This window comes from Chitinophaga sp. SYP-B3965, from assembly GCF_009647655.1.
In the GTDB taxonomy this organism is placed as follows: domain Bacteria; phylum Bacteroidota; class Bacteroidia; order Chitinophagales; family Chitinophagaceae; genus Chitinophaga.
The window spans coordinates 1,384,117-1,441,787 of the sequence record NZ_WJFD01000001.1 but is presented as its reverse complement, the minus strand read 5'-3'; the positions used below and the strand labels follow the sequence as shown (position 1 = coordinate 1,441,787).

Annotated in this window: 51 protein-coding genes and 1 tRNA gene (2 of these 52 only partly in view); 30 read left to right on the top strand and 22 right to left on the bottom strand. The window is 45.9% G+C overall.

Annotation, left to right across the window (positions count from 1 at the left end):
* Positions 1–1,017, top strand: the 3' portion of a protein-coding gene (locus tag GFS24_RS05690; protein ID WP_153658613.1) for an IPT/TIG domain-containing protein. Its footprint begins 450 nt before the window's first position; only the last 1,017 of its 1,467 coding nucleotides appear in the window; the start codon falls outside the window, past its left edge; the stop codon is at positions 1,015–1,017.
* A gap of 73 nt (positions 1,018–1,090) precedes the next feature.
* Here the strand turns inward: GFS24_RS05690 and GFS24_RS05685 are convergent, their stop codons facing one another.
* The 4 genes from GFS24_RS05685 to GFS24_RS05670 all read right to left on the bottom strand — a co-directional run bounded on the left by GFS24_RS05685 (position 1,091) and on the right by GFS24_RS05670 (position 3,492).
* Positions 1,091–1,867 carry a hypothetical protein gene (locus GFS24_RS05685; protein ID WP_153658612.1) on the bottom strand — a complete coding sequence of 259 codons (777 nt, stop codon included), beginning with the start codon at positions 1,865–1,867 and terminating at the stop codon, positions 1,091–1,093.
* 17 nt (positions 1,868–1,884) lie between these two features.
* Positions 1,885–2,094 carry a hypothetical protein gene (locus GFS24_RS05680; RefSeq protein WP_153658611.1) on the bottom strand — a complete coding sequence of 70 codons (210 nt, stop codon included), beginning with the start codon at positions 2,092–2,094 and terminating at the stop codon, positions 1,885–1,887.
* A gap of 181 nt (positions 2,095–2,275) precedes the next feature.
* A tRNA-Lys gene (locus GFS24_RS05675) sits at positions 2,276–2,348 on the bottom strand.
* 127 nt (positions 2,349–2,475) lie between these two features.
* The gene (locus GFS24_RS05670) at positions 2,476–3,492 is read right to left on the bottom strand and encodes an alpha/beta fold hydrolase (RefSeq protein ID WP_173002976.1); all 1,017 of its coding nucleotides are present in this window, start codon (positions 3,490–3,492) and stop codon (positions 2,476–2,478) included.
* A 30-nt stretch (positions 3,493–3,522) separates the two neighbouring features.
* Here GFS24_RS05670 and GFS24_RS05665 point away from each other — a divergent pair, with 30 nt between their 5' ends.
* The 4 genes from GFS24_RS05665 to xrtN all read left to right on the top strand — a co-directional run bounded on the left by GFS24_RS05665 (position 3,523) and on the right by xrtN (position 9,498).
* Positions 3,523–4,047 (top strand): GNAT family N-acetyltransferase, encoded by a 525-nt coding sequence (locus GFS24_RS05665; RefSeq protein WP_153658609.1) that lies wholly within the window; start codon positions 3,523–3,525, stop codon positions 4,045–4,047.
* A gap of 147 nt (positions 4,048–4,194) precedes the next feature.
* The gene (locus GFS24_RS05660; protein WP_153658608.1) at positions 4,195–5,559 is read left to right on the top strand and encodes an alpha-L-fucosidase; all 1,365 of its coding nucleotides are present in this window, start codon (positions 4,195–4,197) and stop codon (positions 5,557–5,559) included.
* A gap of 121 nt (positions 5,560–5,680) precedes the next feature.
* Entirely contained in the window at positions 5,681–8,170 is a 2,490-nt protein-coding gene (locus GFS24_RS05655; RefSeq protein ID WP_173002975.1) for an XrtN system VIT domain-containing protein, read from the top strand.
* On the top strand, positions 8,149–9,498 hold the full coding sequence (gene xrtN / locus GFS24_RS05650; RefSeq protein WP_153658606.1) for an exosortase N: 1,350 nt from the start codon (positions 8,149–8,151) through the stop codon (positions 9,496–9,498). Before GFS24_RS05655 ends, xrtN begins: the two co-directional genes overlap by 22 nt.
* On the opposite strand, the gene GFS24_RS05645 is transcribed toward xrtN, so the two are convergent.
* Positions 9,479–10,249 carry a zinc-dependent peptidase gene (locus tag GFS24_RS05645; RefSeq protein ID WP_153658605.1) on the bottom strand — a complete coding sequence of 257 codons (771 nt, stop codon included), beginning with the start codon at positions 10,247–10,249 and terminating at the stop codon, positions 9,479–9,481. The genes xrtN and GFS24_RS05645 overlap by 20 nt on opposite strands.
* Positions 10,250–10,313: 64 nt before the next feature.
* Here GFS24_RS05645 and GFS24_RS05640 point away from each other — a divergent pair, with 64 nt between their 5' ends.
* The 6 genes from GFS24_RS05640 to GFS24_RS05615 all read left to right on the top strand — a co-directional run bounded on the left by GFS24_RS05640 (position 10,314) and on the right by GFS24_RS05615 (position 15,568).
* Positions 10,314–12,737 carry an AsmA-like C-terminal region-containing protein gene (locus tag GFS24_RS05640; protein ID WP_153658604.1) on the top strand — a complete coding sequence of 808 codons (2,424 nt, stop codon included), beginning with the start codon at positions 10,314–10,316 and terminating at the stop codon, positions 12,735–12,737.
* Positions 12,738–12,834: 97 nt separating this feature from the next.
* Complete coding sequence (locus GFS24_RS05635) at positions 12,835–13,419, top strand: type 1 glutamine amidotransferase domain-containing protein (protein WP_153658603.1); 585 nt, start codon at positions 12,835–12,837, stop codon at positions 13,417–13,419.
* Between the two features lie 116 nt (positions 13,420–13,535).
* Positions 13,536–13,919 carry a VOC family protein gene (locus GFS24_RS05630; RefSeq protein ID WP_153658602.1) on the top strand — a complete coding sequence of 128 codons (384 nt, stop codon included), beginning with the start codon at positions 13,536–13,538 and terminating at the stop codon, positions 13,917–13,919.
* A 111-nt stretch (positions 13,920–14,030) separates the two neighbouring features.
* Positions 14,031–14,747: an SRPBCC family protein gene (locus tag GFS24_RS05625; protein ID WP_153658601.1), complete on the top strand. Its 717-nt coding sequence runs from the start codon at positions 14,031–14,033 to the stop codon at positions 14,745–14,747.
* A gap of 20 nt (positions 14,748–14,767) precedes the next feature.
* Positions 14,768–15,325 carry a HEPN domain-containing protein gene (locus tag GFS24_RS05620; protein WP_153658600.1) on the top strand — a complete coding sequence of 186 codons (558 nt, stop codon included), beginning with the start codon at positions 14,768–14,770 and terminating at the stop codon, positions 15,323–15,325.
* Positions 15,326–15,343: 18 nt separating this feature from the next.
* Positions 15,344–15,568 carry a DUF2188 domain-containing protein gene (locus tag GFS24_RS05615; protein WP_153658599.1) on the top strand — a complete coding sequence of 75 codons (225 nt, stop codon included), beginning with the start codon at positions 15,344–15,346 and terminating at the stop codon, positions 15,566–15,568.
* A gap of 94 nt (positions 15,569–15,662) precedes the next feature.
* On the opposite strand, the gene GFS24_RS05610 is transcribed toward GFS24_RS05615, so the two are convergent.
* A complete protein-coding gene (locus GFS24_RS05610; protein ID WP_153658598.1) occupies positions 15,663–15,962 on the bottom strand; it encodes a hypothetical protein in 300 nt (99 codons plus the stop codon).
* Positions 15,963–16,093: 131 nt separating this feature from the next.
* Here GFS24_RS05610 and GFS24_RS05605 point away from each other — a divergent pair, with 131 nt between their 5' ends.
* Positions 16,094–17,455 (top strand): exonuclease domain-containing protein, encoded by a 1,362-nt coding sequence (locus GFS24_RS05605; protein ID WP_153658597.1) that lies wholly within the window; start codon positions 16,094–16,096, stop codon positions 17,453–17,455.
* Between the two features lie 346 nt (positions 17,456–17,801).
* On the opposite strand, the gene GFS24_RS05600 is transcribed toward GFS24_RS05605, so the two are convergent.
* Positions 17,802–23,012, bottom strand: coding sequence for an AAA domain-containing protein (locus tag GFS24_RS05600; protein ID WP_153658596.1), 5,211 nt, complete (start codon positions 23,010–23,012; stop codon positions 17,802–17,804).
* A 145-nt stretch (positions 23,013–23,157) separates the two neighbouring features.
* On the opposite strand from GFS24_RS05600, the gene GFS24_RS05595 reads away from it, so the two are divergent.
* The 5 genes from GFS24_RS05595 (at position 23,158) to GFS24_RS05575 (ending at position 28,017) form a co-directional block, all read left to right on the top strand.
* Positions 23,158–25,323 (top strand): TonB-dependent receptor, encoded by a 2,166-nt coding sequence (locus GFS24_RS05595; protein ID WP_153658595.1) that lies wholly within the window; start codon positions 23,158–23,160, stop codon positions 25,321–25,323.
* A gap of 11 nt (positions 25,324–25,334) precedes the next feature.
* Positions 25,335–25,958 carry a hypothetical protein gene (locus GFS24_RS05590; protein WP_153658594.1) on the top strand — a complete coding sequence of 208 codons (624 nt, stop codon included), beginning with the start codon at positions 25,335–25,337 and terminating at the stop codon, positions 25,956–25,958.
* Between the two features lie 65 nt (positions 25,959–26,023).
* The gene (locus tag GFS24_RS05585) at positions 26,024–26,230 is read left to right on the top strand and encodes a hypothetical protein (protein WP_153658593.1); all 207 of its coding nucleotides are present in this window, start codon (positions 26,024–26,026) and stop codon (positions 26,228–26,230) included.
* Positions 26,231–26,234: 4 nt separating this feature from the next.
* Positions 26,235–27,242, top strand: coding sequence for a sensor histidine kinase (locus GFS24_RS05580; RefSeq protein WP_153658592.1), 1,008 nt, complete (start codon positions 26,235–26,237; stop codon positions 27,240–27,242).
* A 10-nt stretch (positions 27,243–27,252) separates the two neighbouring features.
* A complete protein-coding gene (locus GFS24_RS05575) occupies positions 27,253–28,017 on the top strand; it encodes a LytTR family DNA-binding domain-containing protein (protein WP_153658591.1) in 765 nt (254 codons plus the stop codon).
* Here GFS24_RS05575 and GFS24_RS05570 read toward each other — a convergent pair.
* Genes GFS24_RS05570 through GFS24_RS05550 form a run of 5 tightly spaced genes read right to left on the bottom strand, consistent with a single transcriptional unit; the run spans position 28,007 to position 33,492 of the window.
* On the bottom strand, positions 28,007–29,782 hold the full coding sequence (locus GFS24_RS05570; protein WP_153658590.1) for an ABC transporter ATP-binding protein: 1,776 nt from the start codon (positions 29,780–29,782) through the stop codon (positions 28,007–28,009). The genes GFS24_RS05575 and GFS24_RS05570 overlap by 11 nt on opposite strands.
* A 59-nt stretch (positions 29,783–29,841) precedes the next feature.
* Positions 29,842–30,441 (bottom strand): hypothetical protein, encoded by a 600-nt coding sequence (locus GFS24_RS05565; RefSeq protein WP_153658589.1) that lies wholly within the window; start codon positions 30,439–30,441, stop codon positions 29,842–29,844.
* Position 30,442: 1 nt separating this feature from the next.
* Positions 30,443–31,993, bottom strand: coding sequence for a patatin-like phospholipase family protein (locus GFS24_RS05560; RefSeq protein ID WP_153658588.1), 1,551 nt, complete (start codon positions 31,991–31,993; stop codon positions 30,443–30,445).
* A 21-nt stretch (positions 31,994–32,014) separates the two neighbouring features.
* Positions 32,015–32,608: an HAD family hydrolase gene (locus GFS24_RS05555; protein ID WP_153658587.1), complete on the bottom strand. Its 594-nt coding sequence runs from the start codon at positions 32,606–32,608 to the stop codon at positions 32,015–32,017.
* Positions 32,605–33,492, bottom strand: coding sequence for a UbiA prenyltransferase family protein (locus tag GFS24_RS05550; RefSeq protein WP_371729908.1), 888 nt, complete (start codon positions 33,490–33,492; stop codon positions 32,605–32,607). Before GFS24_RS05550 ends, GFS24_RS05555 begins: the two co-directional genes overlap by 4 nt.
* A 508-nt stretch (positions 33,493–34,000) precedes the next feature.
* Between GFS24_RS05550 and GFS24_RS05545 the strand changes: the two genes are divergently transcribed.
* Both GFS24_RS05545 and GFS24_RS05540 read left to right on the top strand, forming a co-directional pair.
* Positions 34,001–34,627, top strand: a complete 627-nt coding sequence (locus GFS24_RS05545; RefSeq protein ID WP_153658585.1) for a CGNR zinc finger domain-containing protein — start codon at positions 34,001–34,003, stop codon at positions 34,625–34,627.
* Positions 34,624–35,538 (top strand): EamA family transporter, encoded by a 915-nt coding sequence (locus tag GFS24_RS05540; RefSeq protein WP_153658584.1) that lies wholly within the window; start codon positions 34,624–34,626, stop codon positions 35,536–35,538. Before GFS24_RS05545 ends, GFS24_RS05540 begins: the two co-directional genes overlap by 4 nt.
* Here GFS24_RS05540 and GFS24_RS05535 read toward each other — a convergent pair whose 3' ends face one another.
* Both GFS24_RS05535 and GFS24_RS05530 read right to left on the bottom strand, forming a co-directional pair.
* Positions 35,539–36,228: an MgtC/SapB family protein gene (locus GFS24_RS05535; RefSeq protein WP_153658583.1), complete on the bottom strand. Its 690-nt coding sequence runs from the start codon at positions 36,226–36,228 to the stop codon at positions 35,539–35,541.
* Positions 36,229–36,242: 14 nt separating this feature from the next.
* A complete protein-coding gene (locus GFS24_RS05530) occupies positions 36,243–36,497 on the bottom strand; it encodes a hypothetical protein (protein WP_153658582.1) in 255 nt (84 codons plus the stop codon).
* 83 nt (positions 36,498–36,580) lie between these two features.
* Between GFS24_RS05530 and GFS24_RS05525 the strand changes: the two genes are divergently transcribed.
* Positions 36,581–37,510 carry a phosphoribosylaminoimidazolesuccinocarboxamide synthase gene (locus GFS24_RS05525; protein ID WP_153658581.1) on the top strand — a complete coding sequence of 310 codons (930 nt, stop codon included), beginning with the start codon at positions 36,581–36,583 and terminating at the stop codon, positions 37,508–37,510.
* A 37-nt stretch (positions 37,511–37,547) separates the two neighbouring features.
* Here the strand turns inward: GFS24_RS05525 and GFS24_RS05520 are convergent, their stop codons facing one another.
* Complete coding sequence (locus tag GFS24_RS05520; RefSeq protein WP_153658580.1) at positions 37,548–38,219, bottom strand: Crp/Fnr family transcriptional regulator; 672 nt, start codon at positions 38,217–38,219, stop codon at positions 37,548–37,550.
* A gap of 91 nt (positions 38,220–38,310) precedes the next feature.
* Here GFS24_RS05520 and GFS24_RS05515 point away from each other — a divergent pair, with 91 nt between their 5' ends.
* The 6 genes from GFS24_RS05515 to GFS24_RS05490 all read left to right on the top strand — a co-directional run bounded on the left by GFS24_RS05515 (position 38,311) and on the right by GFS24_RS05490 (position 45,708).
* On the top strand, positions 38,311–40,008 hold the full coding sequence (locus tag GFS24_RS05515) for a chloride channel protein (protein ID WP_153658579.1): 1,698 nt from the start codon (positions 38,311–38,313) through the stop codon (positions 40,006–40,008).
* A 25-nt stretch (positions 40,009–40,033) separates the two neighbouring features.
* On the top strand, positions 40,034–41,842 hold the full coding sequence (locus tag GFS24_RS05510) for an ABC transporter ATP-binding protein (protein ID WP_253906403.1): 1,809 nt from the start codon (positions 40,034–40,036) through the stop codon (positions 41,840–41,842).
* Positions 41,843–42,006: 164 nt separating this feature from the next.
* A complete protein-coding gene (locus GFS24_RS05505; protein WP_371729903.1) occupies positions 42,007–42,459 on the top strand; it encodes a DUF3276 family protein in 453 nt (150 codons plus the stop codon).
* Positions 42,460–42,637: 178 nt separating this feature from the next.
* Entirely contained in the window at positions 42,638–43,708 is a 1,071-nt protein-coding gene (locus GFS24_RS05500) for a sensor histidine kinase (protein WP_173002974.1), read from the top strand.
* Positions 43,705–44,412 carry a LytTR family DNA-binding domain-containing protein gene (locus GFS24_RS05495; RefSeq protein WP_153658577.1) on the top strand — a complete coding sequence of 236 codons (708 nt, stop codon included), beginning with the start codon at positions 43,705–43,707 and terminating at the stop codon, positions 44,410–44,412. Before GFS24_RS05500 ends, GFS24_RS05495 begins: the two co-directional genes overlap by 4 nt.
* Positions 44,413–44,436: 24 nt before the next feature.
* On the top strand, positions 44,437–45,708 hold the full coding sequence (locus tag GFS24_RS05490) for an erythromycin esterase family protein (protein WP_153658576.1): 1,272 nt from the start codon (positions 44,437–44,439) through the stop codon (positions 45,706–45,708).
* Here the strand turns inward: GFS24_RS05490 and GFS24_RS05485 are convergent.
* Positions 45,602–46,387: a transglutaminase family protein gene (locus GFS24_RS05485; RefSeq protein ID WP_153658575.1), complete on the bottom strand. Its 786-nt coding sequence runs from the start codon at positions 46,385–46,387 to the stop codon at positions 45,602–45,604. The genes GFS24_RS05490 and GFS24_RS05485 overlap by 107 nt on opposite strands.
* A gap of 656 nt (positions 46,388–47,043) precedes the next feature.
* On the opposite strand from GFS24_RS05485, the gene GFS24_RS05480 reads away from it, so the two are divergent.
* Both GFS24_RS05480 and GFS24_RS05475 read left to right on the top strand, forming a co-directional pair.
* A complete protein-coding gene (locus tag GFS24_RS05480) occupies positions 47,044–48,225 on the top strand; it encodes a DUF4221 family protein (protein WP_153658574.1) in 1,182 nt (393 codons plus the stop codon).
* Positions 48,222–48,683 carry a hypothetical protein gene (locus GFS24_RS05475; protein ID WP_153658573.1) on the top strand — a complete coding sequence of 154 codons (462 nt, stop codon included), beginning with the start codon at positions 48,222–48,224 and terminating at the stop codon, positions 48,681–48,683. The genes GFS24_RS05480 and GFS24_RS05475 overlap by 4 nt, the downstream gene beginning before the upstream one ends.
* A gap of 1 nt (position 48,684) precedes the next feature.
* Here GFS24_RS05475 and trxA read toward each other — a convergent pair whose 3' ends face one another.
* The 4 genes from trxA to GFS24_RS05455 all read right to left on the bottom strand — a co-directional run bounded on the left by trxA (position 48,685) and on the right by GFS24_RS05455 (position 52,649).
* The gene (gene trxA, locus GFS24_RS05470) at positions 48,685–48,984 is read right to left on the bottom strand and encodes a thioredoxin (RefSeq protein ID WP_153658572.1); all 300 of its coding nucleotides are present in this window, start codon (positions 48,982–48,984) and stop codon (positions 48,685–48,687) included.
* Positions 48,985–49,062: 78 nt separating this feature from the next.
* A complete protein-coding gene (locus tag GFS24_RS05465; protein ID WP_153658571.1) occupies positions 49,063–49,992 on the bottom strand; it encodes a DUF6607 family protein in 930 nt (309 codons plus the stop codon).
* 8 nt (positions 49,993–50,000) lie between these two features.
* Positions 50,001–50,582 carry an HmuY family protein gene (locus GFS24_RS05460; RefSeq protein ID WP_153658570.1) on the bottom strand — a complete coding sequence of 194 codons (582 nt, stop codon included), beginning with the start codon at positions 50,580–50,582 and terminating at the stop codon, positions 50,001–50,003.
* Positions 50,583–50,591: 9 nt separating this feature from the next.
* Positions 50,592–52,649: a TonB-dependent siderophore receptor gene (locus GFS24_RS05455; protein WP_153658569.1), complete on the bottom strand. Its 2,058-nt coding sequence runs from the start codon at positions 52,647–52,649 to the stop codon at positions 50,592–50,594.
* A gap of 148 nt (positions 52,650–52,797) precedes the next feature.
* Between GFS24_RS05455 and GFS24_RS05450 the strand changes: the two genes are divergently transcribed.
* Positions 52,798–54,405, top strand: coding sequence for a hypothetical protein (locus tag GFS24_RS05450; protein WP_153658568.1), 1,608 nt, complete (start codon positions 52,798–52,800; stop codon positions 54,403–54,405).
* A 639-nt stretch (positions 54,406–55,044) separates the two neighbouring features.
* Here the strand turns inward: GFS24_RS05450 and pgi are convergent.
* The gene (pgi, locus tag GFS24_RS05445) at positions 55,045–56,673 is read right to left on the bottom strand and encodes a glucose-6-phosphate isomerase (protein WP_153658567.1); all 1,629 of its coding nucleotides are present in this window, start codon (positions 56,671–56,673) and stop codon (positions 55,045–55,047) included.
* A gap of 33 nt (positions 56,674–56,706) precedes the next feature.
* On the bottom strand, positions 56,707–57,507 hold the full coding sequence (locus GFS24_RS05440) for a tryptophan-rich sensory protein (protein WP_153658566.1): 801 nt from the start codon (positions 57,505–57,507) through the stop codon (positions 56,707–56,709).
* 98 nt (positions 57,508–57,605) lie between these two features.
* Between GFS24_RS05440 and prfB the strand changes: the two genes are divergently transcribed.
* A protein-coding gene (gene prfB / locus GFS24_RS05435; RefSeq protein WP_153658565.1) for a peptide chain release factor 2 occupies positions 57,606–57,671 on the top strand; the annotation gives its coding sequence in 2 pieces (ribosomal slippage) (positions 57,606–57,665 and positions 57,667–57,671; 1,095 coding nt in all) (it continues 1,030 nt past the right edge of the window).

Sequence of the window (57,671 nt, the reverse complement as noted above, 5' to 3'; positions counted from 1 at the left end):
AACGGATATAATTTTAAAGATGGCAGCTGTAAAATTTTCTTCGGCGATACGGAAGGAACCATCACGGAGATCAGCAGTACCCAGGTAAAAGTAAAGGTGCCGAAAATAACACCGGATACTATATCCCTGCGTGTAGAACAAGGAGTTTACAAGGTGCATGCAGGTGAATTCGTTGTGGATGAAACACCTGCCGGCGTAAAGGAGATCTTCTGGTCCTCATGGGGCAAGGTGTACAAGGCGGTGATGGATGAAAACGGCAATGCGGTGATGACAGCTATATATGACGAGTCCGACAACACGGGCGTTTATCCAAGTGGACTCACAGTTGATCAAAAAAACGGACGCGTATGCTGGATGGATATAAACAAAATTTATTACGGCAGTATGGATGGCACTGTTCCTCCCACCCTCGTTTATGAATTTTCCGGAGAAGTACTGTTGCAGGACATTGCTTTTGACAGCCAGGACAGACTATATGTGACGGTGGCAGACCTTAGCTTCTCAGGCAAGAGTTACCTCTTCCGGGTAAAGATAGATGGGACCGGAGGAGAAGAGCTCTATAAGCTGGGAGATTTCCCTGCAGGAATGAGAATAGATGAGGCCAGGGGGAAGATATACTGGGTAGACCAAATGGCTATGGCCGCTTATGAAGGTAGTATGAACGGTCAGGCAGCACAGGCTCCCAAAGTATTATTCGATGCCAGTGATGGCATTGTTGCTCCCACCAATATAGCCATAGACGACACGCATATCTATATTTTAGACGGTAGCACCAGTGCGTGTTTTGTGGGTGCAAGGGACGGTTCCGGAACGCTTGAGAAGCTGCCAATCTCCGCGGAATTCATGATGGGGGTTGGTGACCTGGAAATAGACGCAGGCAATCAATACATGTACTGGATAGTATATGATTATCAGGTGAACCACGGTACGATGTTCCGCTGTAAAACAGACGGTACCGGCTTGCAACGGGTTATCGAGAAGGTACCCGAAGCTTATCATCTGTCTATTGTTCTGTAATACAAGAAAAAGGATACACTATTTAGTGTATCCTTTTTTAGCTGATGCATTTTACTAAAGGTGAGTTTGATATTTATTGCAAATACGCTGATCCGGTAAAACTATCGATATAATTACCTATGTTGAAATAGCCAGTCAATCGAACAGTATAGCCAGCTCCAAGTGATATACCAAATGCTTCAATGTCGACCCTCAATTTGTACAACCAAATCCTCTCCATGGCTAACGTTTGAATACCAGCTCCAATTACATTTTCATAAGTGTTTGAAGTTTCATCCCCACTTCCGGCAACTAAGCCAGAAACGGCCCAATTGATCGAACCGCCAGGTCCTCCATATCCTGGTGCGGGGGCAAATCGCATCCCAAAAGTGCCATAGATGTTAGCCGGATCATCAGTACACAGTAACCTTGTAGTGGCATAAAAAATGCTGCCATTTGTAGTACCACCGGGTTCCAGAGCTGCTCTCAGGTAAACATAAGTTAAATAGCTAAACGGCGCCACAAGATTATTAGTTGATTTGCCCATTTTGATTGATCCATGCTCAGTATGAAATCTATTCAGAAAAACTCCTTTTAAAGAGTCAAGTTGACTTTCAGAAACACGCATAGCATCAATTTTACGGAGAACGTTATCAAGTTCCTCCATATCTTTTACCTTTAATTTAATAGTTTTGAGATTTGTGGTGTCTTCTACTTCAGACAGTTTTTGGAAATGATATTTTTCAAACAGATTGTTTACTTCTTCATGTGTTGCAGAAGTTATAGGATCTGGTGAGGAGGTTTCACGAGAATCTTTTGTACACGAAAAGAGCATTGATAAGATAAATGCGGGTAACAAGGTTTTTTTCATTTTTTTTATTTTAATTGTTATTCAATTCCTTTAACATTTGAGACTAAATATGCTCCTCCTAATACACAAGCGGCTGCAAAGACAGGGAAATAAGGCACTGGTTGTGAAGGCATCATAGCATGAGGCTGGTTTACAAAGGCATACGCTGTTTGTAATAAACCAATGAGTATGAGAAATAGGCCTGTGTTTAATTTGAGCAGGAATAAAAAAGAATTCTTAGGTTTCATAAAAGGATTAATGTTATAAAAATTGCGGGTATACACTACTGGTACTGGGTTAACCTTTAACCGGGCTCAATATATAAATTTTTATTTCATTTCAAATGAATTTCATCAACAGCTTTGCCAAATAAGAATGGGTCACCGAATGGGTATAAAAACAAAAAAGCACACCGTAGTGTGCTTTTTGTGATTCCGCTGGGACTCGAACCCAGGACCCATACATTAAAAGTGTATTGCTCTACCAACTGAGCTACAGAATCATCGCTATGATGATTATCAAAGCGGGTGCAAAAATAGGAATATTTTCATTCCTTCCAAATTTTTGTAAAAAAAAGTTAATAATGCCTAAAATGAAGGAGTGCTGGCGTATATGCAGCAACGTTATTATCAGGGTTTCTGATTGAATGAAACGATCTCATTGATCAGTTGTATTCTTCCTTTTTCCGGCCTGTCCAGGAATACAAGATGTGTGCCCTCAGGCAATGTTACAAACTGCTTCCTCGGTGAATTCACCAGCTGTGCCTGTAACGCAGTAAGGTCTTCCGGTCTGCTCCATGTATCGTATGCACCTCTGATTGCCAGTACCGGTACAAACACATCTTTTGCATGCCACATGCCTTTGCCCTGTGCAGTATAAAAGCTCTCTGCCCTGTAACCGCCCGGCACTTCCAGTATGCTGTCTTCATTAAAGCTCACGGCCGTTCTGGCATAAGCCTTTGCAACAGCGGTATCATACCATTGTGTTTTATCTGCTACGGGAATGTAATTGTTCCAGTTCTCCAGAAGCTGTGCAGCAGTTGCCTTACGCAGCACAGGAGTAGAGGCGTAATTGAATTGGGAAGTATCAGAAGGATTGCGGAAGAGTTTGGTGAATACCCAGGGTGCTTTTACATTGTATAAACTGTTGAGCATGATGAGTGAAGCTATCTTATTAGGATAGATGCAGGAGTAATATCCCATCCAGCTGCCGCCGGTGGCCCAACCGAATAAAGCTACTTTTTTCCTGCCGGTCCTTTCCTGTATAAAATCCACAACAGCATCTATGTCCCTGGATACTTCCGCAGAAGATGCAGCGATCACCCAGCGCTTGGTGGTGTCATAATCAGGACGGGTAGATTGTTCCCAGCCGCGTGCATCCATGATGAACACATGAAGGCCTGCTTTAGCCAGGTCTTCTGCAAATGAACCACCTGCTACCGGAAGATCAAAAGAAGCAATGCCGCCGGACCCGCCGCCATGTAATAAGAGGATAGGGGGCTTGCGGCTGCGTTTGTGCGTGGAAACTTCCCGTATGGAGATGCGGACACCCGGATCACTCGCAATCACAAAATCAGATCGTTGGATCGTTTGTGCAAAAACAGGCTGTTGTAGTAATACCGGAAGGATCAGTAAGGTTTTCCACATAAGGCAAAAATAACGTATTTTACAGTAATCATGAAAGATCAACATATCAGACCGGTAGCGGAAACGGATCTTCAGGTATGGATGCAATTAGAACGGGACACATTTACGGAAACCTTTTTACCTGTTTATGCAACGCATGACCTGCAAACTTTTCTCCAGGAAAAAAAGAACGACAACATCTTACGACAGGAATGGGAAAGCAAAGATGCTTATTTCTATATCCTCTGGGAAGGCACAACAGCTGCAGGCTTTATTAAACTGAACCTCCACCGCCAGCCGGATAACGGCACCTTGTTACCCACTCCGGTGATGGAGCTGGAAAGGATCTACGTACGCCGTGAATTCCAAAGTAAAAAACTAGGCAAAAAACTCATACACTTTGCTTACGAAGAGGCACACAAATACTTCGTGCGCACATTATGGTTAGGCGTATGGGAGCACAATCTGAAGGCCCGGCAGTTTTATGAAAAAGAAGGGTTCTCTGCGTTCGGGGAACATACCTTCAAGGTAGGCACCCAGGAGGACAGGGACCTGCTGCTGGCAAAACTCCTGTAGATACAGCGAAAAAACTACAATAAATAGAGAAAAAGAGCCCAATACGGCCTGCTTTTTTATCCGACCTTGAGACCGATAAAGCGCTGCGGCGCTTCTTTTTATTCCACTTATGCAAACGATTGCGAATAACACGTATAAACTGATCACATGAAAAAAATTGCATGCCTGCTGACGATGCTCATTACCGTTCAGTCACTCATGGCACAAAACAATTCCACAAACGAAACACGTATGAAATGGTGGAGGGAAGCCCGTTTCGGGATGTTTATCCATTGGGGCGTGTATGCTGTTCCCGCAGGTACTTACAAGGGTTTTCCCATGGCAAGGGGTGGGGGAGAATGGATCATGAACCGCAGCAAGATCCCTGTGGCAGAATACCAGGCTTACGCCAAACAATTCAATCCCGTAAAATACAATGCAGAAGAATGGGTGAAAATGGCAAAGGACGCCGGCATGAAATACATCGTGATCACCGCTAAACATCACGACGGTTTTGCATTGTTCAATTCCAAAGCCAGTAAATGGGATATTACAGATGCTACACCTTACGGAAAAGATCTGCTTACTCCATTGGTAGCAGCTTGTAAAAAATATGGTATCAAACTGGGCTTCTATTATTCACAGGCACAGGACTGGAATAACCCCGGTGGCTCTGTTGCCCGTAAAGAAATGCGCGAAGGCTGGCCTAACCCGGATTCTGCTAAGGTAGATGCCTACACAAAAGCTAACAACGGCCACTTTGATCCGGCACAAATGACGCAGACCTTTGATCAGTATATTGATAATGTAGCTGTACCACAAGTGAAAGAACTGCTTACCAATTATGGAGAAGTAGCGGTGCTCTGGTGGGATACGCCTACCAATATGACGGATGAAGCGGCTACGAAACTGCAGGCGCAGCTGGCATTACAGCCAAACATCATCACCAACGACCGTCTCAAACGCCCTAATTTCCAGGGAGATTATAAAACACCGGAACAAAAGATCCCTAACCTGAGTGAACTGGATGGGCGCGACTGGGAAACCTGTATGACCATGAACGGCACCTGGGGATTCAAGAGTTATGATCATAATTGGAAAACGGTTTCCACGATGGTGCGTAACCTGGTAGACATCGCTTCAAAAGGTGGTAACTATCTCCTCAATGTAGGACCAACTGCCGAAGGTGAATTTCCGGAAGAAAGCATCAAAAGCCTGAAAGGCATAGGCGAGTGGATGAAAGTGAACGGAGAATCTATTTACGGCACCAAAGGCAACCCTTTAAAAACAGTAGCCTGGGGGCGCATCACCCGCAAGCAAAATACACTCTACCTCGCTGTGTTTGAATGGCCTGCAAATGGAAAACTGGAAGTGCCCGGCCTGAAGAACAAGGTGAAAAGCATTAGTGTATTAGGTACAAAAAATACCCTTACATCCGCTGCCAGCGGGGATAATCTGATTGTCAACCTCGCCGGTAAACCTACTAACGATATTGCAACCGTACTCAAAGTTCAGGTAGAAGGAAATTTATAAAACCTGTTGGTTTGTTCAGATATTTGACTTTACTTTGTAATTCAAAGTGAAAAAGAGGGAGTAAAATCCCTTCTTTTTTACCTTTATACTTTGAAATGCAAAGTACTTTTAAAATATGGATATGCAAACTGTAAAAGACAAATTACTGGACTACAGGTACTTAATGTTAGTCGCATTATTGCTGCTTAGTTTTATCATTTACAACATCGGTAATACCTATAACGGGAACGACGATCTGCTGACCCGGTTATTCTTTTTTCATTATATCTGCGCCGTTATTGCTTTCATTGCCAGGGCGCTCATGAATAAGAAGGAGCGGAAGGGGTTCATGACGCCGGTGTTGTTACTGTTCCTGGTGAGCGCCTACGGCCTTAACAGGGTAATGAACATCTTTCATGAAAATACACCCTGGTTCAGTGTGTTACTGGTGATCTCAGGCATCAATCTCTTATTGTTCCATTATTATGAAAACCTCCCGCGGAGCGTACGTGCCATCATGTGTTTTATCCTGGGCATCAGCGTTGTGCTATTCATTTATTTGAGCTGCTACCTCTTGCCTGTTTATGGCATGGCAGTACCGGCTATACTGGCCCTGGGTATTTCCGTGCATGCCTTTATTCCAATATTGGCCCTCATTCATATCTGGCACCTGTTCTATACGCATATCCGGGACGATTTTAAGGCAGGCAGGTGGAGTGTATTGTCCGGTTTTGTTTTTTCGCTGGTTGTGATTGTGGTGTTCACCATGGCCATGAACAGCGAAGTAAGGCAATTGAACCGCATCTATAACAGGACCAGTGCTGAAGGTGTTAGCGCGTTGCCGCCATGGGTGGTAGCTGCTAACCAAATGGATGGCAGCTGGATAGAAGAGAGGGTATTGAAAGCTGAATTTATATATATCCTTTCTGATTGGTTCGACTGGGACTTTTTTGATAGGTCCTTGCGTAATTTTAATGATTCCCGTTTGCATGACCCGCTAATGGTGATCGCATCTGGTTTCGTACCTAAGATAATACCCTCTGATGAAGAACGCATAAAGATACTGGAAGCATTGTTTGATGCCCGTCACGAAGGGCAGGAGCGGCTTTGGTCTGGTGATGACCTGTACACAGATTATGTGAATACAAAAGCCCGGATCTGGCCAAAGCTGCATCTTGCTTACACGGAAAAGGTGATCACTGTGGTGAATAATAACGGCGATAGCTGGAGACCGCAGGAGGCTATTTACACTTTCCATTTACCAGAGGGTTGTGTGGTAACTTCTCTTTCTCTCTGGATCAATGGAAAAGAGGAAAAGGGCATCCTCACCACGAAGGAAAAAGCAGATACTGCTTATAAACAAATAGTAGGCGTAGAAAGCAGGGACCCTTCTTTAGTTCGCTGGCAGGAAGGGAATACCGTAAGTGTGCGGGTATTTCCTGTAACCACGAAGGCAGCCCGCCAGTTTAAGATAGGATTTACGGCGCCGCTGAAAGCGGGTGATAAGGAACTGGTGTATGAAAATATTTATTTCGATGGTCCGTCACCTGCACACGCAACGGAAGATGGTACGATTGAATTTGCCACAACACCAGGTACACTAAGCCTTCCGGATCAGTATGAAAGCGAGGGAATGCAATACCGCAAGGAAGGGAATTACAAAGCTGACTGGAAAGTAACAATTGAGAAAGAAGACATTCAGCCGCATACCTTCTCTTTCAATGGCAAAGGATATTCGATCAAACCTTACGTATTGCAACGTGATCCTGTGTTAACAAATGCTGTTTACCTGGATATCAACGAGGCCTGGTCTGAAAAGGAAATAAATGAAGTGCTGCAGCTTGTGGGTACCACACCCGTATATGTATGGTCTGGCGAAAGAATGGTACTGGTAGACAAGAAAGTACTGAAGAACCTGCAAAAGCAACATTTCAGCCTGTTCCCCCTATACAAAATAAAAGACCCTGCCAATGCTTTGCTGATCACTAAAAGCACACCCATTTCTCCTTCGCTGGATGAACTGGAAGGCAGCCGTTTCAAAACGGAATTATCCACCTGGCTTTCTCAGGATACTGTACCAAAGATCAGGCTGCTGGACCTGGGTGAACAGTTATCTCCCTATTTAAAATCCCTTAAAGAATTCCGTGTATTCCGTTATGAAAAAGGCGGCATCCTGTTGCTAAAGATCCTGATGGACACGAAAACATTTGCCGGTGATATAGAATCAGATAATAAAGTAGTGATAGACCAGGCAAATATTGAAATAGAACAAAGTGCAGACAGCGTTACAAGGGGAGATGCACCGGATCACCTGATGCGTTTGTTCGCATACAATCACATCCTGCAAAAAGCAGGTAAAGGCCTGATCACGAAATCGGAAGGGCAGGATAGCCTGGTATCTATAGCAAGAGAAGCATACGTGGTTTCGCCCATCAGTAGTTTGATCGTACTGGAATCGAAGGAAGACTATGACAGGTTTAACATCAAAGACAGTGATAACAGCCTGAAGAATGCTTCCATGAAATCTAATGGCGCTGTGCCTGAACCGCACGAATGGGCCCTCATCATACTAGTTCTATTTTCCATCACCTATGTTAAACTCCGCCCGAAATGGATCAAAGTAAACGCATGATCCCCGCCATTCTGGGCGCCGGTCTGATCGCAGGCATATATGTTCTGATCGTGCAATATGCATTGAAGGACTATATTGCCTGGCGGTCTCCGGGATTTCTGCTGGGCCTTGTAGCTATCCCCATTGTACTGAACAGGGATCCGCTGCAAAAGAAAAGCCTGCGGTTTTATTATGCCGCATTACTCTGTTGCATACTGGCCTGGATACTGCCGGTGAAAACATTGCTTTACGCATCTGTAGTAATGGGCATCTGTTTCCTGATAGATAATGTGTTAGGAAAGATCAACTTATTACCTGTACTGGCCATGGTTTTGATGGCGCCCATTTGTGATTACATCACCAATATCTTCACTTTCCCCATCCGCCTGCAATTAACAGCATGGGCAGGCACCTTGCTGCAAATATCCGGCGTAGCAGCTAACGTGGAAGGCAATACTATTTTCTTTGAAGGGAATGAATTCTCTGTAGATGCAGCCTGCATGGGCTTGAACATGATGATCACTTCCATGCTCTGCGGTATCATGATCCTGGGCTTCTACCAGAAGAAAATGAACGTTAGGCTGAACTTCTTTAAGGTCACGGTGCTGATGGGTATCATAGCCCTCCTGAATATTATCGCCAACCTGTTCCGCATGATCCTGCTGGTGATGTTCGTGATCCTGCCGGAAGATGCGATGCATGGTTACACAGGGATCATGTGCCTCGCGGTATATGTGATCCTGCCCCTGATATGGCTGATCCCCTGGCTGGTAAAACATTGGGGAAAAATAAAAACAGAAACGGCTCCTGCAGAGCCGGTAAATTCTTTACAGGTGATCATGGCACATGTTTGCCTTGCAGCCTGTGTAGGAATGGTAGCCTGGAAAACAATGTTACCCGGCATCCAACAGGTAAATCCTGCTGTTCTTCCTGCTGTGGAGGGATTTAAAGTAACTTCCATGGACAACAATGTGATCAAAGTAGAAAATGATACGGCACTCATCTACGTAAAAACCATCCCCGGTTTTTATTACAGTGATCATCATCCCACCATTTGCTGGCGTGGCAGTGGTTTTGAATTTAAACACATCAAAGAAGAGAAGATAGCCGGAAAGACCATTTCTACCAGTATCCTGCAAAAAGGAACAGAAAGGTTATACACGGCATGGTGGTATGATAATGGTACAAAACAAACCGGCTCGCAATTAGATTGGCGCTGGGATGCATTGATCCATCGCACACGTTATGCTATCGTGAACGTGAGCACGGAGAACAGGGAAACGCTGGAAAAGGAAGTAGCCAGGCTGTTACAGCCAGAGCAGAACATTGTTACTGCATTGCTGCATTAGGGTCCTGTTTGAACATTTTGGACAGTAATGCATACAGCTCCGGATGATGCACCTGCATCGTATCCGGTTTTACAAAGAAATATTCAGACACTACCGCCAGGAACTCACTTTGATTCATGGCTGCATAAGGATTGATATCGGACTCTCCGGTTTCAATCCTTTTTATTTCCTCATGCATCACTTTCAGCCAGGGTAGGCTATAACTGTTCTGCAATAAGGATTCCGGCATACCGTCCACAGAACCGTCTGTTTTATCCACGAGGTGAACGAATTCATGTATGGCGGTATTACTCTTGCCGCCATGATCTGAGAATCCATGCCGGAGAGCAGACTGGGAGAGGAGCATTTGCCCGTTCAAAGGCCCGCTGCCTACCATGCCCAGGATATTCCTGCGGTCTCCCTCAAACTGGTATTTTTCATCAAAAGTATCCGGGTACAGGATAACATTAGTAAGATTGCGGTAACGCCATCCCGGAAAGGAAAAGATGGGGATCACGGCACTGGCGGCTATCAGCACTTTATCCAGTATTTCTACCTGGGCGCCTACACCTTCAATGGTTACCGTTTCCATAAAATCACTCACTTCTTTTACGAAGCGGGGTTTGTCTTCATTTTTCAATTGCTGATAATATCGCACATTGCTTTCCAGGATGCCAATGATCGTGGCCTGATGTTTGGTCTTAGGTTTGGGTGTACGATAAAACCACCAGAATAATAGCGCGACAATAACGATGGGTATTACAAATGCCATAAGTCAAATGTCAACTTTTTTCGCGATATATTGTTTATCTTCCTGAACCTTAACTATTTGACCCATGCCCCGCTGGTTACGCATCTCACTTATTTCTGCAGGCAGCTTTATTGTGCTGATTATTTTACTATGGCTCATACTGGCGCTGGTGATCCGGAATAATAAACAGGCCATCCTCACCGAAATTTCCAGTCAGCTGAGCAGCCGCATCAATGGCACACTCGTGATCCGGGATATGGATCCTTCCCTGATACGCAGTTTTCCCAATATATCCATTACGCTGAAAGATGTATCCCTCCAGGATAGTTTATTCGCACAGCACAAGCGGCCTTTGCTGGCTATAAAGGAAGTGTACGTGAAAGTGAATACCATGGCTTTTTTGCATAAGGAAATAGATATAAAAGAGGTGAAACTGAAAGATGGAAACATCAGCATCTTTACGGATAGCACTGGTTATTCCAATACTTATCTTTTTAAAGGTGATTCCACCAAAAAGAAAACTGGCAAACAGCCTACTTTCAGGAGTTTCAGCATGGAGAACATCCAGTTTTCCATGGAAAACCTGCAGAAGTTCAAACACTTCTTCTTCGATATCCGTTCTCTCTCCGGGGAAATGGATTATGCAAGCAGTGGCTGGACCTGCAACCTGCGTACGGACATGCATATACGGAACCTGGAATTCAATACCACCAAAGGCAGTTTCGCGCAAAACAAAGTGATGCAAACTGATCTGGAGATACAATATATCACCGCATCCAAAACATTACGCATTCCACCGCAGATCCTGCAATTCGACAAACAACCTGTTTCCTTTGGCGGTGAATTTAACTTCAGCCAGCAGCCTGCCGCATTTGTACTGGCGATCAAAGCAGACCAGATCCCTTTTCGCCAGGCCGCATCACTACTTACGCCGGCTCTTGCTCATAAGATGGATAGCATCAGTTTTGAGAAACCCCTGGATGTACATGCAGATATCAGGGGACATATGAAATTCAGGGATACACCCTATATACGTGTTACCTGGGATGTGAAAGATAATATCCTCACCGCAAAAGCCGTTACCCTCGATAAATGCAGCTTTAATGGTGCTTTCCTCAACGAGGTAACGACAGGGATGGGGCACAATGATGCCAACTCCCGCCTGAGCCTTTTTAATTTTAAAGGGGAGTATGACAGCATTCCTGTTACCTCAGATACGATCAGGATCATCAATCTCAAAAAACCTGTACTAACAGGCCGTTTTAAGTCCAAATTTCCGCTCACCAGGCTCACGCATATAGTAGGTGCCCATCTGTTTGAATTCACGAAAGGAGAGGCAGAAGTAGACCTTGAATATGCAGGTACCTGGAATCCTAATGATACGGTACCCGGATTTGTAAATGGGATCATCCAGATCAAGGACGGTGCTTTTACGTATGTACCCCGTAACCAAACATTCCAGCAATGCCTGGCCACACTTGACTTTACGGGGCAGGACCTGTACTTCCGCAACATCCGTTTACAAAGTGGCAGCAGTGCCGTAACCATGGAAGGAAATATCCGCAACATCCTCAACTTCTATTTTGCAGCGCCTGAAAAGATAACGCTGGACTGGTCTATTCACAGTTCCATGATCAACCTGAATGAATTCCATTCCTTCTTTGCCAAACGCCGCAAACATGTTTCCAAAAAGCAGCCTGTCCATGCCAAACCCCGCATCATGAAACAACTGGATGTTGTGCTGGAAGCCTGTAGCGTAAACATGAACGTAGTGCTGGATAAAGTAAAATACCGCCAGTTCACCGCCAGTAATGTGAAAGCAGGTATTCAACTCAGCCAGACAGGTGTTAAACTGGATAATGCCGTACTGCAGGCCGCAGGCGGACAAATAAATTTCAATGGCGCCATTCTCAATGCCAGTAATGGTAACGATCGTTTCACCGTAGATGCAAAAGTGAATAAGGTACAGGTAGATCAGCTCTTCCGGGCCTTTGAGAATTTTGGGCAGGAAGGCATCCAGGCAAAGAACCTCAAAGGAGTATTTTCTGCAACAGCAAAAGTGACGGGCGGCATGAAAGAAGACGCGAGTATTAAACCACATTCTATGTTCGGCTCCGTCACCTTTGATCTGAATAAAGGTGCGCTCGTAGGTTTTGAGCCGTTGGAGAAATTAGGCAAGTTCGTTTTCCGCAAACGGGATATGTCTAACATCACTTTTGAAAACATACACAATACCCTGGATATAAAAGGGAACAAGATAGTGATCAATCCGATGATCATCGCTTCCAGCGTGCTGAACATTCAACTTGAAGGAACGTATGGTATGCCCAAAGGAACGGATATACAGATGAAGGTTCCGCTCCGCAATCCTAAAAATGATGAGCTGTCCGGTGATGCTGTTGAACTGACTAAACGCCAGAAAAAAGGTATTGTTGTTAACCTGCGGGCAGTAGATGGAGATGATGGAAAAGTTAAATTTAAACTAGGGAAAGGCAAGGACGAAGATTAACCCCATATTGAGCAATTAAGTACCCAAATAATTCATGAAACCTGCGCTGGCCGTAATCGGACTCCTTTTTGCTGCATATTCCATAAAACAATGCATTATGGAACAACATTCCCTGAAAGGTAAAAAGGTAGCTGTCCTCGTGGCAGATGGATTTGAAGAATCGGAATTTACGGTTCCGGTGGAAGCGCTGCAAAATGCAGGCGCTGAAATAGAAGTGATCTCACTTAAATCCGGCAACGTGAAAGCCTGGGCGGAAAAGGAGTGGGGAGATGAATACCGCGTGGATAATACGGTAGACAAAGTATCCTCAGAAGATTATGATGCACTGGTACTTCCGGGCGGTGTGATGAATCCGGATCTGTTACGGGTTAACAAGGATGCCGTGACTTTCGTTACCGGCTTTACTGAAGAAAAGAAACCCATTGCGGCTATCTGCCATGGCCCATGGACCTTAATAGAAACCGGCGCACTGAAGGGCCGGACGGTTACTTCCTATCCATCTATTAAAACAGATCTTATCAATGCCGGTGCCAACTGGGAAGATAAGGAAGTGGTAGTGGATATGGGACTCGTTACCAGCCGCAGTCCTAAAGACTTACCCGCTTTCTGCAAGAAGATGATTGAAGAAATTGCCGAAGGGCAACATCTGGCCAGGTCCCGCGGTGTACATTCACTGGGGTAGATCCGGCTTATTATAAGTAGTGCTGATCATGGATCAGCACTACTTGTTTATACTATAAACAATCCTCTCACATTTTTGTTAATTGAGAAAGTTTACACCCCAAAAACAACCTCAACATGGAAATAAATGTAGCCGGATGGTTCGAAATCCCCGTTGCCGACATGCCCAGAGCCATCGCTTTCTATCAAGCCGTTTTTGATTATAAAATGGAACTGAATAATATGGGTGAATTTGAAATGGCCTGGTTCCCCGCCAATTACAATGCACCCGGCGCCGCAGGTGCACTCGTCTATCACAAAGAATCTTACAAACCATCCATGGATGGATCGCTCATTTACTTCACTTCCCCAACAGGCAATCTGCAGAATGAACTGGATAAGGTGGAAGCTGCAGGCGGTAAATTGCACCTGCCTAAACGGCTCATTACAGAAGATATCGGTTATATGGCTGTTTTTATCGATAGCGAAGGGAATCGTGTAGCGTTACATTCCCTGAAATAGCTGTGTATTTTTCTACACAGGCTGTGTTGTGTGTGAAAAACCTAAAGCATTGTAAATCATTTGATTGAAAAGCAGCAGGGTTTTGGTATAAAATAACACAAAACCGATTATATGGAGCATGACATTAACCATCCCCGCCCGGAATCATTCTACGATAGTTCAACAGTGATCAATGTGAGTAAAACAGGAAGAATGATCTCTTCTGCGGCAGGGGCTTCTTTATTATACCTCGCCTGCGCTAATTTTTCCAAATCTCCCTTAAAAAGCCTGGGCCGAATGCTGGCTGGTGGATACCTCCTTTACAGGGGTATTTCCGGTAATTGTCCCGTTTCTGCCATGGTAGAAGACAATCTCCGGCCGCACCATGCAAGAGCTGTAAATATCCGTACAAAGTTCAATGTGAACCGCCCGCGTAATGAGGTGTATGCCTACTGGCGGCAATTAGATCATTTACCTGCTTTTATGGCGCATCTGTATGATGTGGAAGTGATAGACGAAAGGCATTCTCACTGGACAGTGAAACTGGTGGGTGGTTTTGCGCTGGAATGGGATGCGGAAATTGTGGAAGACGAGGAAAATGAAGTGTTGGCATGGCGTTCTACTGAAGGTGCAGATATTTCTAATGCCGGTAAAATAATTTTCCGCGATGCGCCGGATGGTGGAACGGAATTACATGTGACTATCAGTTACAGGCCACCGGCAGGTTATGTGGGAGCAGGGCTGGCCAGGTTGCTGAATCCCGCTTTCGCCAGTATGGTGAAGAATGATGTAAGGAATTTTAAAAATTATGTAGAAGGTAAAAAGAAGAAAAAGATCGCGAATAGCTGATCCAAATTATATTTGTCTGAATGAATGCAGTCCGCCGATATATTTGTTGGTGGACTGTTTATTTTCTCGGGATTTACGTTCACCTATTTTCTAAATTTTCATCTCTTAAGATATTAAAGAGTGAAAAGATTATGCTGTTAAAAGAGGATTTAAGAAAAATTGCTCAAAATCGACTCAAAGATTCCAATATACTTTTGCAGAACAAACGTTATAGTGCGGCAATGTACCTGGCGGGATATGCAATTGAGTTAATGCTTAAATTGAAAATTTGCGGCCTGCTTAGATTCAAACGCGGATTCCCGGAAAACGAAACTGAATTCAATGCGTATAAAGCTACTGCAGATGGGGCATCTTTGCTCTCAACAACCATTACAAAACTCCGGCAAATAAAAAACCATAATTTAGCCGACTTATTGAAATATTCGGGAAAAGAGGTCGCTGTTTTGGCCAGGTGTCCCGGTGAATGGGCTGGTATAAGTGGCTGGGGGCCAGATCAACGATATTCAGCAAGAATAATCAGGAAAGCCACAGCAGCCGAGTTTATCAGGAACAGCAAGATCATCATTGAAAATTTGTAACTTTATAAAAATTGAGTCATGGCAAGGAAAAGTCAACATGTAGTCCCTTTGGGAAATGGTTGGGCTGTGCTGGCAGAAGGGCGTAAAACAGCTTCTGTAATAACTACCCGCCAATCGGAAGCTATTTCATATGCCAAAGATGTTGCTAAAAAACAACGTTCGGAGGTTATTATTCATCGTAGAGACGGAAGGATCAGAGAGCGAAACAGCTATGGTAATGATCCATACCCGCCGGAAGGTTAATTATAATTTTTTTTCATAAGAAAAAGGTTCCGTTATCACACGGAACCTTTTTAGTTTTTCATGTTGGAGCGGGCCTCTTTCGGGGCGAGGGAAATTACCTTACATCTTCGTCTTCTTCTGCCTCTTCCTCGTCCTCCAGTTCATCTTCCAGTTCGTCCTCTTCGAAATCCTCATCTTCTTCATCATCATCTTCGTCCTCATCTTCTTCTTCATCCTCGGGGCCGGGAGCATCTTCTATACTATCCCGCACTGCTCCGGCAAAATCGTTCTCTTCGAGGTCTTCGTCTTCCGCCTCTTGAACTGCCTCTTCCCGTTTTTCTTCGGATACGTCTTCATAATCAATAAATTCATCTTTCGGTTCAGCTTGTGATGCTGTTTTTTTAGGCGATTGCATAAGTAGAAATTTTAGGATGAACAGATCTGTTTCCACTTATAATGCTGCAAAATCCGAACCACCGGGAAAACGGGTAATTCTTTACTCACCCTGCGCACATACCTTGCGTATGATATACTATATTTGCCATTATGTACGCCATCGTAGACATCGAAACCACGGGAGGGCACGCCAGTGCCGGGAGTATCACGGAAATAGCCATTTTTATTCATGATGGGAAGCAGATCGTACAGCAGTACGAAACGCTGGTCAATCCAGGCATGCCTATTCCGAGGTATATCCAGGCCCTTACGGGTATCACAAACGAAATGGTGGCTGATGCCCCCTCATTTGAAGAGGTGGCGCAGCAGGTTTTCACCTTACTGCAGGGCCAGATCTTCATCGCCCACAACGTTAATTTCGATTACTCTTTCCTCAAATTCCAGCTGGATGCGGCGGGGTATAAACTCCAAAGCAGGAAACTCTGTACCGTACGCCTCAGCCGTAAGGTTTTTCCGGGTTTTCCTTCTTACAGCCTGGGGAATTTATGCCGGCAGCTGAATATCAATATCCAGCAGCGCCATCGCGCTACAGGAGATGCCCTGGCTACCGTACAGCTGTTTGAAAGGATCATGGCGGCGGATGTGGATGGTGCTATTGCGGTGGCATTGAATGTCCGTTCTAAAGAACAGTGGCTGCCGCTGCATTTGCCGCAGGAACAGGTGGCGGATCTGCCCATTTGTCCCGGGGTGTATTACTTTCATAATGAAAAAGGGAAAGTGGTGTATGTGGGGAAGGCCAGGAATATTAAGAAACGGGTGACCAGTCACTTTACCGGCAATAGTTCCGGCCGGAAGAAACAGGAATTTATCCGGAACATATATGGGATCTCTTATGAAAAAACGGGTACGGAGCTGATGGCTTTTATCCTGGAATCTATTGAGATCCGTCGTTTATGGCCGCCTTATAATAATGCACAGAAACGTATTGAATCTAAGTTTGGGTTTTATGTTTTTGAAGACCAGGGTGGTTACCTGCGGCTGGCTATTGAAAAACGAAGGAAATATTCTTCTCCTGTATATACTTTCAACCTGCTCATAGACGGGCATCAGCGCATGCGGGAATTGGTGCGCGAATTCAAACTATGCCCGAAACTTTGTTTCCTGCAAACGGATAATGATGCCTGCATTGGGATAGCGGATAAATCCTGTAAGGGCGCCTGTGATAAGAAAGAAAAACCGGTTAAATATAACCAACGTGTAGCAGCTGCTATTGAACACCTGAAGTCAGAACAACCTTCTTTTGTGATTGTGGATAGTGGCCGGGAAGCTACGGAACGCAGTTGTATCCTCATGGAGAAAGGGAAGTTCTATGGCATGGGGTATGTTCCACGGGATGTGGCTGTTACAGATAATAATATGCTGAAAGACTGGCTGACGCAGTATCCTGAAAATGAATTCATCCTCAATTTGCTGCGCCAGCATGCCAATGCGCGTAAGGCGCTGGTAGGGTAAATGCGTTTTTGCTCTTTGAGCAAAAACGGGAGGTTTTTTTGTTTAGATGGAATGATTTGCAAGAGCTCATTCAGTTCGTTTTTTATTTAGATGGAATGATTCACAAGAGCTCATTCAGTTCGTTTTTTTATTTAGATAGCATGATCCACAAGAGCTTATTCAGTTCGTTTTTTTGTTTAGATAGCATGATCCACAAGAACTTATTCAGTTCGCTTTTTTGTTTAGATAGCATGATCCACAAGAGCTTATTCAGTTCGTTTTTTTATTTAGATGAATTCGCAATAGCCATTCGGTTTTCAACGAGAAATTTATTCAGATCGTTATCAGAATGGTTCGTGGCTGTTATTTAAAACAACTCATTCGAATTACCTGCACCATCTTTCCAGCCAGCAGCCACTTTCTCCTGCACCATCAACTCCTTTTCCTTCTCTGCATCAGCAGCATCCGCACAGGTCTTCACTTGTATCTGTCCCTTTGTACCCACACGTCCCTGCCGGATGAACAACTTCCCGCCACTCACTGCTATTTCCCAGAACTTCGCTGTTTTTCCTTCGCCGGAAATTAACCGCGTAGTCCCCGCCGGTGTTGCTTCCTGCGGGATCAAAGAGGAGAGAGGCGTTGCTTCCGGTAAACGATCCAGCCGCTTTAATATTTCCTCCATCACCCGCTGCGGTTGTAGCAGCCAGTCTTTGGCATATACTGTGATCGTACGCCAGCCAAAGCTTTCGAGGATAGCTGGCCGCTGATAATATTGCTCTAATACATCACTATGCTGATAGTAATTATCATCATCCACGATAATACTCAGCGCATAAGCATTATCACTTTCCTGCGCTTTCACGGCCAGCGAACATTTAAACCCGGATTGCCCCACTTGCTCAGACACTGAAAACCCCTGTTGTATCAGCTGTTCCCGGATCTCCTGCAAGATGATGGTATCTCCTGAACGGTAACGGCGTGTTTGTTTGTCTGTAGATAAGCCATCCAGGATACTGCGCGCCATGGTCATATTACCTGTGCTCACCGTTTCTGCATATTGCAGGAAGCGGCGCAGGTAATTGGCCCCTGCATTATATACATTGGTGATCTGGTGATGACGGATACTGCTCACAATAGCCATGTGCTGCTTGGCACGACTGAAAATAACATTCAGCCGCTTCTCACCACCCCGTTTATTGATCGGCCCAAAGTGCATGGACATCTTACCCCTTGCATCCGGTGCATAACAAACACTCATGATAATGATATCCCTTTCATCTCCCTGCACATTCTCCAGGTTCTTTACAAACAACCCGGTGAACTGACCATCATCCATTCGCTCAGTAGCATCGTCCAGCAGTTCATCAAACTTTTTATCGTTGACTGCCAATGCTTCCAGCGCAGCTTCAATAGCATGCTGCTGTTCCTGGCTGAAAGCCACAATACCAATGCTCTCCGGCGTCCGCTTCATTAATAACTCCCGCACCAGGTGTGCGATATACGTAGCCTCTGATGTATTCCCTCTTTTCGCATAAGTGCCGTTAGGTAAGTGATGGAAACTGATACTGCGGTCAAATAATGCAGATACGGAGAAGAGCGCATCAGAAGGTTGTTGTATGCTGATAGGCGGTTTAACGCCACTGTGAATACTGCGGTCCGGGATGGTGAGCAGGCTGGCGCCATAGAACGCATGATTGCTGTAACTGATCAGGGTTTCGAAATGACTGCGGTAATGCCATCCCAGCATCACGCTGTTCATCTTACGGGCGCCCTGTGTAAGCAGACTGTCCGCATCTGCACTAAGGATCTCATCTTCTTCCTCATTTCTTTCCAGGTCATCCGGATCACCTGCTTTGGCGGTGAAGAAATCAGTAGGCGGCATTTGCCGGTCGTCTCCCACGATAATGGTTTGCGGGGCACGATAGAGAGAAGGCACACCTTCTTCCAGTGTGATCTGGCTGGCCTCATCAAAGATCACGGCATCAAAGAAAGGCTGATCCAACGCAAGTGAATCACTCACACTGAGCGGGCTCATGAGCCACACGGGTTTCAGGTCTTTCAACACAAGGCCGCTGCTGCGGGAAGTAAGTTCGCGGATACTTTTGTACCGCATGCTTTTGGCAAATTCATTCTCCAGGATCTTTCTGCCTTCACCGTAATTCTTTGCAAAGGGCTGTTCTTCTTCTGGTACCTGCGAAAGTGCTTTGTTGCTTAATTGCACATGTTGCCCGAAACGCTGTTGGATATTGGCGCGGATGAAAGAGGCATTCACCTGTAACAATTCCCCGTAGCAATGTTTCACCTGTTCCACTGCTTTTTCTATCACCTGGCTGCCGGTATTGGCAAAGGGTTTATTCTGCTGATAGATCTGTTTAAGTGTTTTGTGTGCCATGCCGGCTTCCATTTCTACCGGCGTCCAGGGCAGCGTGCGTAACGCGAGCTTCAGGCCGCCGGGCATTTCCAGGTAATTGCTTAATACGGGTAATAACTCTTCCAGGGCAGGAGCATTCAGGTTGATGGAATCCAGCAGGTCTGTAAGTTCTATGAAATCCTGTACCGGTGGGTCCTGTAATGTTTTAGATAAACTGATATCCAGTTTATGGATGGTTTCATGCAGGCGGGCCAGTTGTTCTACTACCTGTTGTGCCTGTGGATGTTGCAGCAGGTATTGCATAGGGGCATCGCTCAGGCGCACGCGTAATCTTTCTATCGTCAGCCAGGTAAGGTCGATGTTATCAATGCGATATTGCTGGCGCACAGCAGAACGGGTTTGTTCCAGCAGGTTCAGGGCATCATATTCCGCTTTCAATAATAACAGGATACTGCTGAAAGCTGGTACTACGGCATGTTGAGAGAGATCATAGCTCTCCTGCATTTGTTTCTTCAGGCGACGCCAGCTGCCGGAAAGGAAACGCCAGAAAGAATCCTGGTGTTTCTCTGCAATGGTGATGGCCTGCAAAGTATCCTGTTCGCTGAACTTACGCTGCCAGTGAATATTCTGCTGTGTGGCCTGTTCTGCGGCTATCTGTAATGTTTTAATTTCTTTTATGGCCTGCTCAAATGCCTGTGCTTCCGGGTTCTTTGCATCTATCAGTAATAAATTACCACTTTCAGCCAGTGGAAGTAACAGCGTGGCATTCAATACTAATTGACGTAACTCCTCAATTGTTTTTGCGGTGATCTGGTTAGAGGAAATAACGCGGGTCACAAGGTCTAACAAGGCCCTGCTGTTGGCGATCAGGCTGTTCAATAACTGCTGGGGTTGCTCTGCGGCAAATACCTGTTCATTCACTTTACTGAGTGGATGTGTGGCAAACACTGGTTCTGCACCACTTTCTTCCAGCGCTTCTCCTAACAGTTCCACAATGCTCCCGAATTGCAGCCATTGTTTATAATGTGGTACAGTTTCTTCTACGGCAGGTTCCACTGTTTGCAATAAAGGCTTCAGTACCAGTACCCGCTCTATCAGTGTGCGTACAGCTATACCGGCATTCTCTGTTTCATGTGCATGCGTATCATGGAACTGTTGCAGCAGTTGTAATTGCTGAGATAAGTTATGCAGCAGCGCATTCCGCCGAACAGTGATGTTATGCAGGTTTTCACCCGGCCGCAGGAAAGCTTCGTAAGTAAGTTTAAGGTCTTTGATGAAAGCACGTTTATCTGCCTGGCTATCATGAATGTAACAGCAGAGTTCATCTAAGCCCTGTTGTTTTAAACGATGGAATACCACATCCAGCGCGGCTCTCTTTTCACAAACAAACAATACCTGTTTGCCGCGGGCCACAAAGTCCGCGATCAGGTTGGTGATGGTCTGGCTTTTCCCGGTACCCGGAGGGCCTTGTATAATATAACTTTCTCCCTTCCGTGCTTGCAGGATAGCTTTGGTTTGTGTAGGGTCTGCCTGGATCACATGGAACCACTCTTCCTCCGGCAAGGTGGAAGCTAATTCTTCTTCTTCGCGTACCGGTTTAGGATGTGCGCTGAAAAGCTGCTCAAATACTTCATGCTGCTGCGGCTGATCTATCACAGAATTATAATCCTGCACCAGGCTCATTTTCTTGTAATTGAAATTGCCCAGCACAACATGACAGGTCTCGAAGTCCCAGCGGTAGGGATTATCCGTTCCTTCCATTACTTCATATAACTCATGATCCGGTAACGGTGCTTTGTCTAATTTCTTCTGGTATTGATTAACGGTATCCCGTGCTTCTTTATAGATGAGTTTGATCCGGGGCTTTTGCATGTATTGCAGTACAATGCCCTTGTTAGTGCCTTCTATCTGGGTTTGCAGGGTTTGATAGAATTGCTCCATGCTCATCTCTTCGAGGTCTATCATATCCGGCAATTCAATGCCGTAGAGGTCGCGCAGCTGATTGGCCAGTACGGGATTTACTTCTGCATGGTTATCTGTGATGGTAAGCACATACTGATCTTCGCCCACCTGTTTCTTTTTCTTCAGGTCCACCGGGATCAGCAGGAGCGGGCTCATCATACTTTCTTCCGGATCTTCGCGCAGGTTATGCCATTTCATAAAGGCCACCACCAGTTTCAACTGGCTGAAACCATATTCCTGTATATCCTTTTGTGCTTCCAGCCGTACTTTATTCAGTACGCCGGGCAGGTAGGGATGATCTTCAAAACGCAGGTATTTGTTGAGGGACAGGTCTTTCATGCCTATCACTTTTTCTGCGATCTCTTCATTCCAGGTGAATAATAATTCAGGGCGGATGCTTTGGTGATGCAATACCATGGGCACACTGCTCAGGGTAAGGTTGGCAAAGCGGGCGTTAGGTTTGTAATACAGCAGGCGGTTCCGTCTGCTTACATCAAATAAACGGTTCCGTAATTTATTGAGGATGAATCCTTGTCTTTCTTTACGTTCCTGGTATTTCCATCCTGCCATCTGGCCAAGGTCCAGTTGTTTCTCACTGTCAAAATCCCGGTAATGCTCCAGGCGGTGGATCAGTTCGTTAAGGTCTTGTGCTCTTTGTGTACGGTTTAATTCCGTCATCTCCGTAATGATGGTACCCAGTGCAGGATGAATGGGGCGATATGCCAGCGGATGCGTGCGTTGTACTACCAGTTTATCCAAACCATCCGGAGCATGGAGATCGATCCCTAAGGAAATGCTGGCCAGTACCAATCCGAGGCAGAAGATATCCGTTTGCGCATCATGGTGCCCCAGCAGCATTTCATAACTGCGGTATCCGGGAATGTAAGCGCCGTGTTGCAATGGTAACGTTACATCTTTATGCACCTGCAGGTTGATGGCTTCGGCCTGGTCCACCAGCAGTTTCACTTTATCAACGATCTGAAAATGAGGATTGTGTCCGTTGTAGAGCGCTGCAACTTTTTCAAACGCATCCAGCGGTGGATGGGCTAATACCGTATCCAATGTAACCGCACGGTTTTGTACCTGCAGCACATCCTCCTGATCGAAGGGAGCAACAAGGCCACTGTCGTGCAGGGCTAAAACGGTTTTGAAAAGCGGTAATACAGCTGCAATTACGTCATCTGTTGTGTAGGCTCCGTTCTGAAAGGCAGTTTCGAGGAACTGCGGGAAAGATATAGTCGTCAATGTATACGTTTATGCTGAAAATGCTGCTCTAAAATAATGATTTAAAACCGGTGTTTTCCGCTTCGTTGTTGTTTTCTTCCGCCTGCTTGTATTCCAGTTGCTCAAACCTGGCCGGCGGATTTACTTTGCTGTAAAACAACACCTTATGAAAACTTCCCTGATGCTTTGCCTCCTGGCGGTTTTAGCCTTTAATAACGCCACTGCGCAACGAATTATTGGCAGTGTCAAAGATAAAAATAATCAGCCCCTGGAAGGCGCCAGTATTTCCCTGAAAGGCAGTACACAGGGCACAAGCACTGATTCCGCCGGTAATTTCAGCTTTGAAGCCAATGTTACCGGAGAATTATTTCTTGTGGCCACCTATATGGGCTACAAACCTAAGATCCTGCCAGTTGCCAGAGAGGTACATTTTATCCTGGTAAAAGACCCGGCCACATTGGATCCTGTGGTGATCTCCGCCGGCAGTTTTGAAGCCAGCGATAAAAGTAAAGGTGCGGTGATGACAGCCATGGATGTGATCTCTGTTCCCGGCAACGGAGGAGATGTGGCCAATGCTGTTCGTACCCTCCCTGGCGCGCAGCAGATAGGAGAAAGAGAAGGTCTTTTTGTGAGAGGCGGTTCCGGTGAAGAAACCCGCCAGTTCGTAGATGGCGTATTGGTGAACAGGCCTTATTATGTTACGCTTCCCGGGTTGCCGCAGTACAACCGCATTTCTTCTCCTTTTCTTTTTGAAGGTATTGTATTCAGCAGCGGGGGATACTCTGCTTTATACGGTCAGGGCCTCAGTGGCGCGCTGGTGATGGAATCTACGGGCATGCACGACAAATCATCAGCCGTCATTGGCCTTTCTCCTATGCTAGCAGTAGCAGGGATGCAGAAAGTGGCAAAAGATAAACGCAGCAGCTGGGGGTTCTATTCCAGGTACATGAATAACAACGCTTACACGAAGGTGATCCCGCAGGAGCAGGACTTTGCAGCAGGCCCCGCTTACCTGATGAATGATCTCAACGTACGTGTGAAAACCGGCAAAACCGGCCTGCTGAAAGTATATGCGAACTTTGGCTATAATAAAACAGACTTTACAAAGGAGGATATAGACAGCACTACTTTACGCAAACGTTTTGCAGCAGAAGACCGAAACCTGTATGTGAACATCAGCCACCGCAGCCAGCTGGCAAAGAACTGGCAGCTGGACCTTGCCGCCGCATACAATCATAACACCACGGATATACGAAATAACCTGCTGGATGCTTCCAAAGCAGAGGTCATCATTCCGGACACACCTTACGCCAACAAGAACCAGCACCTCAAACTGGGCGAAGATTTCTTCACCGGCCGTTTTGTGCTGAGCCATTACTTCGCGGGGCATCATGTATTAAAAGCAGGAGCGGAGTACCAGTTCACACATGATCGCCTGATGGATGATCAGTTCTATGCTTCTTTTGCAGAATTTGAATGGCGGCTGGCACGTAACCTGGCCCTGCGAACCGGTCTGCGCCTGGAATATTCGAGGGAGGTATACCTGGCACCGCGGATAAGCATGGCTTACCGTTTACCAAATGGCGCATCGCTGAATGCGGCCTATGGCATCTTCTATCAGAAACCGGAGAACCGTTACCTGTTAGATAACAATAACCTGCCACAGGCAAAAGCTACCCATTACATCCTGAATTACCTGCAACGTGCCAATGGCCGGCTGTTCCGTGCAGAGGTGTTCTACAAACAGTACGACCGCCTGTTGAAAACACTACCCACGCTAAACATGAATGGCACTGGCGCTGCAAAAGGATTTGAATTATTCTGGCGGGATAAATCATCTGTTAAAACGTTGGATTACTGGGTAAGCTATTCCTACGTGGCCACTAAACGGGACCACCTGGAATTCCCTTACCAGATGGAACCTTCCTTCACCGCACCGCATACTTTATCTGTAGTGGCCCGCCGGTTCATAGAACCCATCCGCACCAGCGCAGGTATCTCTTATGCTTTTGCTGCGGGCAGGCCTTATTACGACCTCACTTCCTATGGCAAGATCCGTGATCAGGGTACCACCAGATCCTATAATGTAGTCAATCTCAGCCTGGCTCACATGGTTACGCTGTTCCCGAAATGGAAGGAGAAAGACTTTACCGTGATTGCTTTTGGCGTGAATAACGTACTGGGTACCAAACAGGTGTTCGGGTATGAATACAGTTATAATGGAATGCACAAAATGCCTGTTACGTTACCGGCTGCACGAAGTTTTTTCCTGGGCATTTTTATGAGCCTGGGCATAGATAGAACAGAAGATTTTTTAAATGATAACCTTTAAAACAATATACAATGAAACAAATGATCGCACTCTTGGCTGTGTTTTTTATGCTGAACACGGCAAATGCCCAACTGGAAAGCGCTGTAGCCAAATTGAATACAGCTGTTTCTGTGGCAGATTATCAGCAACTGGCTAACGAATTTGGCCGTTTCGCTGCTGCGGAACCCACACAATGGCTGCCCGTTTATTATGCAGCATACAGCAATGCAAAGATCGCTTTTCTGCAAAAGGATCCGGACCGCGCTGCACAGTTCAGTAACCTGGCAGAAGAACAAATTAAAAAAGCAGAAGCCATCGTGAAACCCGGTGGTAATCAGAAAGAACTGTCTGAAGTATATACGGTGTATAGCTTCGTAAACAGGAGCAGGGTAGAAGCAGACCCAATGGTGAATGGCCGTAAATATGGTCCCACCGCAGGTGCGCAGCTTACCAAAGCCCGGCAGCTGGACCCTGCTAATCCGCGTGCTTTATACCTGGATGGCCTGATCAAATTTAAAACGCCAGCTATGTGGGGAGGAGATAAAAAGAAAGCGAAGGAATTATTTGAGCAGGCCTTAAAACAATTCGAAGTAAAACCTGCATCAGCAGTTGCACCGCAATGGGGGAGAGCAGATTGTGAAAAAATGATCCAATAAAGTTATTAAAAACGAAAGCCGGGATAGACCGCCATTCTCTATCCCGCTTTCAAAAACCTTCCATCATGAAAGCATCAACAGAAAGAAAGATCATGCGCTGGTTCCATATCATCATCAGCATACCCGTTGTAGGATACATTTACGGCCCCGTGGCAGATATTCCCCGGGCCGCCTTTACAGTGAAATTCATCATCTTCCCCCTGATCGTTTTAAGTGGTTTGTGGATGTGGAAAGGGCATCTTATTAAGAAACAACTGCGTAACTTAGGATAATACTATGGAATCATTTCTGAAAAAACATGCATTACGCGTAGCCATTACACTGGCCTTTGTAATAGTGGCATGGGGCATCCGGTCTGCCGTTGGGCCCATGTCCATTCCGCGGCACCTGTTATTTTCCATTCCGGTGATCATTGTTACACAGATCATCTGGACGATACTCGCTGCTATTCACCGGTTATTGAACCGCTTCCTGCCATTTTCAAAGAGCCTCTATGGCCGTGTGATCCTGCAGGTAGTGATAGGGCTGGTGCTGGTATTTATTCTCAGGACCATCGTGCTGAGTTTTCTCGAAAGGCTGCCGCAGTTTGAGATCAGCAACCTGGCCAGGGCCATGATAGCTACTATCAATAACCTGGTATCACTGGCGGTGAACATGGCATTGATCGGCCAGCATTTCACGGCGGTTTGGAAAGAAGGGGTGATAAAAACAGAACGGCTGGAAAAAGAAAAAGTGCAACTGCAATATCACCAGTTAAAGAACCAGGTAGATCCGCATTTCCTTTTTAATGCTTTCACTTCTTTGGATAGCCTGATAAAAGTGAACCCGGACCTGGCTTCCCGCTTCATTGGCCATCTTGCTAAAGTGTACCGGTATGTGTTGCAGAACAGGGATAAAGAAGTAGTGAACCTGAAAACGGAACTGGATTTCCTGGCGCATTACATCGCTTTACTGGAAATTAGATTTGAGAAAGCGCTGGTGATTGAGATCCAGGTAGATGCATCATCGTATGATAAAGGGATTGCTATGGTCACACTTCAAATGCTGATAGACAATGCCCTGAAGCACAATGAGGTGCATCCCGGAAATCCTTTGCACATCAGTATTTCGGAGAAAGATGGTTACCTGGAAGTAACGAATAACAAACAGATCCGCAGGCAGTTGGCGCACTCTGATAAACAAGGACTGGAGCAGTTGAAAAGTTTATATGCTTTTCTGAGTGACCGCCCGGTAGTGATAAAAGATGAAACAGAAACTTTCACGGTAGCATTGCCTTTATTGTAAACCAACGTATATGCAAGTACTGATCCTTGAAGATGAACCTTTGGTGGCGGCACATTTACTCCGGCTGGTAAAACAGTTGCAGCCGGACTGGCAACTGATGGGCCCGCTGGCCAGCCTGCGGGAAGCTACACAATGGTTAACGCAGCAACCGCAGCCGGATCTGATCCTCGCAGATATCCAGTTATCTGATGGCATCAGCCTGGACCTGTTCAATCACCTGCAACCGGCCTGCCCTGTGATCTTCACCACGGCTTATGATCATTATGCCATCAGGGCATTCAAGATCAACAGCATTGATTATTTATTGAAACCGGTGGATGTGGAAGAACTGGAAAATGCCTTTAAGAAATTCGCATTGTTGCGGGAGAAATACAGCAATCCGGTATACCTGCAGGAGCTGATGCAATTTGTGCAGCACCAGCAGCGCAAGCAGGCTTTTAAAGAGAGCTTTACTGTCCATTATGGCCGCAGCGTGTATGTGGTACCGGTAGGAGAGATCGTGTGTTTTACAAAGCAGGAATTAATTTATCTGCACCAGGCAGACGGGCGGCAATGGATCACAGATTGCCGTTCATTGGATGAAGTGGAAGAACTGCTGGACCCCCAGCAATTCTATCGTGCCAACCGGCAGTGTATTGTGCAGAAGCGCTTTCTAACAGGCTACCGTTCAGATGATACCGGGAAATTAAATGTGCAGTTAAAGATGGAAAAGCCACCGCAGGTAATGGTGAGTAAAGATAAAGCGGCGGCGTTTAAAGAATGGATCACACCGTAAACTGTAATTCACTCAATCCTTTATATAACCCTTCTTCTTTCTCCATCAGTTCCACATGTGTTCCTTCTTCCACGATCATACCCTTATCCATTACAAGTATAAGATCTGCTCTGCGTACAGTAGACAAACGATGTGCGATCACAATAGAAGTACGCCCCTGCATCAGTTTATCCAATGCATCCTGCACTAAACGTTCTGATTCTGAATCCAGTGCAGAAGTAGCTTCGTCCAGTATAAGGATACGCGGGTCCTTCAAAACAGCGCGGGCTATCGCTATCCGCTGACGCTGCCCGCCGGATAATTGCACACCGCGTTCTCCCACAATAGTTTGTAATCCTTCAGGAAACTTCTGAATGAACTCCCATGCATTGGCTTTCTTAGCTGCTTCAATGATCTTCTCTTCCGTAGCGGTGGGATCACCATAAGCAATGTTCTCCAGGATAGTGCCGCCGAAGAGGAATACATCCTGTGGTACAACTGCCATCTGGTTTCGCAAAACAGAAAGGTCGTAAGCAGAAGCTGTTTTACCGTCAAACAGGATAGCGCCGTTGGCAGGATCATAAAAACGCAGCAAGAGAGAAACGATGGTAGATTTACCAGCTCCACTGGGTCCTACAATAGCTACCTGCCAGCCTGGCTGCACATGAAAGCTCACATCATGCAGTACAGGAATGTCCTTGCGGGAAGGATAAGAAAAGCTCACACTTTCAAAACGGATGTCGCCGGAAATGCCCGGTATTTTTTGTTCTGCAGAGAGCAGGTGAATATCTTCTATCGGTTCATCATGTATCTCCAGGAGATTTTCAGAGGCTCCGATGGCTTTTTGAATACGGGTATAGATCTCTGCCAGTCCGCTGATGGAACCGCCAATGAAACCGGAATAAAGCACAAAGGAGAAGAGTTGGCCAAATCCGAGATCACCATGTGCATTTAATAATGCCCCTTTCCAGATAACTGCTACCATGGCGCCAAATAATCCCAGGATGATAAATGACACAAATGCTCCCTGGTAAGCACCGGCTTTGATACCGGTACGGGCTGCTTCATTGGTTTTAGTCCTGTAGCGCGCTATTTCGAAGTATTCATTGGCAAAAGCCTTTACGTTAAATATACCTTGCAGGGTTTCCTCCACGATTGTATTGGAATCAGCCACTTGCGCCTGTACTTGTTTGGAAAAACGCCGGATAAACTTTCCAAAGAATACCGCCAGTATGCAAATGGCGGGCAGGATAGCCAGCATGAAAAGGGTCAGCTGCATGGAGGTGATCCATAATAAGATGATCCCGCCAACAATGATAATGATCTGCCGCAGGAATTCCGCCAGCGTAGTAGTGAACATATCCTGCAACTGGGAAATGTCTGAAGAGATGCGACTGTTCAATTCGCCCACTCTGCGTTCTGCAAAGAACTTCATGGGGAGTTTGATCAGGTGGCTATAAGTAGCCTGCCGGAGCGAGGCGAGTGTTTTTTCTGTAACGGACACAAAGATCCGGATGCGGAAATAGGAAAATAAAGATTGCAGGATCAATACACCAACCAGGATAAGCCCTGTCCGTTCAATGTGTTCCACATAGGAGCCTTGATGACTGGTATCTATGAGGTTTCCTAAAAGTTTAGGAAAAGAGAGACTCGCACCGGTGGATAATAACAACATCATCAGCCCCAGCCCAAACTGCCAGCGGTAGGGTTTAGCATATTGGTAAAGTCTTAATGCGTTGCGAATACCTGAAAATGTGATCTTTGCACGTTTTGTCTGTTGCTCCATACGGCTGCGAAGTTAAGTGTTCCTTGGAGAGAAGACGATCGAAGCCTGTAAATATTGTATCAGAGCGCCGCTTTGATCCGCCAGGCAATCAATAATTCCACCAGCAGCACACCTACATACCATAAAGATCCCATTTCAAAATTCCCCGTGATCCAGCAATAGAAGAGCGCCGAAACGGAAACAGCCACCCCCGTCAGGCACAGTATGAATTTAGCGTACACAAAAAAGGAGTACGACTGGAAAGCATTTTTAGTGGCACTCACCACAGGTTTGCGCAGTTTGCGAAGGCAATAGCCGTTTTCCTGGATATCGAACATCCAGGCATAAAGCTGGAGAGTGGCCATGAGCCAGAAGAAGTATTGGCCTGCGCCCGTTTTGTCGCCCACGATGATGCAGAGGAAAGCAATAGAAGGATAAAACCCGGCCATGAAAAGGAAATCCACCCAGAGGTGCCCACGTAGCGCTTTCCTGGCAGCAGGAGAAAGCCCTGCTATAATATTGCACAATTCCTGCTCTGAGGACGGGAACTGAAGGTCCAGGATACTGAAAGGTGTTTCCACGCCAGCCGCATCGCGGTACTGAAACTTTCTGGCCAGGGCCCACATCCACAATGCGGTGAACAGCATCAGCGAAAAGGAGATCGTAAAGTATAACATCATCTTATTTCCTGCTTTGCGTTAAGAGTTCAGATGCGCCGCGCATATCTTTCCTGGAAGTGTTCACCTGTTGATGTACAATGATCCGCGCGGTTTTGTATTCTTCCCAGTTAAAATCTTCCAGCAGGAATTTAGCGGCTGCCTGAGCACCCAGCACAAATAACTCCCGCTGTTTCTCTTCCGGGATATTAAAATCCAGCCAGTTGTAGTCGCTTACCTTGATCACCCCAATTCCTTTTCGGAAAAGGCTGTTCTTTAACAGGAAGTCCTTATCATAATAATACCTTACCGTGTTGAACAGTTTGCCTATATAAGCGCCCAGGCTGAGATTATCTGCCTGGTTCATGGTGTTATCCGTTGGTGTTGAATCGTCCAGTTCAATACCCAGCGTGGGTAACCGGGGAATGGTCACTTCCGGGTTGTACAATACATTAATGGGGAAGTTGGATAAGATGCCGCCATCCACAAAACGTACTGCCGTAGGGATATCCTGTGGTTCCAGCAGCAGGTGATTGCGCCAGTTGGTTTGAATAATGGGCAGGTGCCGCGGAATATCCCGGATGATGTGAGATTCAAAAAAGATGGGAATACTCATGGATGCCCGCACAAATTCCGCCGGATGGATCTCGTGTTTGTTTTCGCGGAAGAGATTCCACATCCGCGGAAATTCAATTTTATTCTGGGTGATAATGTCCGACGTGATGAGGGTGATATCCGGTTTTAATCCTTTGAGGGGATTGTCTCCCAGGTTCTTATCGATGGGTACATCAGGCCTGAGCTGCAAACCGGCCGGTATTTTTTCAGATACCGCTTCCAGGTCGTCAATGTTATTCACCCCGTTCTTTTCCATGATCATTTTGATCCAGTCCGTAAAGTTCTTGCCGGGGTTAATGCCAAAGCCGCGGTTTTTGAGCCGTTGGATCAGGTAGCCGAAGTATCCGCCCACGAAACCTAATGCCATCAGTACAATGCCTGTAAGGATAAAACTGGTAATGGCCACGCCCTCGAACATCGGGTCGTGAAAAAGTAATCCGAAACTGGTAATGTCCAGCAGGATGAGCAGTGTTAGAATGATGCCCAGCCATAAGCCACAACGTTTGATACGCTTCGCAAAGTGCTCCGTTTTTACCACCCATTTAATTAGTCTTTGGGCGAAGGGGTGCCCGTCTACAAAATCAAAGAAGGGTTTTTCACAGAGGTATTCCAGGATCCTTTCAGAACTGGTGCGCTTATTCGCTTTGTCCTCTTTTACAACAGCCAGCAACGTGGTGTTGATGGCGCCCGCGCTGGTACCCGCCAGCCGCATGAAACGGATGCCCGCTTTTTCCAGGATGTAAGTGTAACCTACCAGGGCAATACCTAATACACCACCACCTTCCTGTACCAGGTTCACATATTGATATCCTTCACCGTCCAGGGTGTCAGAGATCACAAGTTTTTTGTAATTGTGAGAGGAGCCGGGTTCATCATATTTATCGGCCAGTTGTTGCAGGGCTTCCAGCACAGCAGGTGCTTCTGTGAAGTATGCAATAGGAGTTTTCTTGATTGCAGGCATAACCTGAATTTAAGCATATTATTATTCAAATGCACGAAATCCGGGATACTGCGCCAGTGCCAGCATTTGCTTGTCCCCGCTGCTGTCACCATAGGCGTAGATGGTATCGAAGGTGGTGAGGTGCACCACTTCCTTGATCCGGCAGACCTTTTCATCCCCGTTACAATTCTTTCCCACCAGTTTGCCGGTCACTGATCCATCTTTTATTTCCAGAACGGAGCCGAGGCAGCCTACTTTCAGGGTTTCGCTCCATGGGGCCACCCAGTTTTCTGCGGAAGCGGTAACAATAAATACTTTATGGCCTTCCGCCTGGTGCCAGGCAATAGCGTTGAGTGCCTTCGGACGGAGAATGGAAGGCAGGCGTAATCTGCAAAAATCATTGCATAACTGCTGGAACACTTCTATCGGTGTATTCCTGAAATAAAACTGGAGAACGATCTCTTTCATTTGCTGGTTGGAGATCACTTTCAGTTTAAACAGTACCAGTAAAGGAGATAAGAGCGCCATGCCCAGGTAGAGCGCAGTGGGGCCTTTCTGAAACCGGATGATCTCAAAAAGGGTGTCTTTTGTAGTAATGGTACCATCAAAATCAAAGAAAGCGATCACGTTCCTCATTCAAAAAAGCTCTTATTTGTTGGCAGATAAATAATTACATAGAAACTCAGGATCCAGAGCAATATGTTTATCTGGATGAAGCGGTCCTTGTAAAGGATAGAAGTTGGCGAGCCCGTGTTGTTCTCCACGTAGGCTATTTGTAAATATCTCATTAATCCGGCGATCACAAAAATGCTGGTATAGTAAAGGCGGTATGTTTTAAAGCGGGCCATGGTTGCATGGTCCATGGTGTACATGAGATAGGTGACAATGATCACGGCAGACACAAGGGCCAGGGAGGTGTTCAGGAAGTCCATATTGTACCCCTTGGAGGCTATCCGCATGTCTTTCCCGGAAGCGATCTTCAGTACAATGTCGTCCCTTCTTTTGGCGATGGCCATGAACAGGGCCAGGAGGAATACCATCAGCATCAGCCATTCAGACACGGCTACTTTGGACAATATGCCACCTGCTTTGATCCGCAGCACAAACCCAATGGATACAATGAAGATGTCCAGGATGGAGATGTTCTTGAGGCCAAAGGAGTATGCGAGGTTCAGCAGGAAGTACAGGCTGAGGACGAAGGTGAATTTCTGGTCTATATAATAGGCAAAGCCAAAACCCACGATCACCAGTAAGGCAAAGATCACCAATGCGGCACTTTTGGATACCGAGCCGGATGCCAGGGGGCGTTTGCTTTTGGTGGGGTGAGACCTGTCTGCCTCAATATCCCGGTAGTCGTTAATGATATAGATGCTGCTTGCCAGCAGGCTGAAACAAATGAACCCGGTGAACACCACCCATAACTTCTGGGTATTGAAGATATCACCAACAAAAAAAAGGGGGATGAACAGGAATAAGTTCTTCGCCCAATGCTTCGGCCTTAATAGTTTGAGATATTCCACGGGATTAAACATTAATGCGCGGCAAGATACAATGAATCTTCTAATAACTGTATACTTAAAGATTTACTTCTATTGAAAGAATAAACTAAAAGAAGAGGGGTTTGTATATTGATATCCAATGTTTTATTAGGAGTTTTATCAGATAAATACAATCTGTCATTTTGGAATAATCAGATGCATTTTTGACAGGTACCCCACCTTAATACGGGATGGATACGGGATTGATACGGGATTGGTACGGGATTGACACGGGATTGGTATGCCTGAAACATCTTTTGCAGGAGATTTTAGATCTGTTCATCTCATTTTTGAGGATTTTGCATGGAGACCACAACTTAAAATACTATTAGTCAGGGATTTATGGCACCTCAAAATACCCCCTTTAACCCACTCGTTTACAATCTAATAACCCCTCTCTATTAAAGCTAAACATTGGGTTTGGAAAACACCCGTTTATGCCTAACTTTGTATAACCAGTAAAATCAATTTAGCCGGTTAGTATTTACCCATGTCTGAAGCTAAAACCATACAAACCATGCGCCTGGACGGCGGAATTGCCTGTCTTAACTTCGTCAATACAAAAGACAACCGAAGTAAAGATGCCGGCATTGACTACCTCCAAAATTACCGCCACCTCCTCGATCTCTGTGAACGGCTGGAAGTAATGCCGCCGAAAACCCGGCAGGTTTTAGAACGCCTGGCCAAAGCATATCCCGATCAGGCAAAACAGGAATTCGAAAAAGCCATTGCCCTCCGGGAATTACTTTACCGGGTACTGAGCCAGTTGACAGAAAAAGGGAAACCCCCGGAACTGGAATTACAGCAATTGAGCACACAGGTTGCCAATGCTTTGAGTTACCTTGAGCTGCAATTTGAAAAAGCCAGCGGGGAAATGAAGCTGATCTTTACCCGCCCGGCACTGGAACAGCCTTCATGGTTAATGTTGCAAAGTGTAGCTGAATTATTGACCAGCAAGGAGTTATCCCTCTTGAAAAAATGCCCGGCCTGTTACTGGTTATTCCTGGACCGGAGTAAGAACAAGTCCCGTAAATGGTGTAGTATGGCTACCTGTGGAGATGTCTCAAAAGTTAAACACGCGTATCACCGCAAGAAAAAAGAACAAAAGAAGTCATGACCACCAGCTCCAAAAAGACGAAGCTCATCGTAGCCTTAGGGCTTGTATATATCATCTGGGGATCCACTTACCTGGGGATGAAAATAGGTACGGAAACAGTGCCGCCATTTCTCCTGTCTGCCATGCGGTTCATTTTGTCCGGCACCATTATGCTGAGTTTCGGGTTATGGCGGGAGAAGGAAATACCTACCCGCAAGCAATGGTTGAATGCAGCCCTGGTGGGTCTGCTGCTGATAGGGATGGGAAATTCCGGTGTTGCCTTAGCCGTAAAATATATGCCCTCCGGCCTGGTAGCCCTGTTCATTGCAGCCTTGCCAGCCTGGTTCATTGCGCTGGACTGGGCCTTTTTCAGCAAGGAACGCCCCAAACCTTTAACCCTCTGGGGCCTGGTATTGGGTTTTGTGGGCCTGTTCTACATCTTCGATCCGTTTCATTTATTTTCTCCTGCTACGAATGCCGTGCGGGCATATCCGTTATGGCCTATCCCTGTATTAACGGTTGGTTCCATAGCCTGGGCATTAGGTTCCCTGCTTTCTCCGAGGCTGGATACACCTAAACAATTTACCTCTTCCGGCATCCAGATGCTGGCGGGGATGGTTTCATCTATAATTTTAAGTTATTTCCTCGAACGCAATGATTGGCATACAGTTGAAACAATGACGGTACGTGCCTGGTCTGCTATTATTTACCTCGTGATCTTTGGTTCGCTGATCGGTTATACAGCATATAGCTGGCTGGTGAATAATGCCCCGGCACATTTAACTTCCACCTATGCTTACGTAAATCCGGTAGTGGCTATCTTCCTGGGCTGGCTGGTGGTGGACGAAGTGCTCACCTGGCAATCCGTTATCGGTTCCGTGATCGTAATTGGCGGGGTGGTGTTAATGACAATAGGAAATAAGAAACACTGATCACTTGGTGAGTTCCACTTCAAACTGGATAATGTGCTCATTTTTAAGCAGGAGGTCATTTACTGCAGCCATCTGGGCGGTAGGCCCTGTTAGTTCGTACTTGCCTTCCAGGATCACCTGCTGGTTGTGCATGGTTTTAGTAGTGGAGATCTGTTTTATTTTGAGGCGGTGCGTTTTAAAGATGTCTTCCAGGTCGGCCGTTAAAAGAGAGCGCTCCTGGTATTTGATGGCGTAGTATTTCCGTTCGCGTTCCTTCATAATGTATATCTCCACAAAAGAAAGTCCCCACAGCACCAGTAAAGAGATCCCCACTGCCGTCCAGGCCATCTTATATTCTCCCACGCCAACTGCCATGCCAATAGCTGCAGAGATCCAGATCACGGCAGCGGTGGTGATACCGTCTATGGTAAATCCTCCCCGGAAAATAACCCCGGCACCAATGAAGCCCACACCGGTCAGGATATTAGATGCAATCCGGTCCCCAGTAGAGGGGCCACCGATCTCTACGCTGAGGATGGTGAATAGTGCAGAACTGACACAAATAAGGGCTATCGTGCGGATGCCGGCGGCTTTGCGCTGAAATTCCCTTTCCAGCCCCAGGATGGCGCCAGCCAGTAATGCCATCAATAAACGGGTGATACTTATTTCCTGGAAGGAAGGGTCCAGTAGTAATTCATGGATTTCTTGCATAACCTTTATTTTAATCAGCAGGCGCCCGGAAGAGGCGTGCCGTTTACAGACAAAAGTTGATCCAAACGGATCAGTAACCCGTTGTCCATCCGTAAATATTCTACTTTATTTAAAGCGTAAAGGTCTTCTATACGGCCGGAAACGGTTTGTTCCACACCAGTTTCGTCCAGGAAAACCAGCAGGCAAATGGTGTGCATGGTAGCCCAGGCTTCCAGGCGATCATAATAATCGCAATCAATAGGCTGATATATCTTTTCTGACCCTTCCATAAAAAATGCTTTGTAAAGTTAACTCCGACCAGCGTATTTTTGCAGCACCGAAAAAAATACGTAATCTATTAAAATAATCCGGCATGTTAGAGTCTACATTTAATTTCCCGAACCAAACAGCTTTCTACAAAGGTAAAGTTCGGGACGTTTACACCATTGAAGATAAGTGGATGGTGATGTTTGTTAGTGACCGCATTTCTGCGTTTGATGTGGTATTACCCCGTCCGATCCTTTACAAGGGCCAGGTGCTGAACCAGATAGCAGCCATTATGCTGGATGCTACAAAGGATATCGTGCCTAACTGGGTAAAGTCTGTTCCGCTGCCCAGCGCTACCGTAGGTTTGAAATGCGAAACCTTTCCTGTGGAAATGGTAGTGCGTGGTAACCTCACCGGTCATGCATGGCGTACTTACAAAAGTGGTCAGCGCGTACTTTGCGGCGTAACCATGCCAGACGGCCTGAAGGAAAATGATTATTTCCCGGCGCCCATCATCACACCTACTACCAAAGCACATGAAGGTCATGATGAAGATATCTCCCGCGAAGAGATCATTGCCAGTGGTTTAGTAAGTGAGGCGGAATACGTGCAACTGGAAAAATACACCCTTGCATTGTTCCAGCGTGGCCGCGAGTTAGCTGCTAAACGTGGCCTGATCCTCGTAGATACCAAATATGAATTCGGTAAGATCGGCGATACCATTTACCTGATAGATGAGATCCACACACCGGATTCTTCCCGTTTCTTCTATGCAGAAGGATATGAAGCCAAACAAAAAGCCGGCGAAGCACAAAAACAGCTGAGCAAGGAATTTGTACGGGAATGGTTGATGGAGAATGGTTTCCAGGGTAAAGACGGACAACAGGTACCTGAAATGACGGATGCATTCGTGGAAAGCGTAAGCAATCGTTACATAGAACTGTTCGAAAATATCACCGGGCAGACCTTTAAGAAAGAAGAAGTGACACCGGCCGATGCAGAGAAAAAGATCATCGAAACACTGAAAAGTTTATAAATAAAAAGGGGAACAGCGATGTTCCCCTTTTTTCCTTTTAACTGTATTGTATGCACTCTCTGAGTTTCTTCTCTTTCTTTACCTGGATGTTTTTCCCCGTTACCGTGATCACCTTCTCCAACGCCAGTTCATTTAAAACTTTAAACAGCGTTTCGTAAGTAGTGCCTGCATAAGATGCCATATCCTGTTTGGTGAGCGGGCTATTGATATTCCCTTCTGCATCCGTTCCAAAAAGTTCCCTGATCTTCAGCAGTGCATCCGCAATGCGGCCTTTCACATCCATGTGCACCATGTTCCGCATGCTGTGTTCCGCCGATTGTAATTCCTGCGCATATAATAACATCATCTGGTAGGTGAGGGTGTTGTTCACCGCAAGGGTGGTCTTAAAGAAATCTGCTGTGATGAAACAGGCGCTGCCTGCTTCCAGTGCAGTAGCGGTAACCGGATTCAGCTGCTGCGACCCGATCCCCCTGTGCCCCAGTACATCTCCTTCTTTCGCAAACTTGATGATCAGTTCTTTTTCTTCTCCCCATTGTTTATGCACTTTCACTTTGCCTTCATGCAAAAAGTAAAAGCCCGTAGCCGGTTCCCCTTCCTGGAAAATGCGCTGTCCTTTTTTGAAACGGAGCAGGCTGGCATGCGTACTAATAGCGCCACTCCATTCCGGTAAACTATGCTGGCAGAGAAAGCAATTAGGGTGGTCAATCATTGTTTAAATCATATTAATCATGCAAATTTACAATAAATAATGCTTAATAATATTGTTTATGCAATACTTTTGCAGGTAAATCAACTAATATATGAACAAGGATGAATCAATTCCCGTTGCGCCTTCACTGATCACAGACATGGATGTAACTGAAGAGCCGGTTGTTTCCAAACGGGTATTCTTTTTAAGTATACAGGTAGTATTGAATGCTATCATCATCGGTTTTGTGGCAAAGGCCCTGGTGGCATTGATCAACCTGATCACCAATATTTCCTTTTACGGTCAGTTCTCTTTTGCAGAACATGGCCCTGCTTTAAATCAATTAGGTATATGGGTGATAGCGATCCCTGTAATAGGAGGCTTACTCGTGGGGATCATTGCCCGCACTGGTTCTGCAGCCATCAGGGGGCATGGTATTCCGGAAGCTATGGAGCAGGTACTCACCAATGAAAGCAGGATCAAACCCATCATCACTATCCTCAAACCTTTGTCTGCCGCCATTTCTATTGGTACCGGCGGACCATTTGGTGCGGAAGGACCTATTATTGCAACGGGTGGCGCTTTCGGTTCTTTTGCAGGGCAGATCATGCATATCACACCCAGTGAAAGGAAGATCATGCTCACAGCGGGTGCCACAGCAGGTATGGCGGCTATTTTCGGAACGCCCATTGCCGCTGTATTACTCGCTATAGAATTATTGCTGTTTGAATTTTCGCCACGTTCCATTATTCCGGTAGCGTTAGCCTGTGCCACCGGTGCAGCCATGCATTATCTCTTATTTAACACGGCACCTGTGTTTGCGATGCCGGACATTCCGTCGCCCAGCTACCAGGATATGCTCTGGTATCTTTTGCTGGGAGCGGTGATCGGTGTAATAGCAGCAGTAGTTTCCAAGAGTGTGTATTTCATTGAAGACCTGTTTGAAAAACTTCCCATACACTGGATGTGGTGGCCAGCTATCGGAGCAGTGGCAGTAGGTGTAACCGGTTATTTTGCACCTTACACGCTGGGTGTGGGATATAGTAATATCACGGATCTGCTGTCTGGCTCATTGCCTTTGCAATTGGTATTAGGCTTGTGTTTCCTGAAATTCATTTCCTGGTCCGTTTCTCTTGGCAGCGGAACATCAGGTGGTACGCTCGCGCCGTTACTGACAATAGGAGGGGCCACAGGTATTGCTTTGGGCATGCTGGTACTCAGCATTTTTCCTAACAGTACCATCAACCTGCCCACTTGTGCATTGATCGGCATGGCAGCTATGTTTGCCGGTGCGGCCAGGGCTTTGCTTACTTCCATCGTATTCGCATTTGAATGCACCGTGCAGCCGCATGGGCTGTTACCCTTGCTGGGGGCCTGCACCGCGTCTTACTTTGTATCCTTTTTTATGATGAAGAGTTCCATCATGACGGAGAAAATTCAGCGGAGGGGTGTTTATACGCCAGATAAATATGAACCGGATGTATTGCAAAACCTGTCCGTAGAAACCGTGATGGAGAAAAATGAAATGGACGCACCGCTGGAATTCCAGACCATTTATGTGTACCCGGAAAGCAGGCTGGGTTTGGCGATCGACATCATGGGCCGCTACAATCTTACATCCCTGCCCGTAGTGAATAAAGCGAATAAACAGGAAATAGTAGGGCAGCTGGATGCGCAAATGATCCTGAAAGCTTACCGGGAAAACCGCCGTGGCAATGATCAGTACCAACGCGCTATTTCCATTAAGCGCAGGGGTTTTAAACTCATCCTGCAGGGGCGGCAGATTTTAAAACCTAACAGGAAAAGCTGATGGCATGGGATCAAAATCCCTACATTTGTACAGCATTATGAAACACCTGGCAGTTTTAAATAAATATTTCGTTCGATATAGATGGCGCTTCCTTCTTGGCATGTTGTTCACAGCTGTATCCGTTGTGTTCAGCGTTTTCCAGCCCGTTCTTGTACGCCAGATCTTTGATCTCCTGGAGCAGAACCTGAAAAGTTACCCTATGATCAGCGATACCGGTTTAAAGGACGCTTTCCGGAGTACCTTTTCCAAAAGCCTGTCCTTCTACGGGCTATCTATCCTGGGCCTGGCATTGCTCAGCGGATTTTTCATGTTCCTGCAACGGCAGACGCTCATTGTGATGAGCCGGCATATTGAGTACGATCTCAAGAACGAGATCTACCAGCATTACCAGCGCCTGGACCTGAACTTCTTTAAAATGAACCGTACGGGTGACCTCATGAGCCGTATCACGGAAGACGTCTCCCGGGTACGCATGTACGTTGGCCCCGCCCTGATGTATGCTGCGCGCACCATTATTATGATGGTGATGATCATCTGGCTCATGTGGGATGTGAATCCCATTCTTACCCTGTACACCTTGTCGCCCTTGCCTTTGCTGGCCCTCACCATCTACTTTGTAAACCGGGTGATCCATAAAAAAAGCGAACGCATTCAATCCCAGTTATCTAATATCACTTCCGTAGCACAGGAGAATTACTCCGGCATCCGGGTGATCAAATCATATGTGCAGGAAGAACCCAGTGCAAAACATTTTGAGGAAGCCAGTGAAGCTTACAAGCAAAGCTCTGTGAGCCTTGCCAAAACCGATGCCCTTTATCAGCCCGCCATGGCACTGATGATAGGGCTGAGTGTGATCTTCACCATTTTCATTGGCGGCATGCAGGTGATCAACGGGAATATCACCATTGGTAACCTGGCGGAATTTGTGTTGTATGTGAACATGCTCACCTTTCCTTTCTTTTCCATTGGCTGGGTGGCTTCCATGATCCAGCGCGCTGCAGCATCGCAGCAGCGGATCAATGAATTCCTGGATGAAAAGCCGCAGATCAAAGATGAGCCCGGCGCTAAAGACATGACTATCAAAGGAGAGATCCATTTCTCCAATGTATCCTTTACGTATCCGCATACCGGCATCCAGGCGCTGAAGAACTTTGAACTGAAGATCAAACCCGGCCAGAAGATAGCCATCATCGGGCGTACCGGTTCCGGCAAAAGCACGCTGGCCCAGTTACTCATACGGATGTATGATCCGCAGAGCGGACAGGTGAAGATGGATGGAGAAGACATACGCAACATGAAACTGAACAGTTTACGGATGCAGATCAGTTATGTACCGCAGGATGTATTCCTGTTTTCAGATACCATCAGCAATAATATCCGCTTCGGGGAACCTACCGCCACAGAGGAAACCGTACAGCAGGCTGCCCGGCAGGCTTCCGTGGAAAAAGATATCCTGCAGTTCCCGGAAGGCTTTAACACGATAGTGGGAGAGAGGGGCGTAACCCTTAGTGGTGGCCAGAAGCAACGGGTGTCTATTGCACGCGGACTGATCCGCAACCCTAATATTATGCTCTTTGATGATTGCCTTTCTGCCGTAGATGCCCGTACAGAAAAGGAAATAATAGGTAACCTGTATGCCTATCTGGAAGATAAAACTGCCATCATCATCACCCACAGGATCTTCTCCTTGTTTGCCTTTGACAGGATCATCGTTTTAGACGAAGGAAGGATGGCCGAGAGCGGAACGCATGATGAATTAATTGCCCTGAACGGATACTATGCAGAGTTGTATGCCCGTCAACAAACAGGGGCAGAAGAGAGTATAAATGGGTAGTATTCATGCCTTTGTATCTCGCTCTCATCAAGGTTTACGGGAAATATAAGATGTTTTTTCAAAATCATTTAAAAATATTTTGATATTTGTAAAACAATAGTATATTTGTTGATTATTGATCATTCAAACAGGATTTGATTCGTTAACACTTAAATCTATCAACTGTGGCGTACGAAAACAACAATCAACAGGAAAGAAACAACGACAGCATCTTTTCCAAGCGATTGAAAGCGGGTAAAAGAAGAACTTATTTCTTTGATGTAAAAACAACTCGGGGTAACGATTACTTTCTAACTATCACAGAAAGCAAAAAACGTTTCAACGACAACGGTTACGACAGGCATAAAGTATTCCTGTACAAAGAAGATTTTAATAAGTTTCTGAACGCTTTAACAGAAACCATCAACTACGTGAAAACTGAGTTGATGCCAGATTTCGATTTTGATGCTTACAATCACGACTATTCAGAAAATCGTGAAGAAGAGCAAGAAGGTGGAGAAGGTGGAGAGTCTGCTGCACCACGTGCTGAAGTAGTTGCAAGTGCATCTGCCGAAGTGGTAGAAGAAGTAGAAGTTCCAGCTGCTCAATCCTCCGGTGAGGATGTGGACAAATGGTAATACATTCCCTGTCAACCAAATAAGAACTCTTTTAAACCTCCGGACTATTCCGGAGGTTTTTTATTGTGAGGAACCGCCAGATGAGCCCCAACCGGAAAATATTCCATTCAATGAACAAATATTCCGTTCGATCAGGTTGATGTGGTTACATTGCCCGCTATCCCATAGCTTTGTTTGTATGAATATGCGTTACCGTTACTGGATGTGTCAGATCCTGGGCTGGACTTTCTTCACCTATCTCTATAATAATATCCGTATAGACGGTTTCGCATTCCGTATGGATGTATTTACGGATCTCGAATTTTATGGTGCTATCCTCTCCGGGATCTTTTATACGCATCTTTTACATCTTTACTTACGTAAGCAGAACCTTGTCCGTTACCGCTTTGGTGCATTGGTCCTGAAGTTGTGGTTCAGTGTATTACTGGCCTCCCTGGGCATCACCCTTACTTTCCTGGCCTATGAAATTATTCAATCAGGAGGATGGAGTAAGTTTATGACGTCCCTGGATGCAGCTAAACAAACGTTCTCCAACAGGAATATTACCCTTGCAGCGATCGTAGCCGTGATCTGGTTGATGTGGCACCTGGTGGTCTGGGGTTGGGTGATCATTTATTTCAGCCTGCTGCAAAGTCGCTTTAAACGCATGGGGCTGGAATCTGAAAACCGCTTAAAACAGGCAGAACTGGATACGCTGAAATCTAAGCTCAATCCGCATTTCCTTTTCAATGCGCTCACCAGTATCCGCAGCCTCATAGGAGAAGACCCGGCCCGTGCGCAGCAGGCAGTAGGAGAATTATCGGAAGTGCTCAGAAGTGCCATGCTGGTAGAACACCAGCAACAGATCACCTTCGCAAAAGAACTGGAAGTGGTGCAGCATTACCTGGCAATTGAAAAGATCCGGTTCGAAGAGCGTTTGCAGGTACAGTATGAAATTGATCCTGCTGTACAGGAACAATCCATGCCACCCATGTTATTGCAAACACTGGTGGAGAACGCCATCAAACACGGCATCTCCCAAAAGGCCGCCGGTGGCGAGATCAGGATCAGGGCATATCTGGAGGACAAACATTATTTCATTCATGTGGAAAATACAGGGCAGGTGTCTGATGGTACTTTGCAGAATGGCTTCGGCATAACTGGCACCATTAAACGATTATCGCTTTTGTATGGAGATAAAGCCACTTTTTCCATCCATAACACCGGCCGGCATACCGTACATGCTACCGTAAAACTACCCAGGGTATGATAGAAGCAGTGATCATAGATGATGAAAGGCTGGCGCGGAAAGACCTTCGTGCCATATTAAAACAATTTCCTTTCGTGACCATCACCGGCGAAGCGGCTAATGTAGCAGAAGCTTTGGAACTCATAGAACGCACCCGGCCACAGGTGATCTTCCTGGATATTGAAATGCCGGAAGCCAATGGATTTGCACTGTTGGAGCAGCTGAGAACTGTGCCTGCAGTGATCTTCACCACCGCATATGACGCTTATGCTATTAAAGCATTTGAAGTGAATGCACTGGACTACCTGCTGAAACCCGTTACGGAAAAGCGTTTGGCGGAAAGCCTGGAACGCTTGCAGGAAACAATAAAACCCAAAGCAGAGCAATATCCTGATCTGCAGGAAAAGATATTTGTGAAAGACGGAGAGCGTTGCTGGTTTGTGCCATTGGCAGATATCCGTTTGCTGGAATCCACCGGAAGTTATGCGCGCATCCATTTCGGGAAACATGCACCATTGCTGGCCCGCAGCCTGCAATCCCTGGAATCCCGGCTGAACCCCTTATACTTTTTCAGGGCCAGCCGTAAACACATTGTGAACCTGGAACATGTGCAGCATATCACCACGCTGAACCAGCATTTGCTGGAGCTGGAACTAACAGACGGCACAAAAATACCCTTGTCCAGAAGGCAATCCATCCTCTTCCGGGAACTGCGGGGCATCTGATAATAATACCTAAAATCACTTTATATGAAACGAATGCACATGTCGTTAACGGCCATGTTATGCCTGGTATATACTGTTGCAACAGCACAGCAGGAAATACCATTGAACAGCACAAACCCGAACTTCAGATCGCTGAAAAAAGCGCTGGCAGGTACACAGGTAGTAGGTATGGGAGAAGCCACACATGGTACCCATGAATGTTTTACCATGAAGAGCGACATGTTTAAATTCCTGGTAGAAGAAATGAATTACTCCGTATTTGCTATTGAAGACGGGATCTATGGCGCCAACATGATCAACACTTATATCCTTACCGGTAAAGGAGATCCGAAACAAATACTCAAAGATGAATTCCATACCGTATGGCAGGTAACAGAACTAACAGACCTGATTGAATGGATGAAAGATTATAATACACATCATACCCGCAAGCTCACTTTTGCCGGTTTTGATTCCCAGCAGATGGATAGTTATGTCCGTGCCCTGACAACATTTGAAGCACAATACAAAACAAACATTTTCACCCCGTTCACAGATTATGATGGGGAAGGAACAGATTCTATCAATGATGCCATGCACATGGCCAGGGATATTGTGGACAGCGTATTACGCACGCTTCCACCTAAACCCGCCATGGTGCCGGACACTGCATGGGAGCAGGCCAACTGGATGATCAATAATATTTCCGCAGCCTTACATCAGTTTAACGAAAAGGACTGGATGCTGGCATTGAACACCCGCGATTCCATGATGGCCTTGAATATCAGGCACCTTTCCAAATTGCATCCCGGTGAGAAGATCATGTTGTGGGCACACAATGCACACATCGGAAGGCAACATGGTATGGTCAGTTTTACAACGATGGGGGAGAACTTAAAACAGCATTACGGTAAAGCGTACACGAATATTGGTTTTGCCACCAGCGCCGGTACTTACCGGGCAGCCATTGCAAACGCAGACAGTATGAAAATGGACAATGTACTAAAACCCGCAGGCCCCGGTACTGCAGAATATGTGCTGCAACAAAAAGGAATACCCTGTTTCCTCCTGCCATTACACACATCTTCTTTGCAAGGTCAATTCAGGGTAGTCGGTGTTTTTGCATCAGATTACCAGTTCTCTGAAAAACCAGTTAAACTCGCTGATCTATTCGATTGGCTGATCTATATTAATAAGACCACGGCAGCAGTTAGTCTTTGGATTCGTCCACCTTCACCATCATCTCATTCAGCCGCACCGGTCCAAAGTGACTGGCAAAAGCTACATCCGCTGCATCTCTTCCATACGCTACGTTGATCCGGTTGCCCTTTGGTTCCGTTTGTGTAGCATCAAAACAATACCAGCGCCCGGTAAGGTATACTTCAAACCAGGCATGCAGGTCCATTGGCTGTAAACCGTAGAGGTAACCGGTCACCATCCTGGCAGGAATATCCATGGCCCTGCAAAGTGCTATGCCCAGGTGAGAAAAATCCCGGCACACGCCTACTTTAGTGGAGAGGATATCCCAGGCAGATGTAGAACTGTTCGTTGTGCCGTATTGATAACGGATATTGGTGTTGATCCATTGGCGGATGGCTTCCACCTGTTCATAACCTGTGGTGGCATGTTTGGTGATCTCTACGGCCAGATCGCCCATCCTGTCAGATTCACAATACCTGCTGGGCAGGAGGTAGTGTAGCATATAATCAGGCAGATACTCAATAGCCGTCCACCCTGCGCTGTAATCCACTTCAATGGTCTCGGCGCAATCCGCCAGTACAGTGCTTTCTATCCGGAATGTGCCGACAGGTAATACTACACGCTGGCAGAGGTTTCCGTAGTTATCGGTGAATTCTGTCATGGTGCGGAAAGGTTTGGTATGCATTTCATCTTTGATCACAAACTGGCCAACACCACTTCTTGCACGGAGCATAAAGGTGGTAGGTACCGGGGTTTCGCAGGTAAGATCAAGTAAACAGGAGGCTTGTATAAGCATGGTGTAAATTACCATTTAATTACCATGTCATCAAATAGTCATTACTATTTAGGTGAATAGGATTCCCCTTTTTAATTAGTTAAATTTCTAAATATAGACATGTGAGTTACCCGATATCCGAAATCTATTTTTGAACCCTTTAATTTTTGTTCCATGAAGCAATTGATCCTGCTAAGTACCCTCTTAGCTTCTTTCTTCCCATTTCTAAACTTTTCCCCAACACCTCCCACTTCTAAAACATTTAAGGCGGAGTATGTTGCATCAGCAGATGTTCCCGTTGTATATGAGGGGGCTGTTGTTAATTATTACCGGATTCCATGCCCTAACAACCCGGTGGCTTACGGATGTGCGGAAACCGGTTCAATACCCTGCGGTTTTTCCAAAGTTTGCCCGGTTCTATCACCCTTCAAAGAGGTGCCTTGCCCGGGACAACCCGGCGTTACATCTTGCGCTGCAGCTTCTTCAGGAACATCTTGCCCTAATCCTATGCCCTGCCCCGGAGGTCTTACTTACCATGTATGTCCTTTAGATCCTAACCTCAGCATGTGCGCATTAGGAGGCGGCGGAGTTGTTTGTACAACGCCATCCGGCTGTCCAATACCACCATTTGCGCCAGAAACGGAGGAAATCAAGTTTTAATCATCAATACAGATTGAATGTTCAAAATATCCGGAGCAACGTTATCGTTGCTCCTTTTCATCTCATGCAATAGCAACAACAAATATATCCTCTCTGTAAAAAGAACTGATAAGCAGCAACTAACCATTGATTCAGTTAGCATTCCACTGCCGGAACACGCGTTTTACCAATACTTTACTTTCTCTGTAGCGGAGATAGCAGGCAGTACTTTTTTCATAGGATATAATTCCAATAACGTTAGCCTGGATATCTTCAACCTGGACAAACCTTCTTTTGTAAAACATATCCTCCTGTCTGAAAGTCCTTTGTTCAGTAATCTGGACAGGAAAGACCTGGATAAATCCAAAAGTGTGGCAGATATTACACTGATCAGCTTCGATTCTATTTTTATCAACCTGAGTAACAAACGGATGTTACTCATCGATTCATCTTTTCATGTAAAACAGGATATCGATCTTTCAACCACCAGGGGAACGAACAGCAGGGAGTCATATGGCATGCCGGTTACTTATTCTCATGCCTGTAAAATGACCCGGTCCGCATCAGGCATACTGATGGAGCAGATCTTTAATGACATGCCCGTTAAAAGGCCTTCGTTCGTATTACTGAGTATGAAAGATACCAGTCTCCAAAGCCTGCCCTTATACCATAGCGATTACTTCTATGATAAGAAAGGGAATATGGGGATGCTGGGACAGGTCAATGTGGCGGAAGCACAGAAAGATAGTTTCCTTACGTATAATTTCACCTACGAATCCAATATCTATCAATACAATTACCGGACGCAGTATGTAACCGCTTATGGAGGTAAAAGCACTCTCAGTAAAAACCTGGTCAAACCCCTCGTGCCGGAAGAAGTGAAAGAAGAGATGGAATGGAGGATCCACCTGATTGAAAACTCGCAGTTCTTTCCGGTGATGTATGATAAGTACAAACATCTCTATTATCGTTTCCATCTGAAGGAGATTGATTATAAAAACGGGAAGTACTTCAATTCCGTACTGGATAAAGAACTGGTATTAATGGCTTTCAATGAGGATTTTGAACTGGTGTATGAAGAAGTGCTGCCGGGGAAACGTTATGCTTCTTATTCCTGGTTTGTAACACCTAAGGGACTTTATATATCTCCTACACATAAGAAGAATGAAAATGCAGATGGTACTGTATTAAAGTTTCACATACTAAAGATCCAACCATGAAGTACTTTTATTTATTAGCCTGCCTCATAGTGCTGGCTTGCGGCCCGGGCAAAACCAACTCGAAGGAAAAAGAGCAGCTGGACCTCTATCTTTCTGAAATTTATAAAGTAGACCTGAAGGAATATCCTAAGTCCATTGCCATTATTGTATCTGGTAATTGTGGCTCCTGCACGGAGAAGACCATCCGTTTCATCAAAAAAATAGACCAGGATAAACGGTTTGATCCATATAAAAAACTGCTGGTCATTCCCGTGAATAATGCGTCGGTGAAAGACTCCATCGGCAATGGTTCCAGCTTCCGTATCATCATAGATGAACACCAGAACATCGATAAGTATGGCATTAACCTGCCTAAGAACTTATTCCTGGAATGTGAAAAAGGAGATGTTGTTTTTCAGGACTGGCTATACCTGGAAAAGATAGATACCATTGCTGCAAAGTATGGTGTTGCCTTGTGAGCTAAGCATGTTGCCGGATGATCTGTTCTAACTGTTTAGCTTGTACCACACCTGATTGCCGCCATAATATCTTTCCTTCCTTAAACAGGATCAGGGTAGGTACACCCTGTACCTGGTAAGCCTGTGCTGCAGCAGGGTTCCTGTCTACATCTATTTTAATGATGCTGGCCGTATCGCCGATCTCGCTTTTGAGGTTCTTTAAGATAGGCTCCATCGTTTTGCAGGGACCACACCAGGTAGCAAAGAAATCTACCAGAACGGGTTTACTGCTGTTGATCATCTCGGAGAAGGTAGTAGCCATGGTTTTTTATAGAAGAAGCACAAATTCAATGCCTAATAAAAAAGCCCCCAGCATGCTGGGGGCTTTTACTAAAAAGATCTACTTCAATCCCATATCCGTATTGGCCGCAAACTGCTGCAAAGTGGCTGCGATCTCTTTCTCCAGCGCAACGCCGGTAAGTTCTTTCGCATAAGCCTTCTTTTCCAGTGTGCTCATGGCTTTGTATAATGGTTCGTTATTGACTTTCTTCTGCAGGGTAACAGTAGAATTAGCGGCATAGAGCTTATCCCAGTTCTTGCGTACCAGTGCCCAGAATTGCTGATGCTGTTCCCACCATTCTTTGGCTGTGCTGCATTTGCTTTCATCTGTACGATCGTAAGTGTTCAGTCCTTTTTCTTTCACGATCACTTTATCTTTTCCATCTGCCCTTACTACCTTTTCGTTATCCTGTTCATGAACAGATCCGGTGGCTGTAATTTCATGATGGTTGATGCGGCGCAGCACATTATAATCGTTGCGGGTTGTATATTCCCGGCGGGGCAGGGGAGCGTCGCTGGCTGCTTCCCAGTAATGGCGGCCATCAGCATGTACCCAGGTGGCGGTACCCTCATAACGGGGTTCATCATCCACACCAAATACTTTCTGTGTCCATTGGCCTTTTACCTGTGCAGCAGGCAGCTGTTTCTTTTTCCAGGTATTGTCTTTATCAAACGCCAGCAGGGTCTGGTTCTCGTATTGCCAGTCTTCCGTCCAGTGTTTGATCACATCGCCTTCAGCGATCAGCAGGTGCTGTAATACAATGCGTTTATCACCTTCTTCTGCCACGGTAATATATTCTATGGCATCCGTGATCTTCTTGTATCCCTTTGGTTTGTAATTACTGTCTGTGGGGAATGTTTCAGTATACTCGAAAGTTACTTCATGGCAACCACACATTTTCTTAATAGCAGCTTTATCCTGCGATAATTGCTGCTGTGCCATGCTTTGCTGCGCAATGAAGGCCATGGCAAGTAAGATGAGTCTTTTCATAATTGAGTTTATTTAAAATTTTTGGAGCCATTGCTTTGCAACACGAACCTGAAATGATAGAACCTGCTTACAGAAGTCTGAGATGGAGCAGCAGGTGCATCTTTATAATAACTGGTGATCTCCAGTTTCGCATATTTGCCGGTAGCCGTTTTCAATACAATGAACTTGCCGGTAACAGGAGAGATCACATGTGTATCCATGTTGTAATTATACCAGCCGGTGATAGCTTTGGTGGTGGCATCTGTTACATAACCAGTTTCAGGTGCTGTGTTTAAATCATTGTACACACCTGAGAGTACCTGTGCTGCCGCACTACCAGGACCGCTGGTGCCGCCATTCACGATGATGGTGGTAGCCCTGAAACCAATATCCCATTTCGTAGTGGCAGAATCCGTGTTGGCGATCACTTTATTTTCAGCCAGGCTGAACAGGGTGAACTTATTAGTGCCAGCCGCATCTGCATCAATATTAGTGGAGGTGGTAGATACGATCGTTGGTTTTGCCGGTGTGTCATCATCTTTGCTACATGCGGCGAAGAATGTTACGGTGAGCGCCATTGCGCCAAACTTGAAGAATTGTGCTGCTTTCATATAAATTGATTAATGAGGAAATTTAAAATTGATACCAAGCGTATATAACCTGCCCGGTAAGGTGGGAATATGCGCTGCATCTGTATGTTCAAAAAGATTTTCCACGGTTGCCTGAATGCGTATCCTGTTTTCCCACAAGGCCTTTGCTGCGGCCAGGTTCACCACCGCATAACCTTTCACGAACTCACTATTCAGATCAGGTGTTTGGTTGCCGTTCTCATCTGCAAAACCATATTTGCTGCGATAGATCACCCGCGCATTGGCGTCCAGTCCCAAACGGGCATGTATCCATGCAAGCTTCAGATTTGCTGTATGATGGGAACGGGAAAAGAGGCCGAAGTATTCATTACGTTTCAGTGCTCTTGTTTCATTCGTCTGTTTATCTACAGTATATACCTGTCCGTCTTTCACCTGATCATATAATTCATTGTCTACAGTACGGAGATACTGATAACCTGCGGAAGCCTGCCAGTATTTGCCAATAGGCTGATTATACTCTGCTTCAGCACCATAAGTGGTAATGCTTTTTACATTCACATAACTGAACACACGCTGCCCGTTTGTTTTTTCTGCGATGGCCCTGGTATCGATCAGGTTCTTTACTTTATTGTAAAAACCGTTGACCCTGATCCGCTTGCCCTGCACGCCCAGGTTGTAAGACCAGGAGCTTTCCGCATCCAGGTCCTTCAGATCATCCAGGTTTACGTTCAGCTGGCTGATCTGTCCTTTCGCCTGCATATCCTGGATAATTTGTTTGGCCAGTTTGGTACCCGCCACGGTGTAACCCACAGCAGCATTATTAAAATGCAGGTAGAGTTGCCGGAAGTCCGGCGCTCTGTATCCACGGCCTGCAGAACCCAATACCCGCCACTGTGGAAGGAACTGATAAGACAGTGATATTTTAGGACTGAACTGAGAAGGGTATTGATTATGCAGATCAAAACGGCCACCTAAGAGGATGTTCCATTTGTCTGCCGGTTTCCAGTTCTCCTGCAGGAAAACATACCCCGTGTTAAAAGCCATTTTATCATCGTAACGGGTAGCTTCCACAGATTCATGCACATAACCGGCACCCGCTGTGAGCTGATGTTTTTCATGCAGTTGCCAGTCCAGCTGGTATTCCGGTTTCAGGTATTGTTGTGTGAAGAAAGAAGCATCATACACATTTTTATTCTGCCGGTAGACCATATCTTCCTTTGTATTATAATAAGAGTAATACATCCGGAATACCTGTGTAAAACGCTTATTGGGCGTATTCTTCAGGTTGATGGAAAGATTGGCGTCTTTTTCTTTGCCGATGTCATCCACCGTACCGCTGGCATCCTGGAAATAGCTGTCGTACCGCTGTTGGTAATACCTGCCATTGAGAACAGTTTGCCATTTATCAGTCCATTGCTGCTGCCAGCTGGATTGTAAAGTGATGGCCTTAAAAGGAGCAATGGTAGGTGTGTTGTTCCCACTGCCCAATGTATAACCGCCACTATGCATGTATCCGGCATTGGCGGTGAACATCCCTTTCTGATAAGGCATCCTTGTTTCTCCGTCTATATTATAAGTGTTGTTAGAACCATACCTGCCGCCGATGCTGCTGTAGGCCTCTTTCTGCTGCCCCCTGGTGATGATATTGATCACACCAGCCAGTGCATCACTGCCATATAAAGAGGAAACGGGGCCTTTGATGATCTCTATCCTTTCAATATTGCTGACCATGATGCGGGAGAGGTCCAAAGTGCCTGCAGTGCGGCCAACGAGGGGTTCGCCATCCAGCAGGATCAGGGTGTATTGAGATTCCAGGCCCTGCATTTGTACGCCAGTACCATGGTTGGAAGTGATGAACAAACCCGTTTGCTCTGCCAGCACCTGCTGCAGTAATACTGCGCCCATGCGTTGCAGCTGTTGTTTATTGATAATGGTAACAGGAATAGGTACTTTATTCACCAGCTGCTCGTTACGGGTGGCAGTTACTACCACCTCCTGCAGGTCCTTACTGCTGCTCACTGAATCCGTTTGGGCAAACAAAGCCCCGGTCCGCATGATGCAGATTGTTAGCCAGAAGATCTTTCGCATTTTATTGATTGTCCGGCGAAGGTAGGATTGATAAATTTCTGCTTATTACGCATTCGGGAAAAAGAGTTACGCAATACGGAAAAGGTCGTTAACCAAATAATTATTTTAATCGAAATACTGCCATTATATTTGGGTATAAACACCATGTATGAGGGATTGGATAAAGAATATATTTAATACGGATGAAGAGCCTGCAACGGAGGAATGGCGCAATGAAAACTCCATTTACCAGTTTATTAGTAATAACATAGATACCACGGGAAAGCTGAAAGAATCTGCAGAAGAACTGCCCGATGAGAAGAACGGGGAGAACGATCTCCGCTTTGCAGCCGGATTAAGTGATACCCTCTTTAATAACAGTGAATCAGAAGAAACCACCGCTCAGATCAATGAGCTGTCTACTATCATAAAACGATTTGCACAATACGGGGATAAGAAAAGCGATCTGAAAATATATGAACTGATCGCGGCGAATGAAAACATTGTGAGCCTCATTGATCCCGTCCTGGAAGAAATGGGCAAACTAGGTGTTCCTATTGAACCTTACTTATTCCCTTACGCACAGGACCTGTCATTCAAAGCCACCAACCGGAATGCGGTAAAATTTGGTATTGCCATACTGGGTGTATGCCAGCGGGAAAGTGTGCTGGATGAAATAAAAACCCTTGGGCTGCATGATGAATTTACCCTTTACACCACTATTGCCATCATCAACCTGTCCGACGATCCCGAAGGCGATCTGTGGGAACTGGCTAAGAAAGTGAACGGATGGGGGAAGATCCAGGCCGTGGACAGGCTGGCAAGCATGGTAACCCTGCCTGCTATCAAAGACTGGCTGCTGCTGGAAGGGTATAAGAATGATATCATGTATGAATACCTCGCCTATACCTGTGCGGTGCATGGCGAACTGGATGAAAAACTTTCCCTTCCAAAAATAGACAGAGCATTATATGTAGCCGCAGGCGAGATCATAGAAGCACTGATATCAGGAGGCCCTGCAGAAGACATTTCCAATTACGAATCTGCTTCCATCACCATTGAACAGTATGCAAGGCACTCCCAGGAACATGCAACGGAAGTAGGAGATTATATTGTACTCAGCAGCATCTTTAACCTGCTGCAGGATATCCAGGATGATATGACGGACCATGCAGAGAATGGATGGACACAGGACATCCTTTCCAATTGCCTGATAGATATTTCCTCCATCCTACACAGGGTGGATTGGGAAGAAAAAACATGGGCAGCGTTAAACAGTACAGATAATACTACTTACTGGAGCGGGAAACAGGCTGCCAGGCTGCTGGGGCTGGATGTGTGGGATGTTTACTGGAAGAAACTGCAGGCCAGTCCGCATGAAGGATCGCTCTGGTATGATGTGATCAATGAATACACCGATATTCATACAGATGAAATAATAGACCTCGCCATTAAAACCATTCCACTGGAAGAATTAGCCACCGGCCCTGAAGATCTGTTAGGCCTTGGCACCAATTTCACAAAATTCCAGGGCCTGGATTTCATCCTGCCATTTTTAGAAAGATATCCTGCAAAAGGAGAGCCTATTCTTTTAGCAACGCTGAACAGCAAAGTAACAAGACATCGTAATTTTTCACTGCGTGTATTGAGCAAGTGGGGCAAAGAGAATTGGTCTCCCGCTATTGCTGCCGCTTTTGAAAAGCTGAAGGGCCTGGAGCCTAACCAGGATACGAAGAGTAATATTGAGAAATTGGAAAGGGGGGAGGCGTTGGATTAATTTTATTAAGCCCTCGTTAAATAAAAAGCTCCTGATTAAAAGGCATTTCCTCTATAAAACAAAGAGCCCCGCCATACGGCGGGGTTCTTTGTTTATAATTTAAGACTTGATTGAAAGGAAGCCTCCTGATTAAAAAACATTCCTCCATAAAATAAAGCCCCCGCCGTATGGCGGGGGCTTTATTTATAATTTAAACCTTAATTGAAAAGAAGCTTTCTGATTAAAAAACATCCTCCCAAAAAAGATATAAAACTCCGCCCTTTCCAGCGCGGCAAACCCTCAGCAAGTTTCATAAAATAAAGAGCCCCGCCGTAGGCGGGGTTCTTTATTTATAATTTAAACCTTAATTGAAAAGAAGCTTTCTGATTAAAGAACATCCTCCCAAAAAAGACATAAAACTCCGCCCTTTCCAGCGCGGCAAACCCTCAGCAAGTTTCATAAAATAAAGAGCCCCGCCATACGGCGGGGTTCTTTATTTATAACTTAAACCTTAATTGAAAAGAAACTTTCTGATTAAAAAACATCCTCCCCCAAAAAGTATAAAACTCCGCCCTTTCCAGCGCGGCAAACCCTCAGCAAGCTGCATAAAATAAAAAGCCCCGCCATGCAGGCAGGGCTTTTTATTTATAATTTGAAAACTTACCCTCTCAATTTCTTATAAGCATTGATCAGCCCATTTGTTGAACTATCATGCGAAGTAACCGCCGCATCATCTTTCAACTCAGGCAGGATCTTATTCGCCAATTGTTTCCCTAATTCCACACCCCACTGATCAAACGTGTAAATATTCCATATCACCCCCTGCACAAAGATCTTATGCTCATACAAAGCAATCAGCGCTCCAAGGGACCGGGGCGTAATCTGTGAAATAAGGAAAGAATTCGTAGGCCTGTTACCCGTAAACACTTTAAAAGGCACCAACTCCTCCGCAGTACCTTCCGCTTTCACTTCCTCCACCGTTTTCCCATTCATCAACGCCTCCGTTTGTGCAAAGAAGTTAGACAACAACTTAGGATGATGATCCCCCAGTGGATTATGACTGATCGCCGGTGCAATAAAATCGCAGGGGATCATTTTGGTACCCTGATGGATCAGCTGATAAAAAGCATGCTGCCCATTGGTACCAGGCTCTCCCCAAACAACAGGCCCCGTTTGGATGGACACCGGTTTCCCGTTCCTGTCTACGTTTTTGCCATTGCTTTCCATATTCCCCTGTTGGAAATAAGCAGCAAAGCGGTGCATATATTGATCGTAAGGAAGGATCGCTTCAGAAGCCGCGTCAAAGAAATTACCATACCAGAGGCCGATCAGCGCCATGATCACAGGAATATTCTTCTCCAGCGGTGTAGTTTGAAAATGCTCATCAGTAGCATGCGCACCCGCCAGCAATTCATAGAAGTTCTTATACCCGATGGTCAGTGCAATAGAAAGTCCGATAGCGGACCAGAGGGAGTAACGCCCGCCAACCCAATCCCAGAACGCAAACATGTTCTTAGGATCAATACCAAATTCCTTCACAGATTTCTCATTGGTAGAAAGCGCCGCAAAATGCAGGGCAATATCCTTTTCCGTACCGCCATTCTCCAGGAACCAGGTACGCGCAGAATGCGCATTGGTCATCGTTTCCTGTGTAGTAAAGGTTTTGGAAGCGATGAGGAACAAAGTTTCATCAGCCGTTACTTTTTTCAGTGTTTCAGCAATATGCGTACCGTCTACATTCGACACAAAATACGTTTGAATGCCTGGTACCCAGTAGGGGCGGAGGGCTTCCGTCACCATTACCGGCCCAAGGTCAGAGCCACCGATGCCGATGTTCACGATATAACGGATACGTTTACCCGAAAACCCTTTCCATGCCCCGGAATGTATGCGGGCGCAGCAATCTTCCATTTGGGAAAGAACAGCGTTCACATCCGGCATTACGTCTTTACCATCCAGCAATACCGGCTGGCCGGAAACATTGCGCAGTGCGGTATGCAGCACAGCCCGCTGTTCAGTAGCATTGATCTTCTCTCCATTGAACATGGCTTTGATAGCCTCTTGCAGTTTACATTCCCTGGCCAGCTCCAGCAGGTGCTGCAGGCTTTCGGCATTCAGGATGTTCTTGGAATAGTCGAACAGGATATCTTCAAACTGTAGTGAGAAGGATTGGAAGCGTTGCGGGTCTGCAGCAAAGAGGGCACGCATATGCGTTTGCTTCATGTCTGCTGCGTGCTTTTGTAACTGTTGCCAGGCTTTGGTAGCAGTAGGGTGTACTGATGGGAACATACTTTCAGATTAAATTAGTAGGACAAAAATAAGTTATATAGTGATCTTTTTTCTAACTAACTGCATGAGGATGGATAGGGCGATCACTGCAATCACAATGGTACCCATTGCCACGATGGGCGCGCATTCCCGTCCCCCGATGGCCTCTCTTTTCAGGATAATGCCATAGAAACCCCAGATGCAGACCAGGCCATAGTAGATATTATTGTAGCGGAATACCATCAATACAGCCAGCAGGGCGCCTATACCCATCATTGTCACCGTCCAGGCAACTTGTGGGAAGGGAACTCCCCAGGCCACCAGCAAAGCCGTAAAGTTAGCGATGGTGGCAATACTGATCCATCCTAAATAGATGCCGAAGGGGAAATGTATAAACAGTTTTTCCCGCAGGAATGCGCCAGGATGGGCAATCTGGAATTTGCGGTGGATCACGATCAGGCTGGCCAGGATCACCAGCATGCAGCAAAAGGAAAGGAAGACCGTTCCGTAATGCCAGGCAAAAAGCCAGCAGGCATTGCCGAGGCAATTCAGCAGGAACCATCCTTTCATCCGCACGATAAAAGCCTGTAGTTCTATTTCATGTCCTTTGGAAAAAGCGATCCAGTATTGGTAAGCGGCAAAACCCAGCAGGCCAAGGTAAATGAGGGGCCAGATGGAAAAGGTGATGCCGGCAGGAACAAAGAGATTAGGGTATTCATCAGAGATCTGACCGGTGGTTTTACCGTTCAGTCTTGATACATTGGCCATGGCGTTCACGCCGATCACTATAAGCAGGGCTACTATGTTGAAGATAGTTTGCTGCCGGTAGTGGGCAATGCTCTGACGAGTTTCCATAGTGATCTGGGTTTAAACTTGCTCCGCAAAAATCTAACCATAATTCAGCGATATTGCTGTTTCGTATTTACTGAATATTAATTTATCTTTGCGGACTTATGACAATAGAACAATTGAAGGCTATGAGGGACCGTCTGTACGTCCTGGGAGGTTTTCTTTAACGT

Excerpts from the sequence above, each read along its gene's own strand:
- GFS24_RS05685 (WP_153658612.1), bottom strand. The coding sequence starts at position 1,867 with ATGAAAAAAACCTTGTTACCCGCATTTATCTTATCAATGCTCTTTTCG.
- GFS24_RS05680 (WP_153658611.1), bottom strand. The coding sequence starts at position 2,094 with ATGAAACCTAAGAATTCTTTTTTATTCCTGCTCAAATTAAACACAGGC.
- GFS24_RS05670 (WP_173002976.1), bottom strand. The coding sequence starts at position 3,492 with ATGTGGAAAACCTTACTGATCCTTCCGGTATTACTACAACAGCCTGTT.
- GFS24_RS05665 (WP_153658609.1), top strand. The coding sequence starts at position 3,523 with ATGAAAGATCAACATATCAGACCGGTAGCGGAAACGGATCTTCAGGTA.
- GFS24_RS05660 (WP_153658608.1), top strand. The coding sequence starts at position 4,195 with ATGAAAAAAATTGCATGCCTGCTGACGATGCTCATTACCGTTCAGTCA.
- GFS24_RS05655 (WP_173002975.1), top strand. The coding sequence starts at position 5,681 with ATGCAAACTGTAAAAGACAAATTACTGGACTACAGGTACTTAATGTTA.
- xrtN (WP_153658606.1), top strand. The coding sequence starts at position 8,149 with ATGGATCAAAGTAAACGCATGATCCCCGCCATTCTGGGCGCCGGTCTG.
- GFS24_RS05645 (WP_153658605.1), bottom strand. The coding sequence starts at position 10,249 with ATGGCATTTGTAATACCCATCGTTATTGTCGCGCTATTATTCTGGTGG.
- GFS24_RS05640 (WP_153658604.1), top strand. The coding sequence starts at position 10,314 with ATGCCCCGCTGGTTACGCATCTCACTTATTTCTGCAGGCAGCTTTATT.
- GFS24_RS05635 (WP_153658603.1), top strand. The coding sequence starts at position 12,835 with ATGGAACAACATTCCCTGAAAGGTAAAAAGGTAGCTGTCCTCGTGGCA.
- GFS24_RS05630 (WP_153658602.1), top strand. The coding sequence starts at position 13,536 with ATGGAAATAAATGTAGCCGGATGGTTCGAAATCCCCGTTGCCGACATG.
- GFS24_RS05625 (WP_153658601.1), top strand. The coding sequence starts at position 14,031 with ATGGAGCATGACATTAACCATCCCCGCCCGGAATCATTCTACGATAGT.
- GFS24_RS05620 (WP_153658600.1), top strand. The coding sequence starts at position 14,768 with ATGAATGCAGTCCGCCGATATATTTGTTGGTGGACTGTTTATTTTCTC.
- GFS24_RS05615 (WP_153658599.1), top strand. The coding sequence starts at position 15,344 with ATGGCAAGGAAAAGTCAACATGTAGTCCCTTTGGGAAATGGTTGGGCT.
- GFS24_RS05610 (WP_153658598.1), bottom strand. The coding sequence starts at position 15,962 with ATGCAATCGCCTAAAAAAACAGCATCACAAGCTGAACCGAAAGATGAA.
- GFS24_RS05605 (WP_153658597.1), top strand. The coding sequence starts at position 16,094 with ATGTACGCCATCGTAGACATCGAAACCACGGGAGGGCACGCCAGTGCC.
- GFS24_RS05595 (WP_153658595.1), top strand. The coding sequence starts at position 23,158 with ATGAAAACTTCCCTGATGCTTTGCCTCCTGGCGGTTTTAGCCTTTAAT.
- GFS24_RS05590 (WP_153658594.1), top strand. The coding sequence starts at position 25,335 with ATGAAACAAATGATCGCACTCTTGGCTGTGTTTTTTATGCTGAACACG.
- GFS24_RS05585 (WP_153658593.1), top strand. The coding sequence starts at position 26,024 with ATGAAAGCATCAACAGAAAGAAAGATCATGCGCTGGTTCCATATCATC.
- GFS24_RS05580 (WP_153658592.1), top strand. The coding sequence starts at position 26,235 with ATGGAATCATTTCTGAAAAAACATGCATTACGCGTAGCCATTACACTG.
- GFS24_RS05575 (WP_153658591.1), top strand. The coding sequence starts at position 27,253 with ATGCAAGTACTGATCCTTGAAGATGAACCTTTGGTGGCGGCACATTTA.
- GFS24_RS05570 (WP_153658590.1), bottom strand. The coding sequence starts at position 29,782 with ATGGAGCAACAGACAAAACGTGCAAAGATCACATTTTCAGGTATTCGC.
- GFS24_RS05565 (WP_153658589.1), bottom strand. The coding sequence starts at position 30,441 with ATGATGTTATACTTTACGATCTCCTTTTCGCTGATGCTGTTCACCGCA.
- GFS24_RS05560 (WP_153658588.1), bottom strand. The coding sequence starts at position 31,993 with ATGCCTGCAATCAAGAAAACTCCTATTGCATACTTCACAGAAGCACCT.
- GFS24_RS05555 (WP_153658587.1), bottom strand. The coding sequence starts at position 32,608 with ATGAGGAACGTGATCGCTTTCTTTGATTTTGATGGTACCATTACTACA.
- GFS24_RS05545 (WP_153658585.1), top strand. The coding sequence starts at position 34,001 with ATGTCTGAAGCTAAAACCATACAAACCATGCGCCTGGACGGCGGAATT.
- GFS24_RS05540 (WP_153658584.1), top strand. The coding sequence starts at position 34,624 with ATGACCACCAGCTCCAAAAAGACGAAGCTCATCGTAGCCTTAGGGCTT.
- GFS24_RS05535 (WP_153658583.1), bottom strand. The coding sequence starts at position 36,228 with ATGCAAGAAATCCATGAATTACTACTGGACCCTTCCTTCCAGGAAATA.
- GFS24_RS05530 (WP_153658582.1), bottom strand. The coding sequence starts at position 36,497 with ATGGAAGGGTCAGAAAAGATATATCAGCCTATTGATTGCGATTATTAT.
- GFS24_RS05525 (WP_153658581.1), top strand. The coding sequence starts at position 36,581 with ATGTTAGAGTCTACATTTAATTTCCCGAACCAAACAGCTTTCTACAAA.
- GFS24_RS05520 (WP_153658580.1), bottom strand. The coding sequence starts at position 38,219 with ATGATTGACCACCCTAATTGCTTTCTCTGCCAGCATAGTTTACCGGAA.
- GFS24_RS05515 (WP_153658579.1), top strand. The coding sequence starts at position 38,311 with ATGAACAAGGATGAATCAATTCCCGTTGCGCCTTCACTGATCACAGAC.
- GFS24_RS05500 (WP_173002974.1), top strand. The coding sequence starts at position 42,638 with ATGAATATGCGTTACCGTTACTGGATGTGTCAGATCCTGGGCTGGACT.
- GFS24_RS05495 (WP_153658577.1), top strand. The coding sequence starts at position 43,705 with ATGATAGAAGCAGTGATCATAGATGATGAAAGGCTGGCGCGGAAAGAC.
- GFS24_RS05490 (WP_153658576.1), top strand. The coding sequence starts at position 44,437 with ATGAAACGAATGCACATGTCGTTAACGGCCATGTTATGCCTGGTATAT.
- GFS24_RS05485 (WP_153658575.1), bottom strand. The coding sequence starts at position 46,387 with ATGCTTATACAAGCCTCCTGTTTACTTGATCTTACCTGCGAAACCCCG.
- GFS24_RS05480 (WP_153658574.1), top strand. The coding sequence starts at position 47,044 with ATGTTCAAAATATCCGGAGCAACGTTATCGTTGCTCCTTTTCATCTCA.
- GFS24_RS05475 (WP_153658573.1), top strand. The coding sequence starts at position 48,222 with ATGAAGTACTTTTATTTATTAGCCTGCCTCATAGTGCTGGCTTGCGGC.
- trxA (WP_153658572.1), bottom strand. The coding sequence starts at position 48,984 with ATGGCTACTACCTTCTCCGAGATGATCAACAGCAGTAAACCCGTTCTG.
- GFS24_RS05465 (WP_153658571.1), bottom strand. The coding sequence starts at position 49,992 with ATGAAAAGACTCATCTTACTTGCCATGGCCTTCATTGCGCAGCAAAGC.
- GFS24_RS05460 (WP_153658570.1), bottom strand. The coding sequence starts at position 50,582 with ATGAAAGCAGCACAATTCTTCAAGTTTGGCGCAATGGCGCTCACCGTA.
- GFS24_RS05455 (WP_153658569.1), bottom strand. The coding sequence starts at position 52,649 with ATGCGAAAGATCTTCTGGCTAACAATCTGCATCATGCGGACCGGGGCT.
- GFS24_RS05450 (WP_153658568.1), top strand. The coding sequence starts at position 52,798 with ATGAGGGATTGGATAAAGAATATATTTAATACGGATGAAGAGCCTGCA.
- pgi (WP_153658567.1), bottom strand. The coding sequence starts at position 56,673 with ATGTTCCCATCAGTACACCCTACTGCTACCAAAGCCTGGCAACAGTTA.
- GFS24_RS05440 (WP_153658566.1), bottom strand. The coding sequence starts at position 57,507 with ATGGAAACTCGTCAGAGCATTGCCCACTACCGGCAGCAAACTATCTTC.